Annotated in this window: 57 protein-coding genes and 1 pseudogene (2 of these 58 running past the window's edge); 27 read left to right on the forward strand and 31 right to left on the reverse strand. The window is 70.8% G+C overall.

What is annotated here, in order from left to right; genetic code table 11:
- A protein-coding gene (purU, locus tag ACIPEK_RS08825; protein ID WP_401992510.1) for a formyltetrahydrofolate deformylase crosses the window boundary here: on the forward strand, positions 1 to 665 show its 3' portion. The gene continues 214 nt to the left of window position 1, outside the view; only the last 665 of its 879 coding nucleotides appear in the window; its start codon lies beyond the left edge, outside the window; its stop codon occupies positions 663 to 665.
- Positions 666 to 771: 106 nt separating this feature from the next.
- Here the strand turns inward: purU and ACIPEK_RS08830 are convergent, their stop codons facing one another.
- Positions 772 to 2,139 (reverse strand): anti-sigma factor family protein, encoded by a 1,368-nt coding sequence (locus ACIPEK_RS08830; RefSeq protein ID WP_401992513.1) that lies wholly within the window; start codon positions 2,137 to 2,139, stop codon positions 772 to 774.
- Entirely contained in the window at positions 2,136 to 2,726 is a 591-nt protein-coding gene (locus tag ACIPEK_RS08835; RefSeq protein ID WP_401992516.1) for an RNA polymerase sigma factor, read from the reverse strand. The genes ACIPEK_RS08830 and ACIPEK_RS08835 overlap by 4 nt, the downstream gene beginning before the upstream one ends.
- 286 nt (positions 2,727 to 3,012) lie before the next feature.
- On the opposite strand from ACIPEK_RS08835, the gene ACIPEK_RS08840 reads away from it, so the two are divergent.
- Both ACIPEK_RS08840 and ACIPEK_RS08845 read left to right on the forward strand, forming a co-directional pair.
- Complete coding sequence (locus ACIPEK_RS08840) at positions 3,013 to 3,429, forward strand: STAS domain-containing protein (protein WP_401992519.1); 417 nt, start codon at positions 3,013 to 3,015, stop codon at positions 3,427 to 3,429.
- A gap of 86 nt (positions 3,430 to 3,515) precedes the next feature.
- On the forward strand, positions 3,516 to 4,037 hold the full coding sequence (locus ACIPEK_RS08845; protein ID WP_401992522.1) for an EF-hand domain-containing protein: 522 nt from the start codon (positions 3,516 to 3,518) through the stop codon (positions 4,035 to 4,037).
- 25 nt (positions 4,038 to 4,062) lie between these two features.
- Here the strand turns inward: ACIPEK_RS08845 and ACIPEK_RS08850 are convergent, their stop codons facing one another.
- Entirely contained in the window at positions 4,063 to 5,658 is a 1,596-nt protein-coding gene (locus ACIPEK_RS08850) for a class I adenylate-forming enzyme family protein (protein WP_401992525.1), read from the reverse strand.
- Positions 5,659 to 5,815: 157 nt separating this feature from the next.
- On the opposite strand from ACIPEK_RS08850, the gene ACIPEK_RS08855 reads away from it, so the two are divergent.
- The 4 genes from ACIPEK_RS08855 (at position 5,816) to ACIPEK_RS08870 (ending at position 10,198) form a co-directional block, all read left to right on the forward strand.
- The gene (locus ACIPEK_RS08855; protein WP_383070415.1) at positions 5,816 to 7,009 is read left to right on the forward strand and encodes an amidohydrolase family protein; all 1,194 of its coding nucleotides are present in this window, start codon (positions 5,816 to 5,818) and stop codon (positions 7,007 to 7,009) included.
- Positions 7,010 to 7,016: 7 nt separating this feature from the next.
- Positions 7,017 to 8,171, forward strand: a complete 1,155-nt coding sequence (locus ACIPEK_RS08860) for an acyl-CoA dehydrogenase (RefSeq protein ID WP_401992529.1) — start codon at positions 7,017 to 7,019, stop codon at positions 8,169 to 8,171.
- Positions 8,172 to 8,178: 7 nt separating this feature from the next.
- Positions 8,179 to 9,144 (forward strand): acyl-CoA dehydrogenase family protein, encoded by a 966-nt coding sequence (locus tag ACIPEK_RS08865; RefSeq protein ID WP_401992532.1) that lies wholly within the window; start codon positions 8,179 to 8,181, stop codon positions 9,142 to 9,144.
- A gap of 517 nt (positions 9,145 to 9,661) precedes the next feature.
- Positions 9,662 to 10,198: an ATP-binding protein gene (locus tag ACIPEK_RS08870; protein WP_383070409.1), complete on the forward strand. Its 537-nt coding sequence runs from the start codon at positions 9,662 to 9,664 to the stop codon at positions 10,196 to 10,198.
- Positions 10,199 to 10,278: 80 nt separating this feature from the next.
- Here ACIPEK_RS08870 and ACIPEK_RS08875 read toward each other — a convergent pair whose 3' ends face one another.
- Positions 10,279 to 11,205 (reverse strand): cyclase family protein, encoded by a 927-nt coding sequence (locus tag ACIPEK_RS08875; RefSeq protein WP_383070407.1) that lies wholly within the window; start codon positions 11,203 to 11,205, stop codon positions 10,279 to 10,281.
- Positions 11,206 to 11,287: 82 nt separating this feature from the next.
- Between ACIPEK_RS08875 and ACIPEK_RS08880 the strand changes: the two genes are divergently transcribed.
- The 3 genes from ACIPEK_RS08880 (at position 11,288) to ACIPEK_RS08890 (ending at position 14,485) form a co-directional block, all read left to right on the forward strand.
- Entirely contained in the window at positions 11,288 to 12,202 is a 915-nt protein-coding gene (locus ACIPEK_RS08880) for an SDR family oxidoreductase (RefSeq protein WP_401992536.1), read from the forward strand.
- An 82-nt stretch (positions 12,203 to 12,284) separates the two neighbouring features.
- Entirely contained in the window at positions 12,285 to 13,439 is a 1,155-nt protein-coding gene (locus tag ACIPEK_RS08885) for an acyl-CoA dehydrogenase family protein (protein ID WP_401992539.1), read from the forward strand.
- The gene (locus tag ACIPEK_RS08890; protein ID WP_401992542.1) at positions 13,436 to 14,485 is read left to right on the forward strand and encodes a Zn-dependent alcohol dehydrogenase; all 1,050 of its coding nucleotides are present in this window, start codon (positions 13,436 to 13,438) and stop codon (positions 14,483 to 14,485) included. Before ACIPEK_RS08885 ends, ACIPEK_RS08890 begins: the two co-directional genes overlap by 4 nt.
- 139 nt (positions 14,486 to 14,624) lie before the next feature.
- Here the strand turns inward: ACIPEK_RS08890 and ACIPEK_RS08895 are convergent, their stop codons facing one another.
- From ACIPEK_RS08895 to ACIPEK_RS08905, 3 genes are all read right to left on the reverse strand, one after another.
- Complete coding sequence (locus ACIPEK_RS08895) at positions 14,625 to 14,870, reverse strand: hypothetical protein (RefSeq protein ID WP_401992545.1); 246 nt, start codon at positions 14,868 to 14,870, stop codon at positions 14,625 to 14,627.
- Positions 14,854 to 15,105 (reverse strand): DUF6400 family protein, encoded by a 252-nt coding sequence (locus ACIPEK_RS08900; RefSeq protein WP_401992548.1) that lies wholly within the window; start codon positions 15,103 to 15,105, stop codon positions 14,854 to 14,856. Before ACIPEK_RS08900 ends, ACIPEK_RS08895 begins: the two co-directional genes overlap by 17 nt.
- Positions 15,106 to 15,381: 276 nt before the next feature.
- On the reverse strand, positions 15,382 to 16,365 hold the full coding sequence (locus tag ACIPEK_RS08905; RefSeq protein ID WP_401992551.1) for a GlxA family transcriptional regulator: 984 nt from the start codon (positions 16,363 to 16,365) through the stop codon (positions 15,382 to 15,384).
- A gap of 56 nt (positions 16,366 to 16,421) precedes the next feature.
- Between ACIPEK_RS08905 and ACIPEK_RS08910 the strand changes: the two genes are divergently transcribed.
- Both ACIPEK_RS08910 and ACIPEK_RS08915 read left to right on the forward strand, forming a co-directional pair.
- Positions 16,422 to 17,747: an MFS transporter gene (locus tag ACIPEK_RS08910; RefSeq protein ID WP_401992554.1), complete on the forward strand. Its 1,326-nt coding sequence runs from the start codon at positions 16,422 to 16,424 to the stop codon at positions 17,745 to 17,747.
- Positions 17,748 to 17,758: 11 nt separating this feature from the next.
- Positions 17,759 to 18,190 (forward strand): DUF2809 domain-containing protein, encoded by a 432-nt coding sequence (locus ACIPEK_RS08915; RefSeq protein WP_401992557.1) that lies wholly within the window; start codon positions 17,759 to 17,761, stop codon positions 18,188 to 18,190.
- Here the strand turns inward: ACIPEK_RS08915 and ACIPEK_RS08920 are convergent.
- Entirely contained in the window at positions 18,144 to 18,476 is a 333-nt protein-coding gene (locus tag ACIPEK_RS08920; RefSeq protein ID WP_401992560.1) for a hypothetical protein, read from the reverse strand. The genes ACIPEK_RS08915 and ACIPEK_RS08920 overlap by 47 nt on opposite strands.
- A gap of 185 nt (positions 18,477 to 18,661) precedes the next feature.
- Here ACIPEK_RS08920 and ACIPEK_RS08925 point away from each other — a divergent pair, with 185 nt between their 5' ends.
- Entirely contained in the window at positions 18,662 to 19,993 is a 1,332-nt protein-coding gene (locus tag ACIPEK_RS08925; protein ID WP_401992563.1) for an MFS transporter, read from the forward strand.
- A 105-nt stretch (positions 19,994 to 20,098) separates the two neighbouring features.
- Here the strand turns inward: ACIPEK_RS08925 and ACIPEK_RS08930 are convergent, their stop codons facing one another.
- The 10 genes and pseudogenes from ACIPEK_RS08930 to ACIPEK_RS08975 form a co-directional block, all read right to left on the reverse strand.
- Positions 20,099 to 20,710 carry a flavin reductase family protein gene (locus ACIPEK_RS08930; RefSeq protein WP_401992731.1) on the reverse strand — a complete coding sequence of 204 codons (612 nt, stop codon included), beginning with the start codon at positions 20,708 to 20,710 and terminating at the stop codon, positions 20,099 to 20,101.
- A gap of 290 nt (positions 20,711 to 21,000) precedes the next feature.
- A complete protein-coding gene (locus ACIPEK_RS08935; protein ID WP_401992566.1) occupies positions 21,001 to 21,792 on the reverse strand; it encodes an ABC transporter permease in 792 nt (263 codons plus the stop codon).
- Positions 21,789 to 22,790: an ATP-binding cassette domain-containing protein gene (locus ACIPEK_RS08940; protein WP_401992569.1), complete on the reverse strand. Its 1,002-nt coding sequence runs from the start codon at positions 22,788 to 22,790 to the stop codon at positions 21,789 to 21,791. The genes ACIPEK_RS08935 and ACIPEK_RS08940 overlap by 4 nt, the downstream gene beginning before the upstream one ends.
- 45 nt (positions 22,791 to 22,835) lie before the next feature.
- Positions 22,836 to 23,681, reverse strand: a complete 846-nt coding sequence (locus tag ACIPEK_RS08945) for a DUF4097 family beta strand repeat-containing protein (protein WP_401992571.1) — start codon at positions 23,679 to 23,681, stop codon at positions 22,836 to 22,838.
- An 89-nt stretch (positions 23,682 to 23,770) separates the two neighbouring features.
- Complete coding sequence (locus ACIPEK_RS08950; RefSeq protein WP_401992574.1) at positions 23,771 to 24,289, reverse strand: hypothetical protein; 519 nt, start codon at positions 24,287 to 24,289, stop codon at positions 23,771 to 23,773.
- Between the two features lie 414 nt (positions 24,290 to 24,703).
- Positions 24,704 to 25,708: a HEAT repeat domain-containing protein gene (locus tag ACIPEK_RS08955; RefSeq protein ID WP_401992577.1), complete on the reverse strand. Its 1,005-nt coding sequence runs from the start codon at positions 25,706 to 25,708 to the stop codon at positions 24,704 to 24,706.
- A 6-nt stretch (positions 25,709 to 25,714) separates the two neighbouring features.
- Positions 25,715 to 26,383, reverse strand: coding sequence for a HEAT repeat domain-containing protein (locus ACIPEK_RS08960; protein ID WP_401992580.1), 669 nt, complete (start codon positions 26,381 to 26,383; stop codon positions 25,715 to 25,717).
- Positions 26,384 to 26,438: 55 nt separating this feature from the next.
- A pseudogene (locus ACIPEK_RS08965) lies at positions 26,439 to 26,648 on the reverse strand (transposase); the annotation flags it as partial.
- Between the two features lie 55 nt (positions 26,649 to 26,703).
- The gene (locus ACIPEK_RS08970; RefSeq protein WP_401992583.1) at positions 26,704 to 27,543 is read right to left on the reverse strand and encodes an enoyl-CoA hydratase/isomerase family protein; all 840 of its coding nucleotides are present in this window, start codon (positions 27,541 to 27,543) and stop codon (positions 26,704 to 26,706) included.
- A gap of 67 nt (positions 27,544 to 27,610) precedes the next feature.
- Positions 27,611 to 29,839 carry an acetate--CoA ligase family protein gene (locus ACIPEK_RS08975; protein ID WP_401992586.1) on the reverse strand — a complete coding sequence of 743 codons (2,229 nt, stop codon included), beginning with the start codon at positions 29,837 to 29,839 and terminating at the stop codon, positions 27,611 to 27,613.
- A gap of 194 nt (positions 29,840 to 30,033) precedes the next feature.
- On the opposite strand from ACIPEK_RS08975, the gene ACIPEK_RS08980 reads away from it, so the two are divergent.
- Entirely contained in the window at positions 30,034 to 30,906 is an 873-nt protein-coding gene (locus ACIPEK_RS08980) for an NAD(P)H-binding protein (protein ID WP_401992589.1), read from the forward strand.
- A 17-nt stretch (positions 30,907 to 30,923) separates the two neighbouring features.
- Here the strand turns inward: ACIPEK_RS08980 and ACIPEK_RS08985 are convergent, their stop codons facing one another.
- Positions 30,924 to 31,895, reverse strand: a complete 972-nt coding sequence (locus ACIPEK_RS08985; RefSeq protein WP_401992592.1) for an AraC family transcriptional regulator — start codon at positions 31,893 to 31,895, stop codon at positions 30,924 to 30,926.
- Between the two features lie 140 nt (positions 31,896 to 32,035).
- Here ACIPEK_RS08985 and ACIPEK_RS08990 point away from each other — a divergent pair, with 140 nt between their 5' ends.
- Positions 32,036 to 33,406 carry a hypothetical protein gene (locus tag ACIPEK_RS08990; RefSeq protein ID WP_401992595.1) on the forward strand — a complete coding sequence of 457 codons (1,371 nt, stop codon included), beginning with the start codon at positions 32,036 to 32,038 and terminating at the stop codon, positions 33,404 to 33,406.
- A gap of 277 nt (positions 33,407 to 33,683) precedes the next feature.
- A complete protein-coding gene (locus ACIPEK_RS08995) occupies positions 33,684 to 34,478 on the forward strand; it encodes a hypothetical protein (RefSeq protein ID WP_401992598.1) in 795 nt (264 codons plus the stop codon).
- A gap of 203 nt (positions 34,479 to 34,681) precedes the next feature.
- On the opposite strand, the gene ACIPEK_RS09000 is transcribed toward ACIPEK_RS08995, so the two are convergent.
- Both ACIPEK_RS09000 and ACIPEK_RS09005 read right to left on the reverse strand, forming a co-directional pair.
- Entirely contained in the window at positions 34,682 to 35,056 is a 375-nt protein-coding gene (locus ACIPEK_RS09000) for a hypothetical protein (RefSeq protein WP_401992601.1), read from the reverse strand.
- A gap of 137 nt (positions 35,057 to 35,193) precedes the next feature.
- Positions 35,194 to 35,388 (reverse strand): hypothetical protein, encoded by a 195-nt coding sequence (locus ACIPEK_RS09005; protein ID WP_401992604.1) that lies wholly within the window; start codon positions 35,386 to 35,388, stop codon positions 35,194 to 35,196.
- Between the two features lie 32 nt (positions 35,389 to 35,420).
- Here ACIPEK_RS09005 and ACIPEK_RS09010 point away from each other — a divergent pair, with 32 nt between their 5' ends.
- The 4 genes from ACIPEK_RS09010 (at position 35,421) to ACIPEK_RS09025 (ending at position 38,629) form a co-directional block, all read left to right on the forward strand.
- Entirely contained in the window at positions 35,421 to 36,293 is an 873-nt protein-coding gene (locus ACIPEK_RS09010) for a helix-turn-helix domain-containing protein (RefSeq protein WP_401992607.1), read from the forward strand.
- 5 nt (positions 36,294 to 36,298) lie between these two features.
- Positions 36,299 to 36,508, forward strand: coding sequence for a DUF397 domain-containing protein (locus ACIPEK_RS09015; RefSeq protein ID WP_327273630.1), 210 nt, complete (start codon positions 36,299 to 36,301; stop codon positions 36,506 to 36,508).
- 581 nt (positions 36,509 to 37,089) lie between these two features.
- A complete protein-coding gene (locus tag ACIPEK_RS09020) occupies positions 37,090 to 37,992 on the forward strand; it encodes a helix-turn-helix domain-containing protein (protein ID WP_401992611.1) in 903 nt (300 codons plus the stop codon).
- Between the two features lie 49 nt (positions 37,993 to 38,041).
- Entirely contained in the window at positions 38,042 to 38,629 is a 588-nt protein-coding gene (locus ACIPEK_RS09025) for a Uma2 family endonuclease (RefSeq protein ID WP_401992614.1), read from the forward strand.
- A 23-nt stretch (positions 38,630 to 38,652) separates the two neighbouring features.
- Here the strand turns inward: ACIPEK_RS09025 and ACIPEK_RS09030 are convergent, their stop codons facing one another.
- Positions 38,653 to 39,840 carry a flavin-containing monooxygenase gene (locus ACIPEK_RS09030; protein ID WP_401992617.1) on the reverse strand — a complete coding sequence of 396 codons (1,188 nt, stop codon included), beginning with the start codon at positions 39,838 to 39,840 and terminating at the stop codon, positions 38,653 to 38,655.
- A 169-nt stretch (positions 39,841 to 40,009) separates the two neighbouring features.
- On the opposite strand from ACIPEK_RS09030, the gene ACIPEK_RS09035 reads away from it, so the two are divergent.
- Positions 40,010 to 40,462: a DoxX family membrane protein gene (locus ACIPEK_RS09035; protein ID WP_383073390.1), complete on the forward strand. Its 453-nt coding sequence runs from the start codon at positions 40,010 to 40,012 to the stop codon at positions 40,460 to 40,462.
- Positions 40,459 to 40,878: a Zn-ribbon domain-containing OB-fold protein gene (locus ACIPEK_RS09040; RefSeq protein ID WP_401992620.1), complete on the forward strand. Its 420-nt coding sequence runs from the start codon at positions 40,459 to 40,461 to the stop codon at positions 40,876 to 40,878. Before ACIPEK_RS09035 ends, ACIPEK_RS09040 begins: the two co-directional genes overlap by 4 nt.
- Before the next feature lie 52 nt (positions 40,879 to 40,930).
- On the opposite strand, the gene ACIPEK_RS09045 is transcribed toward ACIPEK_RS09040, so the two are convergent.
- The 6 genes from ACIPEK_RS09045 to ACIPEK_RS09070 form a co-directional block, all read right to left on the reverse strand.
- Positions 40,931 to 41,665, reverse strand: coding sequence for a hypothetical protein (locus tag ACIPEK_RS09045; RefSeq protein WP_401992623.1), 735 nt, complete (start codon positions 41,663 to 41,665; stop codon positions 40,931 to 40,933).
- A gap of 144 nt (positions 41,666 to 41,809) precedes the next feature.
- The gene (locus ACIPEK_RS09050; protein WP_401992626.1) at positions 41,810 to 42,397 is read right to left on the reverse strand and encodes a DUF1707 domain-containing protein; all 588 of its coding nucleotides are present in this window, start codon (positions 42,395 to 42,397) and stop codon (positions 41,810 to 41,812) included.
- A gap of 56 nt (positions 42,398 to 42,453) precedes the next feature.
- Complete coding sequence (locus tag ACIPEK_RS09055) at positions 42,454 to 43,038, reverse strand: hypothetical protein (protein ID WP_401992629.1); 585 nt, start codon at positions 43,036 to 43,038, stop codon at positions 42,454 to 42,456.
- Positions 43,039 to 43,047: 9 nt separating this feature from the next.
- Positions 43,048 to 43,959: a zinc metalloprotease HtpX gene (gene htpX, locus ACIPEK_RS09060; protein ID WP_401992632.1), complete on the reverse strand. Its 912-nt coding sequence runs from the start codon at positions 43,957 to 43,959 to the stop codon at positions 43,048 to 43,050.
- A 109-nt stretch (positions 43,960 to 44,068) separates the two neighbouring features.
- Positions 44,069 to 44,749 carry a pyridoxal 5'-phosphate synthase gene (locus ACIPEK_RS09065; protein ID WP_401992635.1) on the reverse strand — a complete coding sequence of 227 codons (681 nt, stop codon included), beginning with the start codon at positions 44,747 to 44,749 and terminating at the stop codon, positions 44,069 to 44,071.
- Between the two features lie 99 nt (positions 44,750 to 44,848).
- Positions 44,849 to 46,018, reverse strand: coding sequence for a thiolase C-terminal domain-containing protein (locus ACIPEK_RS09070; RefSeq protein ID WP_401992638.1), 1,170 nt, complete (start codon positions 46,016 to 46,018; stop codon positions 44,849 to 44,851).
- 163 nt (positions 46,019 to 46,181) lie between these two features.
- Here ACIPEK_RS09070 and ACIPEK_RS09075 point away from each other — a divergent pair, with 163 nt between their 5' ends.
- Positions 46,182 to 47,420: an acyl-CoA dehydrogenase family protein gene (locus tag ACIPEK_RS09075; protein WP_401992641.1), complete on the forward strand. Its 1,239-nt coding sequence runs from the start codon at positions 46,182 to 46,184 to the stop codon at positions 47,418 to 47,420.
- The gene (locus ACIPEK_RS09080; protein ID WP_401992644.1) at positions 47,420 to 47,914 is read left to right on the forward strand and encodes a nitroreductase family deazaflavin-dependent oxidoreductase; all 495 of its coding nucleotides are present in this window, start codon (positions 47,420 to 47,422) and stop codon (positions 47,912 to 47,914) included. The genes ACIPEK_RS09075 and ACIPEK_RS09080 overlap by 1 nt, the downstream gene beginning before the upstream one ends.
- A 209-nt stretch (positions 47,915 to 48,123) precedes the next feature.
- Here ACIPEK_RS09080 and ACIPEK_RS09085 read toward each other — a convergent pair whose 3' ends face one another.
- Positions 48,124 to 48,771: a TetR family transcriptional regulator gene (locus tag ACIPEK_RS09085; protein WP_093893325.1), complete on the reverse strand. Its 648-nt coding sequence runs from the start codon at positions 48,769 to 48,771 to the stop codon at positions 48,124 to 48,126.
- A 360-nt stretch (positions 48,772 to 49,131) separates the two neighbouring features.
- Between ACIPEK_RS09085 and ACIPEK_RS09090 the strand changes: the two genes are divergently transcribed.
- Complete coding sequence (locus tag ACIPEK_RS09090; RefSeq protein ID WP_401992649.1) at positions 49,132 to 49,947, forward strand: VOC family protein; 816 nt, start codon at positions 49,132 to 49,134, stop codon at positions 49,945 to 49,947.
- 163 nt (positions 49,948 to 50,110) lie between these two features.
- Positions 50,111 to 52,498, forward strand: a complete 2,388-nt coding sequence (locus tag ACIPEK_RS09095; RefSeq protein WP_401992734.1) for a serine/threonine-protein kinase — start codon at positions 50,111 to 50,113, stop codon at positions 52,496 to 52,498.
- A 75-nt stretch (positions 52,499 to 52,573) separates the two neighbouring features.
- On the opposite strand, the gene ACIPEK_RS09100 is transcribed toward ACIPEK_RS09095, so the two are convergent.
- Positions 52,574 to 53,239, reverse strand: a complete 666-nt coding sequence (locus tag ACIPEK_RS09100; RefSeq protein WP_401992737.1) for a hypothetical protein — start codon at positions 53,237 to 53,239, stop codon at positions 52,574 to 52,576.
- 191 nt (positions 53,240 to 53,430) lie between these two features.
- Here ACIPEK_RS09100 and ACIPEK_RS09105 point away from each other — a divergent pair, with 191 nt between their 5' ends.
- A complete protein-coding gene (locus ACIPEK_RS09105; protein WP_401992652.1) occupies positions 53,431 to 53,973 on the forward strand; it encodes a hypothetical protein in 543 nt (180 codons plus the stop codon).
- Between the two features lie 2 nt (positions 53,974 to 53,975).
- On the opposite strand, the gene ACIPEK_RS09110 is transcribed toward ACIPEK_RS09105, so the two are convergent.
- Positions 53,976 to 54,727 carry the 3' portion of an enoyl-CoA hydratase/isomerase family protein gene (locus ACIPEK_RS09110; RefSeq protein ID WP_401992655.1) on the reverse strand. Its footprint extends 22 nt past the window's final position, so only the last 752 of its 774 coding nucleotides appear in the window; the start codon falls outside the window, past its right edge; its stop codon occupies positions 53,976 to 53,978.

Raw genomic sequence — 54,727 nt, forward strand, 5'->3', positions numbered from 1 at the left:
TGCGGGCCAGCTTCGCCGCGATCGGCGACTCCTTCCGGATGGACTGGCAGATCCACCGCTCCTCGGAGCGGATGCGGGTCGTGCTGATGGTCAGCAAGTTCGGGCACTGCCTCAACGACCTGCTGTTCCGCTCCCGGATCGGGGCGCTGCCGATCGAGATCGCCGCCGTCGTCTCCAACCACACGGACTTCGCCGAGCTCGTCGCCTCGTACGACGTTCCCTTCCGGCACATCCCGGTGACCAAGGAGAACAAGGCCGCCGCGGAGGCGGAGCTGCTGGATCTGGTCCGCGAGGAGAATGTCGAACTGGTCGTCCTCGCCCGCTACATGCAGGTCCTCTCGGACGATCTGTGCAAGCAGCTGAGCGGCCGGATCATCAACATCCATCACTCCTTCCTGCCGAGCTTCAAGGGCGCGAAGCCGTACCACCAGGCGCACGCCCGTGGTGTGAAGCTGATCGGTGCGACGGCGCACTATGTGACGGCCGACCTCGACGAGGGGCCGATCATCGAGCAGGAGGTCGAGCGGGTGGGCCACGGCGTCACGCCGGATCAGCTGGTCGCCGTCGGCCGCGACGTGGAGTGCCAGGCGCTGGCGCGGGCGGTGAAGTGGCACGCGGAGCGCCGCATTCTGCTCAACGGCCGCCGCACAGTGATCTTCTCGTAGGACGCGGGCCGGGCGGGGGCTTCGCGGGCCCGGCCCAGGCGGGCGCTGAAGTTCTTGGCCGGGCTCGCGAGGCCCGGCACGCACATCTGCGGCGTTGCCGACCCTCCTAGAGCCGGCTCAGCGACGCGGCCGCGAACAGCACGTCGCGGATCGCCTCGCGGTCGCCCTCCTGACCGGCCGCAGCCTCCACCGGCGGCACATGCCCGGCCACCAGCCGGCAGAACTCGACGCCGTCCAGCGCGATCTGCGCCACCGCGTGCGCGGGCGAGCCGACCGCGGCCGGGGAGTCCAGCGGGATGTACCAGTCACCGCCGCCCGAGCCCTCGACCTCCAGATGCAGCGAACGGCCCGGTGAACCGGCCGTCACCAGATGGCGGGCCGGGCCGGCCGGCCCCGACCGGCGGCGCTCGGCAAGAGCCGCCGGAAGGAGCCGGGCCGCCAGGTCGATCATCCGGTTGAGATGGGCGGCCGACGGTGCCTCGTACGGATAGTCCACCGCGTTCGCGATGTCGCCGCCGTGCACCCAGCATTCGAAGGCCCGGTCCAGCAGCGAGTCGTGCATCGGAAGGGCGAAGTCCCCGTACGAGACGGAGAGTTCGGCGACTTTGCGACCGGCGAAGGACACCGTACGGATGAGGGTGTGGCTCTGCTCGCGCCATGGCTCGCGGATCGCACGGGTGAGTGGCCGCCGGGTTCCCGACCAGTACTTCTCCGTGCGTGCGCCGGGCGAGAGCGGCCAGTCGACGCCGCGGCCCAAGGCGCCGTCGCCGAGCGGTACATCGATGCCGAGGGCGCTGCCGACCAGCCCGTCGACGGTCATGAGGTGGCCGATGACGCCCGCGACCGTCGTCTTGCGATTGACCGCCTGCTCGCCCTCGAACCACTTCAGCCGCACCGGGGCGTGCCACTCCGAGACGCCGATGTCACGCAGCAGCGCATCGAGCCGTGCGGTCTCCGCGTCGTACGGGGCGGCCCAGTCCGGCACCGGGATGTCGGCCGGACGGCGGCTCAGACAGGTGTCGATCACCCGGGAACGCAGCGCCGGATCGAGATCCAGGCTGCGGTCGGTCTGCAGCAGGCCGACCGCGTCGCGCAGTCGCAGGGCCTCGTCCGCGCACGCGGCGCACGCGGTCAGGTGCGCCTCGACGGCCTCGGTCTCCTCCGCCGAGCAGGCGGCCAGGGCCCAGGCGCCGAGGAGGGCCTTGAGGACGCGATGGGGCAGCACCGGCGCCGGAGCGGCGGTCGGGTCCGAAGGGTCCGGTGGTGCCACGGCGGATTCCGGTTCCGGTGTCTTCGGTCGCGGGACCGGCCGCGGCTCCTCGGGCTCGGTCGCGGTCACGGGCGGCGGCAGGGGGAAGGCGTCGAGGTCGAAGTCGTCCGCGGCGGCCCGGGGCCCCGGTATGCGCGGCGCGCCCCGCAACTCGTCGTCGCGTCCGTCCCCCTCGTGTCCGTTCGAGTCGTCGTCACCGGTCACAGCGGCCGTCCGTATCCGGGCGGCGACGCCCCCTCCAGAGGACGGGTGTGCGCGGTGGAGAGCAGCTGCAGACCGAGCCGCAGCCGGCGGCGGGCCTCGTCCTCGGTGACCCCGAGGTCGGCCGCCGTCTGCCGGTAGTCCCGGCGCTGGATGTACGCGAGCTCCAGTGCGGCCCGTAGCGGGGCGGGCATGGACGCCACGATGTAGTCGGCGCGGGCCGCGGCCGTGGCCCGGCGCACCCGCTCCTCCAGATCGGTGCGGGCCGCGGCCCCGGTCTCCTCGTCCGTACCGCCCGGGAGGCTGTCCTCCTCGCGCAGCCGCCGCACGGACTGGTGGTGCGTGAGCCGGGCCACCCAGGACCGCATCGAGCCCTGCTTCGGGTCGTACGCGTCCGGGTTCTCCCACACGTAGCCGAAGACCTCGCGGGTCACCAGATCGGCGGCGGTCTCGTCGTCGAGCATCCGGTGGGCCTGGCTGTGCACGAGCGAGGCGAACCGGTCGTAGAGCTCGCCGAGAGCAGCCGCCTCGCCGCGCGCCAGCCGCTGCTGCATCTTGCGGTCCCAGCGGGGTGGTGCGTTCTTCGGCATACGACCCCCAGCCCTGTTCCCCTCGTCACATCGAATGTAGTCGGCGGCACCGACGATGCACGCCCTTTACGGCAAGTACGCCCCTGATGAGGCCAGGGATGATAGGGAATGCGCCATCCACCGACGACGGTCCCGACTGTGTCCTGCCGCGCGGCTCGGTGTTTCACGGGGCTGCGGCGGGGGCAGCCGCGAGGAGGAACGGAAACTTCCGGAACGTCGGAATCCCCGCAACGAGAGGCCCGGTCGCGTGAGGAATCCTTGCCCTCGTGGAAACCACCCACCGGCTGTGACCACCCATGCCCCCCGGCTCACCCAGGAACGTTCCCGGACGCCACTGAAAGTGGCCGAGACCGTGCAGGGCGACTGGACCGTGCTGCGCATACGGGGCGAACTGGATCTGGTGACGTCGCCCGTCGTGCGCCAGTCCGTCCATGACGCGGTCGCCGTCGGCCGCCACGATGTGGTGCTCGACCTCTCCGAGGTCCTGTTCTGCGATTCCAGCGGCGTCGGCGTACTGATCGCGGCCCGCCGTCTGATGCGCTCCTGCGGGGGCCGGCTGCGGCTGATCCTGCCGGCCCGCGGTGCGGAAGAGGGTTCCCACGTCAACCGGGTGCTCGCCGCCCTCGGCGTACGCCGTCTCTTCGACGTCTACCCCGACCGGTACGCGGCCGTCGACGACGAGGCCCGGCCGCTCTCGGCGTGAAGCCGGTCCATGACCAGGTTGTCACACCGGTGGCGCGCGTACGCGTAAGTGACACCTGACGCCTGTCGGCGCCGTAGGCTCCCCGCATGGACAGCGCAGAGTATGAGCGCAAGATCGCCCGACGCTTCGCCGCCTTCGACCAGGACGGCAGCGGATACATCGATCGCGCGGATTTCAGTGCCGCAGCGGCCCGTCTGCTCACCGAGTTCGGTACGACGGCCCGCTGCGACAAGGGCCAGGCGCTCTACACCGGGGCCGAAGCCTTCTGGCAGGGCATGGCGGGCATCGCCGACGTCGACGGGGACCAGCGCGTCACCCGTGCGGAGTTCGTGGGCGGGGCCGTGAAGCGGCTGCGCGACAACCCGGAGCGTTTCGCGGAGATCGCCCGCCCCTTCCTGCACGCCGCGCTCGCCGTGGCGGATCAGGACAACGAGGGCGCGGCCTCCGTACCCGCTGTGGAGCGTGCACTGAAGGTGCTGGGCGCGAGCGCGGACGCGGCGGCTTTCGCGGCGCGGAACCTGGACGCGGACCAGGACGGCAAGGTCGGCGAGAACGAGGCGGTGGCGGCGTTCGCCGCCTATTTCACGGTGATCGCGCCGGACGCGTAGCCGGCGGCCCGGCGGCCGATCGTCCTCAATCGCCGGACGGGCCCATGAGACGCCCTCGGACGCCGGGCGGGCCGGGGGCGGAGAACCGCTCCCGCAGCCGGTACTTCAGCACCTTCCGCAGCGCCTCGTTGCGCGGCAGCGCCGCCACCACCTCCAGCTGTTCCGGCAGCTTGTGCACGGAGAGGCCCTCCGCCCGCAGGTAGCCGGTGATTTCCGGCAGGGTCAGGGGGGCGGCGCCCGCCGGCTGTTCCACGACCGCGCAGACGCGTTCGCCGCGCTCCGGGTCCGGAAGCCCGATCACCGCCACGTCCCCGACGCCCGGGTGCCGGTGCAGCAGGTCCTCTATCTCCTTGGCCGAGATGTTCTCGCCCTTGCGGATGATGATGTCCTTCAGCCGCCCGGTGAGCACCAGATGCCCGCTCGCCTCGACATGGCCGACGTCGCCGGTGACCAGGAACCCGTCCGGGTCGAAGGCCGCCGCTGACGCCTCGGGGTTCAGATAACCCGTGCAGACGGCCTCCCCGCGAAGCCGTACCTCGCCGTCCGTGCCGCACGGCAGTGGCTTGCCGTTCTCGTCGGTGATCCGTATCTCCATGCCCTCGGGCGGGCGCCCCTCCGTCTCGGCGAGGTGTTCCGTCGTGTCGTCGGGGGCGCCCATCGTGATCATGGGGACCTCGGTCATGCCGTACCCGTGGGTGAGCTGGACGCCCATCTCCCGTACCACCGCGTGGTAGATCTCCGGCGGTTTCGGTGCCCCGCCGCCCGCCAGCAGCCGCAGGGTGGGGATCAGCTTCCGGTCCGGGGTCTTGCGTTGTTCGGTCAGGAACATCGAGTAGAACGCCGTGGACCCGCCCGCGACCGTCACCCCGTGGCGCCGGTAGCCTTCCAGCGCGTCCGGCATCGCGAAGTGCTCGAAGAGGACCGCCGGGAAGCCGTACAGCAGCAGCATCACCGTGTAGTCGGGCCCGGCGACATGGGCGAACGGGAACGCCATCGAGCCGATGTCGTCGGCCGACAGGCGCAGCGCGTGGGCCAGGCAGGAGCCGCCCGCGATCAGGCTGCGGTCGCAGTGGAGGACCCCCTTCGGGTCGGAGGTGGTGCCCGAGGTCCAGTAGATCCAGCGCACCGCCGTCCCGTCGGCGGGAGGCGGCGGCAGTACGGACGGCTCGCCGTCCGGCAGTGACGCGTACGCCTCGAAGACCAGCGGCGGGTGCTCCGCCCCGGCGGCCAGCCGGTGCGCCATCGCCGTGTGGCCGAAGCCGCGCCAGGTGCCGGGCACGGCGAAGAAATCGGCCTTCGACTCGCGCAGCGCGAAGCCCACCTCGCGGTCCCGGTAGAACGGGATGACGGGCGTCTGAGCGGCCCCGATGCGGGTGAGGGCGAAGGAGAGCAGCACCGTCTCGATCCGGGTCGGCAGCTGCCAGGCGACGACACTGCCGGGGCGCACGCCCATCCCCCACAGCCCGGCCGCGACCCGCTCGCAGCGGCTGCGCAGCTCGCCGAAGGTGAGGGTGCGGTCGTCCTGGATCAGGACGGGGCGGTCCGGGGTCAGCGCGGCCCGGCGTTCGATCAGTTCCCAGAAGGTGCCCGATGCGCCCAGGGCGTGTGCGGTCTCGTTCACTGCGTTCCCCGCTCCCTCGCAACTGACGGGTAGTCAGATCGTGTCGAGAGCGTAGAGCGCTGCGCCTTGTCGGTCCAGGGGTGCGGAGCTAGCCTGAGTGCCGAAAACGAATCTGACGAACCATCAGATGCGTGCAGTGTGCGCCGGAGGGGACACCATGACGGAACTGCCTCGGATCGTCAGCGTCGACGACCATGTGATCGAGCCGCCGCACCTCTTCTCGACCTGGCTGCCCGCCAAATACCGCGAGCGCGGCCCGCAGCCGCTCACCGCGGGCATCGGCGAGCTGGCGTACACAGGGGGCAAGTACGTCATCACGATGGACCCGGACGGACCGCCGACCGACTGGTGGATCTACGAGGACCTCAAGTTCCCGTACAAGCGGAACATCGCCGCCGTCGGCTTCGACCGCGACGACATGACGCTGGAGGGGATCACCCGCGCCGAGATGCGGCGCGGCTGCTGGGACCCGGCCGAGCGCCTCAAGGACATGGACCTCAACCATGTCGAGGCGAGCCTCTGCTTCCCCACCTTCCCGCGCTTCTGCGGCCAGACCTTCGCCGAGGCGCACGACAAGGAAGTGGCGCTCGCCTGCGTCCGCGCCTACAACGACTGGATGGTGGAGGAGTGGTGCGGCGACAGCGGCGGCCGGCTCATCCCGCTCTGCATCATCCCGCTCTGGGACATCGGCCTGGCGGTGGCGGAGATCAAGCGGAACGCGGCGCGCGGGGTGCGGGCGGTGACCTTCTCCGAGATCCCCACCTACCTCGGGCTGCCGTCGATCCACACCGGCTACTGGGACCCGTTCTTCGCGGTCTGCCAGGAGACCGGCACGGTCGTCAACATGCACATCGGGTCCAGCTCGCAGATGCCCGCCGCCTCGCCCGATGCCCCGCCCGCCGTACAGGCCAGCCTCTCCTTCAACAACGCCATGGCCTCGATGATGGACTTCCTGTTCAGCGGGGTGCTGGTGAAGTTCCCACGGCTGAAGCTCGCCTACAGCGAGGGCCAGATGGGCTGGATCCCGTACGCCCTGGAGCGCGCCGACGACGTCTGGGAGGAGCACCGCGCCTGGGGCGGGGTGCGCGATCTGATCCCCGAGCCGCCGTCCACGTACTACTACCGGCAGATGTTCTGCTGCTTCTTCCGCGACAAGCACGGCGTCGCCTCGCTCGATGTGGTCGGACGGGACAACGCCACCTTCGAGACCGACTACCCGCACGTCGACTCGACCTTCCCGCACACCAAGGAGGTCGCCCTCGACCACGTCAAGGGACTGGACGACGAGACCGTCTACAAACTGATGCGCGGAAACGCGATCCGGATGCTCGATCTGGACCTGGACAAGTAGGCGCGCGGTGGATCTCGCGTACACGGAGGCCGAGGAGGAGTTCCGGGCGCGGCTGCGCGAGTGGCTGGCCGCCGTGCTGCCGTCACTGCCAGCGAAGCCCGGCCCCGACGACTGGCCCGGGCGCCGCGCATACGACACCGCCTGGCAGCGGATGCTGTACGACGCGGGCTACGCGGGCCTGCACTGGCCCGTCGACGCGGGCGGGCAGGGCGCCACCCCGACCCAGCATCTGATCTTCCTGGAGGAGACCGAGAAGGCCGGCGCCCCGTACGTCGGCGCGAACTTCGTCGGGCTGCTGCACGCCGGGCCCACGATCGCGGCCGAGGGCACGGCCGAACAGCGGACGCGCTGGCTGCCGCCGGTGCTGCGCGGCGACGAGATCTGGTGCCAGGGGTTCAGCGAGCCCGACGCCGGCTCGGACCTTGCCTCGCTGCGGACCCGTGCGGTGCGCGACGGCGACCACTACGTGGTGAGCGGGCAGAAGATCTGGACCTCGCACGCGGAGGTCGCCGACTGGTGCGAGCTGCTCGTGCGTACGGACCCGGCGGCGCCCAGGCACCGTGGGATCAGCTGGCTGGCGATGAGGATGGACGCTCCCGGCGTCACCGTCCGCCCGCTGCGCACGCTCGCCGGGTCCACCGAATTCGCCGAGATGTTCCTCGACGAGGTGCGGGTGCCGGTCTCCCACCGCATCGGCGATGAGAACGACGGCTGGCGGGTCACCATGGTCACCCTCTCCTTCGAACGCGGTACGGCATTCGTCGGCGAGGTCGTCGCCTGCCGCCGCACCCTGGCCGCTCTGGCCGCCGGGGCACGGGCGAACGGCCGCTGGGACGACCCGGTCCTGCGCCGCAGGCTGGGCAGGCTGAACGCCGAATTCCGGGCGCTGTGGCGGCTCACCCAGTGGAACGTCAGCGAGGCGCAGAGCAGTGGGGGCGTCCCGGGCACCGGCGGCTCGGTCTTCAAGCTGCGCTACTCGCACGCCCGTCAGGAGCTGTACGAGGCGGCCGCCGAGGTGCTCGGCGCGGACGCGGCCGATCTGGACCGGGAGTGGGCCATGGACCGGCTCTCCTCGCTCTCGTACACCATCGCCGCGGGCACCTCGCAGATCCAGCGGAACATCGTCGCCGAGCGGATCCTCGGCCTGCCGAAGGGGCGGTGAGCGGACGGTGGACTTCCAGCTCTCGGACGACCAGCGGGCCCTGCGGGCGGGGGTACGGGAACTCCTCGCCGGGCGCTTCGGCAGGGACCGGATGCGCGCGGCTCTCGACGGCGGCACGGGCATCGACCGGGCCCTGTGGCGGGAGCTCGGCGAGGCCGGGTTCTTCGCGCTGCGGCTGCCGGAGACGGAGGGCGGTGTCGGGCTCGGGCTGCCCGAATCGGTCCTCCTCTTCGAGGAGGCGGGGCGGTCGCTGTTGCCCGGACCGCTGATCGCCACCCATCTCGCCGCCGGTGCGGTGAAGGGGGCGGCGGAGGGCGAGACGGTGGTCGCGGTGCTGGACGCGGGGCAGCCGGTGGGGCACCTGGGGGATGCGGACGGCCTGCTCGTACTCGGGCCGGGGGCGGGTCCGGAGCCGGGGCAGGCGCGGGTCGTGACCGGCGGGGCGCTGCGGGATCTCGTGCGGGAGGCCGCCAGGCCCGTACGGTCGCTCGACCCGTTCACGCCCCTGTGGCGGGTCACGGGCCCCGTCGGGCCCGGCGAGCTCCTGTCCGGCGGGGCGCGGCTGCGCGACGAGGGCGCTCTGCTCGCCGCCGCCGAACAGCTCGGCAGCGCCGCCCGTACGACCGAGATGGCCGTCCAACACGCCGGTGAACGTGAACAGTTCGGTTCGCCGATCGGGTCCTTCCAGGCGGTCAAACACCTGTGCGCCGGGATGCTGGTCCGCGCCGAGCTGGCCCGCAGCGCCGTCTACGCGGCGGCCGTGACCGCGGACCGGGCCGAGATCGCGGGCGCCAAACTGCTCGCCGACGACGCGGCGGTCCGCAATGCGCGCGACTGCCTTCAGGTGCACGGCGGAATGGGCTTCACCTGGGAGGCAGACGTCCATCTGCATCTCAAGCGGGCATGGCTGCGGTCCGGGCAGTGGCTGACGGCGGCGGCGGCCGAGGAGGCGCTTGCAGCCGACCTGTGCTGATTGCGCACGGGTTCCGTGGAGGCTTCGGGCGCGCGACGGCGGGTGGATGCGGGATGCGCGAATGTGACAGGCGGGCCGCTGAGCCTCACGCTGCGGAGTTACGCAGTGGAGTCGGCGGGTTCCGATGCCGGCTTGTGTCCTTTGCGTGATTCGTCACGGGGTGGAGTCGGCGCCGGGCTCAGGTACGCTCCGTTGGATGCGAGAGGTTCTGGAATCGGATGCTCCGGATGTTGCCCGTGCGGCGACTCCGGTCCGGACGAGGTGCCCTGCTCGCCTTCCACGCAGAAGCGCCGGGCCTGCCGGGGGGACGACTCCCGCAGCCTCGATGCGCCTCTGTTCGACTCCCCGCAGCGCGCGTCGCACAGTATGCACCACGCGTACTCCTTCGCGCTGGAATATGCCCGAAGCGCTTGTTGCGGTGACTGTACGTCAACCATGCTGTCTCGTAAGGGAATCACGTTCCGTGACCCTGAGGAGGCGCGAGGCGATGTGTCCGCCGGTTCGGATGGTGTGAGCGGTGCAGGTGCTTCAGGTTCAGCTGGAGGTCGGGCCGGATCCCGCGGAGGTCGGGAGGGCCCGTAGATGGGCGCGATCGAGACTGGTCGGGTCCGGGATAAGAGACGACGAGCCGCTGGCCGAGACGCTCATCCTGCTGATCTCGGAGCTGGTCACCAACGCCGTCGTCCACACCGGCTGTCCGGCCGTGCTGCGCATGCTGTTCGGTGCGGCGGAAACGGCGGGGACGGCCGGGACCGTACGGGTCGAGGTGGCCGACACCAGCTGTCGTCCGCCGCAGCAGCGCCACGCGGCGGGCGAGGACACCGGCGGCCGGGGCCTGGAGCTCGTCGACGGCCTCGCGGACCGCTGGGGCTGGCAGCCGGAGGGCGCTGGGAAGCGCATCTGGTGCGAGGTCGACCGGGGCGCCCCGGTGATCCAGGTGGTGCCGGTGCATCCGGGCGTGCAGAGCGCGCAAGGTGTTCATGGCGCACCGGGCGCGGTGGATGCGGACCGCGAGGCGTACGAGCCGTCGCGAGTCGTTACGCATCACGCATAGTCGTCGCGAGTCGTTACGCATCACGCATACAGGCTGAAGCGGTCGGTCCGGGTTGCGGTACGGCGCCGGCCTGAGCGCCTTCAGAGGACGGCGACCGGGGCGACCGGGGTGCCGGTCGCGCCGACGAACGGTTCCGCCATCGCGGAGAGCAGGAAGCTGTACCGCTTCTCTTCCGCACAGGCTGTGGACAACTTTTCCAGGTTCCAGTTCTGGCCCTGCAGCATGCCCATCTCGACCAGGTCCAGTGCATGCACCCCCAGCCACAGATCCTCGATCTCGGGCGGGAAGATCTCGAAGGTCAGGGTGTCATTGGCGACCGCCGCGACATCGCGCGCACGGAACCACTCGGGCGTCCTGATCGAGAGACCGGGCGACGGATAGGCGTACGCATGCTTGTCGCCCGCCAGATGGACCTGCACCTGTCCCGTCCGTACGAGCACGATGTCACCGGCCCTGACCCCGACCCCCGCCAGCTCCTCGGCCGCGTCCAGGTCCTCGGGGGTGACGGCATGGTCGCCGGGCAGCCTGTCCGTGCCGTGTGCGCGTGCCACATCGAGCAGCACCCCGCGCGAGACGATGTGCGGTGCCTTGTCGATCCCGCTGAACTGCGCGCCGCCGTGCGCGGTGATCGTGGCGGCCGGGCGGCCGTTGTAGATCTTTCCCGAGTGCGAGGCGTGGGTGAGGGCGTCCCAGTGGGTGGCCGTCTGCAGGCTCAGGACGGCTGTGTCGTCGCTGGTGGCGACGGTGCCGGGGCCGAAGAGCTCCTGGTTTATCTGGACCATGGTGTGCAGCGGATTGATCCGCCCCGGGATCAGTCCGCTCTGGACGCCGTCCTGCTGGAGGGGGAGCGCGAGCGGGATGCGCAGCCCGGTGCGGACGGCGGCGACCGCCTCCCGTACGACCGCGTCGGTGATCAGGTTGAGCGTGCCGATCTCGTCGTCGGCGCCCCAGCGGCCCCAGTTGTTGACCCGCTTGGCGATGTCGTGGAACTCGGCCGGCAGTGACACGGGGCCTCCCGGGGCTTGCGCTCGTGGACCTGATGGCCCATAAAATCTAACGGTCCGTCAGAAACCGTGGAAGGGTCCGGGCATGGGGAACTTCTTGGCAGGCAAAGTGGTCGCCGTGACGGGTGCCGGGCGCGGCATCGGGAGGGCGGTCGCACTCGCGGCGGCGGCCGAGGGGGCGCGAGTTGTCGTCAACGACTACGGCGTCTCCGTCGAGGGCGGCGAGCCGAGCAGCGAGATAGCGGAGTCCGTCGTCAAGGAGATCGAGGCGGCGGGCGGCGAGGCGGTCGCGGTCGCCGACGACATCTCCACGATGGCCGGCGGGCAGCGGATCGTGGACACGGCGCTCGCGCGGTACGGGCGGATCGACGGGGTCGTGTGCGTGGCCGGGATCCTGCGGGAACGGATGCTGTTCAACATGTCCGAGGAGGAGTGGGACCCGGTGGTCGCCACCCACCTCAAGGGCACCTTCACCGTCTTCAGGGCCGCGTCGGCGGTGATGCGGAAGCAGGAGGACGGCGGCACGCTGATCGGCTTCACCAGCGGCAACCATCAGGGCAGCGTCGCCCAGGCCAACTACAGCGCCGCCAAGGGCGGAATCATCTCGCTGGTACGCAGCGCGGCGCTCGGCCTGCACAAGTACGGCGTCACGGCGAACGCCGTCGCCCCGGTCGCCCGCACCCGGATGTCCGCCAATGTGCCCATGGAACTCAAGGAGATCGGTGAGCCGGAGGATGTGGCGGCGCTCGTCGTCTACCTGCTCAGCGAACGGGCCCGCAAGGAGAAGATCACCGGCCAGGTGTACACGATCGCAGGACCGAAGATCGCGGTCTGGGCCCAGCCGAGGGAGCTGCGGGCGGGGTACGCGGAGGGGACCTGGACCCCGGAACGGATCGCGGACTTCCTGCCGGGGACGGTGGGCACGGACCCGATGCCGATGCTGGCGCAGCTGGAGGAGATGGCGGCCGCGGCGGCGGCGAGGGCGCGGCCGAACGCGTGACCTCCCACCGTGGCTCCGCCCCGGCCCCCGCTCCTCGATCGCCGGAGGGGCTGGACCTTCCGCCCGACCCCAAGGAGTGGACGTGGACTTCGCATTCGACGCGGCGGACGACGCCTTCCGCCAGGAGGCCCGGTCCTGGCTGGAGTCCCACCTCACGCAGCCCTGCGCCACCGCGGGCGGCCGTGCCTGGGAGCAGGAGCTGGGCCGGGCCGGCTGGATCGGCCTCGGCTGGGACAACCACGGCGCCGGCCACGGCAACCGGCACGCAAGCCTCACCCAGCAGGTCGTCTGGGCCGAGGAGTACGCCCGCGTCAACGCCCCCGCCCGGGTCGGCCACATCGGCGAGAACCTCCTCGCCCCGACCCTGATCGCCTACGGCACGCAGGCGCAGAAACAGCGCTTCCTGCCCGCCGTGGCACGCGGCGACGAGCTGTGGTGCCAGGGATACAGCGAGCCGGGCGCCGGATCGGACCTCGCCGGGGTGCGGACGGCCGCCGTACCCGACAGGGGCCGCGGCGGCCACCGCGTCACCGGGCAGAAGATCTGGACGTCGCTCGCGAGGGACGCCGACTGGTGCTTCGTCCTGGCCCGTACGGAGCCCGGCTCCAGCCGCCATCACGGCCTGTCGTTCCTGCTGGTGCCGATGGACCAGCCGGGCAGCATCGAGGTGCGGCCGATCCGTCAGATGTCAGGTGCCAGCGAGTTCAACGAGGTCTTCTTCGAAGGGGCGCGCGCCGAGGAGTGCGTCGGCGGCGAGGGCAACGGCTGGGCGGTCGCCATGGGGCTGCTGGCCCTGGAGCGCGGCGTCTCCACACTCGTCCAGCAGATCGGGTTCGCCGCCGAACTCGACCGGGTGGTCCGCGCCGCCGTCGACGGCGGCGCCGTCACCGACGCGGTACTGCGCGAGCGCCTCGTGAGGCAGTGGGCGGAGCTGCAGACCATGCGCTGGAACGCCCTGCGCACCCTGGGCTCCACGGGCGACCCCGGCGCACCCAGCGTGGCGAAACTGCTCTGGGGCGGCTGGCACAAGCGCCTCGGCGAGCTGGCCGTGGAGATCAGGGGCGCGGCGGGTGCCGTCGGCCCGGACGACTGGTCGGCGCAGACACCGTACGAACTCGACGAGGCACAGCGCCTGTTCCTGTTCACCCGGTCCGACACCATCTACGGCGGCTCGGACGAGATCCAGCGGAACATCATCGCCGAGCGGGTGCTCGGCCTACCGAGGGAGCCGAGATGAGAGGCGTCGTCTTCGACGGCAAGCGGACCGAGGTCGTCGACGATCTGGAGATACGCGATCCGGGCCCCGGTGAGGTACTGGTGGCGGTGGCCGCGGCCGGGCTGTGCCACAGCGATCTGTCGGTGATCGACGGGACGATTCCGTTCCCGGCGCCGGTGGTGCTCGGGCACGAGGGTGCGGGCGTGGTGGAGGCAGTCGGTGCGGGCGTCGGCCATGTGGCGCCCGGCGACCATGTGTCGCTGTCCACGCTGGCCAGCTGCGGGGCGTGCGCCCAGTGCGACCGGGGCCGGCCGACGATGTGCCGCAAGGCGATCGGCATGCCGGGAGCGCCGTTCTCGCGGCGCGGGAAGCCGCTGTACCAGTTCGCGTCCAACTCGGCCTTCGCCGAACGGACCCTGGTCAAGGCCGTGCAGGCGGTGAAGATCCCCACCGATCTGCCGCTCACCTCGGCGGCCCTGATCGGCTGCGGGGTGCTGACGGGAGTCGGAGCCGTACTCAACCGGGCGAAGGTCGACCGGGGCGACACGGTCGTGGTGATCGGCACGGGCGGTATCGGACTCAATGTGATCCAGGGCGCCCGGATCGCGGGCGCTCTGACGATCGTCGCCGTCGACGCCAACCCGGCGAAGGAGGCGGCGGCGCGGCAGTTCGGCGCGACGCACTTCCTGACGTCCGCGGACGGCGTACGGGAGATCCTGCCCAGCGGTGCGGACCACGCCTTCGAGTGCGTGGGCCGGACAGAACTGATCCGTACCGCGATCGACCTGCTGGACCGGCACGGCCAGGCGGTCCTGCTGGGCGTCCCCGCGGCGACGGCGGAAGCGTCGTTCCTCGTCTCGTCGATGTTCCTGGACAAGTCGATCCTGGGCTGCCGGTACGGCTCCTCGCGCCCGCAGCGGGACATCGCGCTCTACGCGGACCTGTACCGGGAGGGCAGGCTGCTCCTGGACGAACTCGTCACCGAGACCTATGCGGTGGAGGACTTCGCCAAGGCGGCGGACGACGCGCACCACGGCCGGGTGGCGCGCGGGGTGCTGGTGTTCTAGGCCCTGCGAAGGTCTTGTGGGGCCGGCGTCTTCCCGGACCGGCGAATCCCGGGTCCTTGGACCGACCGGTCAGGCACTCCTGCCCGGATCGCGCCGGGGCTGCGTGCCCCGGCACCGCGCCCGGCCGCGTTGCCGTCGGTCAGTCGCCGAAGGCGCTGCTGTCGCGCCGGGTGACACCGGGCCGCGTGTTCACGGACCACATGTGGGTGCACTGCGGGCACTGGAGGTGAACGACCGGTCCGTTGTTGGATATCAGATAGCGCCAGTGCTCACCGCAGGTGCGGAGGGCGGCGCAGTTCTCGCAATGACGGGCGTCGTCGCAGATGGGGCAGGGCAGCCAGGCGCGGCGGGCCACGTCTGCCTGCGGATCAATGGGCAGTCGCACGACCCGGCCCCCTTCCCGGCAGGACGCCGGTCGCCACCAGCAGGTCGTAGGTGCGCTGCTGTTCGGCGTCCAGGCCCGAGTAGAGAAGCGCATACGCCTCGTCCTCGCCCTGGAGGACGGCGACAGGGTCCCAGTCGGGCCCGAGTGCGGCCACGACCTCGGCCCGGCGCCGAACTTCCTCGAACGTCAGATCGATCGTGAAGGGTATGAGACTGTCTGGATTTTCCTTTTTCATGGCGAAACTTCCGAAGTGCCGGTGGAATTCCACATGCCTATCAGGCGGAAGCAGCGACAGGGAAGGGTGACCTAAGTCGCTTCGGTGAGAAGCGGCCCCCGGCCTCCGGGGGAGGAACCCTCGGATCGGTCGGCGGGGGTGGGGCGTTGCCGGCGCCGGGGCCCCGACGGCGGACGCGGTCCACGGCCGGCGCTGTGACGTACTTCATGCGGTCGTCCGGGGCGTCGGGGCGGGGTGATCCGAGCGATGCGGAGGGGCAACGGCTGGAGCGCCCGGTCAGACCCTCCCCGCGCGAAATGTGCGTCGGTACACCGTAGGGGACACCCCCAGCGCCGCCTGCAGATGCTGCCGCAGCGATGTGGGCGTCCCGAAGCCCGCGTCCCTCGCCACCTGGTCGATCGACAGGTCCGTCGATTCCAGCAGTTGCCGGGCCCGTTCGACCCGCTGCCGGGTCAGCCACTGGACGGGGCTGACCCCGACCTCCTCCCGGAACCGGCGGGTGAACGTCCGTACGCTCATCGACTCCTGCTGGGCCATGTCGCGCAGCAGGATCGGGCGCTCCAGCCGGCCGAGCGCCCAGGTGCGCGCGGAGGTGGTGGTCGTGAACTGCGTCTCGGGCACGGGGCGTTGGATGTACTGCGCCTGCCCGCCGTCCCGGTGCGGGGGCACCACCGTGCGGCGGGCCACGTCATTGGCGACGGCGGTGCCGTGGTCGCGGCGCACGATGTGCAGGCAGAGGTCGATTCCGGCGGCGACCCCGGCGGAGGTCAGGACGTCCCCGTCGTCGATGAACAGGACGTCGGGGTCGACCCGGACCTCGGGGAAGAGCTGCTGGAAGTGGTCGGCGGACGACCAGTGGGTGGTGGCGGGGCGCCCGTCGAGATATCCGGCGGCGGCGAGGACGTAACTTCCGGTGCAGATCGAGACGAGCCGGGTGCCCGGCCTGATGTACGCGAACGCCGCGGCGAGCTCGCCCGACAGCCTGCCCTCTTCGTAGACGGGGCCGAGTTCGTACGAGGCGGGGATGACGACCGTGTCGGCGGTGGCCAGTGCTTCGGGGCCGCGCTCGACCGTTATCGTGAAGTCCGCGTCGGTGGAGACCGGCCCCGGTGGGCGGACGGAACAGGTAACGACTTCGTACAGTTTCCGGCCCCTGTCATGCGGCTCGGAACTGAGCGCCAGGCCGAAGATCCTTTGAGGGATGCCCAGTTCGAACGGGAGCAGCCCGTCGAGGGCGAGGACGACGACTCTGTGCTTCACGGCAGGCCTCCCTTACCCCTAGTGGTATAGACCATAAACTGATACATGTCACCGACGTGAAGGAAAAGTCAGCAGAGCACGAGTGCATTCCCGACGCGGCCCCCGCGAACGCACCCTCGCAGTCGTCCCCCTTGGACTCGTCGGCCGCCCTGCCGCCCCTGGACGCGCGCCGGGACGGCGAACGGCCGGGAAGCGAGCTCTGGAACCGTAACTTCCGGCTCTTCTTCATTGCCCGGACCGCCGCACTCTTCGGCGACGGCATGATCCCGGTGGCGCTCACCGCGGGCCTGCTGGGAGCCGGTCGCCCGCACGCGTCCGTCGGCTTCGCGCTGGCCGCCTGGATGGGCCCGCTGGCGCTCTTCGTGCTCTTCGGTGGCGTGCTGGCGGATCGATTCACCCCGCGTCGGATGATGATCATCGCCGATGCGCTGCGGCTGGTCGGGGCGTCGGTGCTCGCCGTCTCCTTCGCGACCGGCAACCCGCCGCTGTGGGCGGTGTACGCACTGAGCGCGGTGGCCGGCGTCGGGGCCGCGCTCTTCCAGCCGGGCGTCGCGTCGACCGTGCCCCGGGTGTCGCTGGACGTGCAGCGCGGCAACGCGGTGCTTCGGGTCTCCGAGGCGCTGATGACGATGGCGGGCCCGGCCTTCGCGGGACTTCTGGTCGGACTCGCGAGCGCCGGAGCGGTGTACGCGGCGAACGCGGCGACCTTCGCGGTCTCCGGCGTCTGCCTCTTCCTGCTGCGGCTCGCCCCGATGCCGTCCGACGCGACACAGCGTGGCACGTTCGTCGCCGAACTGGTCGACGGATGGCGGGAGTTCAAGGACCGTAGCTGGCTGTGGGGGGTGATCGCGATCTGGACCGTGTACGGATTCACTGTGATCGGCCCGATGCTCCCGCTGACCGCGGTCGAGGTCACCGAGGCGCACGGCTCGGGGACGTACGGCGTGATGATGGCGGTGAACGGCGCGGGCAGCGTCGTCGGCGGGCTGCTCGCCCTGCGCCTGAGACCGCGCCGCCCGCTCGCGGCGGGCGCGATCGCGCTGACCGGGGTGTGCGTGAACCTGGTGGTGCTGGGGCTCGGGCTGCCGGTGTCCGCACTGGGGGCCGGGCAGTTCGTGGCGGGCGGGGTGTTCGCGTTCTGGCTGGTGATGTGGTCGACGACGGTCCAGACCCATGTCCCGCCTCAGGCGCTGAACCGCCTGCACGCGTACGACGTGGCGGGCTCCCTGCTGATGCTGGCGGCAGGCCGGGCACTGGCGGGACCGGTCGCGGACCGGCTGGGCGCACCGGAGGTGCTGCTGGCCGGAGCGGTGATCAACCTGATGGTGGTGGCGGTACTGCTGGCGGCCCGGCCGATCCGGCGGCTGGAGCGGATCGGGTGAGAGGAGACCGGGTGAGCGCGGACGCACTGACGGCACGGGCCGTCACGGCCGGGGCAGCGGTGCTGACCGCCATCGCCGGGCTCGGGGTAAGGGCGTTCGCGACCGGAGACGTCGCCAAGTACGCCGGGGACGCGCTCTACACCGTACTGATCTGCGCCCTGGTCGCCGTGATCGCACCCCGCGCGCGGCCGGTCACCAAGGCCGGGACAGCGCTGGCGTTCAGCTGGGCGGTCGAGCTGCTGCAACTGACCGGGGTGCCCGCGGAGCTCTCCCGGCGCAGCGCGGTGGCGCGGCTGGTCCTCGGCTCGACCTTCAACGCACCCGATCTGTTCTGGTACGCGGTGGGGGCGTCAGCAGCCTGGGCCGCATTCGCAGGGGCGGCGGCGGTGGCTCCGGCTACTGCTTCGCCCGGTCGCGCTCCTCGGACTTCTGCATCTCGATGACCTGGAAGACATGGGCACTGGTCTGCCTGCGCACACTGCCGCCGACGAGCAGCGCCGCACCGAGGACGGCCAAGGGGGCGGAGATCCCCAGAACGGCCAGCTGCTTCGGCCACTCGGTGACCACCTTGCACTGCATGGAGACCCGGTAGCAGTACACGTCCTGCTGGTCCACCAGCAGGAAGCCCAGCCAGATCCACAGGGCGCAGGCGACGAGCAGCAGCACGGCGCCCCAGGTCTGCATCAGTACGGAGCGGTGGTGGAACTGCTGGCGTGCTGCCCACTGCATGCGATCCCCCGGTTCCCGCGACGAAGTCCAAGGGGCGGACGCACCGCCCGCCGACCGACAGGTGATCGTACGCGCATACGAGCCCCTCCGGGCCGGAAGGCCTCGGTCGCCGTGGCCCGATTCCTGCGAAGCGTGTCCCTCCGGCCACTCGTGGGAGTGCACGCCCTGACCAGATGCTGAGTGACGTGACCCAGACAACCGAAAGCGCCGCCCGGGACGACGACCGGCAGGCCACCCCCGCAGCCCCCGACGGGCGCTCCCGCCGGCGCATTCACCGCGCCTGGATCGTCGCCGTCGTCACCTTCGTGACGATCATCGGCGGCGCCGCCTTCAACTCCCTGCCCGGCCTCCTCATCGATCCGCTCCACACGGAATTCGGCTGGTCGCGCGGCGAGATCGGACTCGCCGTCTCCATCGACATGGCGCTGTACGGGCTCACCGCACCGTTCGCCGCCGCGCTGATGGACCGATTCGGCATCCGCCGGGTCGTCGTCGTGGCCCTTTCCACGGTGGCGGCCGGGGCCCTGGCCAGCGTCTGGATGACGGCCTCCTGGCAGCTGATGATCTATTGGGGGCTGCTCGTCGGCCTCGGCACCGGCTCGATGGCGCTGGCCTTCTCGGCAACGGTCACCAACCGCTGGTTCGTGGCCCGACGCGGCCTGGTCACCGGCATCCTCACCGCGGCGGGCGCCTCCGGACAGCTGGTCTTCCTGCCGCTGTGCGCCTGGATCGTCGAGGAGCACGGCTGGCGCCCGGCCTCGGTGACCGTGGCCCTCGCCGCCCTGGTCGTCGTCCCCTTCGTCTGGCTCCTGATGCGCGACCACCCGGCGGATGTGGGCCTCGCCCCGTACGGCGGCACCTACGTGGAGAAGCCCGCACCCGCACGCGGGGCGGCGAGGCGCACCGTACGCGTCCTGTTCGACGCCGCCCGCACCGGGCCGTTCTGGCTGCTGGCCGGTACGTTCGCGATCTGCGGGGCCTCGACCAACGGCCTGATCCGTACGCACTTCGTGCCGTCGGCCCACGACCACGGCATGCCCATCACCGCCGCGGCCTCGCTGCTCGCCGTCATCGGGGTCTTCGACATCATCGGCACGGTCTTCTCCGGCTGGCTCACCGACCGCTTCGACGCCCGCCGGCTCCTCGCCGTCTACTACGCGTTGCGCGGCGTCTCACTGCTCTTCCTGCCGATGCTGATGGCGCCGACGGTGCATCCGCCGATGGTGTTCTTCATCGTCTTCTACGGTCTGGACTGGGTCGCCACCGTCCCGCCGACGCTGGCCCTGTGCCGCGAGCAGTACGGCGAGGACAGCGCCATTGTCTTCGGCTGGGTCCTCGCCTCCCACCAGGTGGGTGCGGCGCTGGTGGCGTTCCTGGGCGGTGTGGCGCGCGATGTGTTCGGCTCGTACGACATGGTCTGGTACGCGTCGGGGGCGCTGTGTGCGATGGCGGCCCTGATGGCGCTGGTGATCCGGCGGGTCCGGGAGCCGTCGGGTGCCGCGGCGGGACTCGGCTGACGGTTCCGGCCGGTCAGGCGGAGAGGTTCTCGGCGACCGTCAGGAAGACAGGGAAGTTCGCGATGTCGCTGACCGCGACGCTGCACCAGCGGCCGCGGTGAACGTTCACCCGCCGAGCGGCCCGAACCGCCCGAACACCCCCCGGTGGAACAGCAGCGGGCCGTCCCCGTCCGCCGCCCCCAGCGCCTCCACCCTGCCCACCACGATCAGATGGTCGCCCCCGGTGTGGACGGCCTGGATGCGGCAGTCGATCCAGGCTGGTACGGAGTCCAGCAGCGGCGACCCGGTCGCGGGAGCCGCCTCGTACGCCACCCCCGCGAACTTGTCGGCCCCGCTCACCGCGAAGCTCCGGCACAGTGCGCCCTGGTCCGCGCCCAGGATGTTGACGCAGAAGGCCCCGGCGCGGGCGATGCGCGGCCAGGTCGTCGACGTACGGGCGACCATGAAGGTGACCAGCGGCGGGTCGAGGGAGAGCGACGCGAACGACTGGCAGGCGAAGCCCGCCGGCCCCTCCGTGTCGTCCGGGTCGTGCGCGGTGACGATGGTCACTCCGCTCGCGAAGTGCCCCAGTACGCGGCGGAATTCGGTCGGGTCGACCGGCGGCCGCTCGTCGTCGGCGACGGCCCGTAGATCCGGGCGCGGCAGTGGATCGACCGGCTCCGGCGCTGCGGTGGCGGCGCCGACGGACCTGAGGTACCGGACGGCGGTGGCGGCCATGCCTGCGTGTCCCATCACGCTTTCCATTGAAGCTGACGGGGCGTCAGATAGGAAGGGTGGGGGCAAGGGTTCCGCGTGCGAAGAGAGGACCCGTGCGGAGCTGGAGCGGTACTTCTTCCTGGACGACGCGGACCGGGAGAAAGTTCAGGCCAAGTGTCTTGCCCATAAGCGACTCGGAGCCCGGCGGGCGGCCGAGGACGCCGGCAGGGCGGCGTACGCCGACGCGGTGTCGGGGTACGCCGCCCTGGGGCGGGACGGGCTGCGGGAGGTGGCCCGCTCGCTCATGGCGGTTACTTCGGGTCGCGGTTGAACTTCGAGGTCGACCAGAAGTATCCGAGTACCGCGAGGCCCAGGCACCAGGCGACGGCGAGCCATCCGTTGTTGCCGATCTCGGTGCCGAGCAGCAGGCCGCGCAGGGTCTCGATGGCGGGCGTGAACGGCTGGTACTCGGCGATCGGCTGGAACCAGCCCGGCATCGCGTCGACCGGGACGAAGGCGCTGGAGAGGAGCGGCAGCAGGATCATCGGCATCGCGTTGTTGCTGGCGGCCTCGGCGTTCGGGCTGATCAGGCCCATGCCGACCGCGACCCAGGTGAGCGCCATGGCGAAGAGCACGAGCAGTCCGAACGCCGCGAGCCACTCCAGGATGCCGGCATCCGTGGACCGGAAGCCGATGGCCACGCCGACGGCGCCGACGAGGACCACGCTGATGATTGACTGCAGCACGCTGCCGATGACGTGTCCGATGATCACGGAGCCGCGGTGGATCGCCATCGTGCGGAAGCGGGCGATGATGCCCTCGGTCATGTCGTTGGAGACGGACACCGCGGTGCCGATCGTGGTGCTGCCGATGGTCATCAGCAGGAGGCCCGGGACGATGTAGGCGATGTACTCGGAGCGGTCGGCGCCGCCGCCGCCGATGCCCGCGCTCATCACGTCTCCGAAGATGTAGACGAAGAGCAGCAGCATCATGATCGGCGTGAGCAGCAGGTTCAGGGTCATGGACGGGTAGCGGCGCGCGTGCAGGAGGTTGCGGCGCAGCATCGTGTTCGAGTCGCGTACGGCGAGGGCGAGGGCGCTCATCGGGCAGTCTCCTTGGGCTGGTTGGGCACGTTGGTGGAGCCGGTCAGGGCGAAGAACACGTCGTCGAGGTCGGGGGTGTGCACGGTCAGCTCGTCCGCCTCGATGCCGGCCGAGTCCAGCCAGTCGAGGATGGAGCGCAGCTCGCGCTGGCTGCCGCCGCTGGGGATCTGCAGTGACAGTGCCTCGTCGTCCCGGGAGGCCTCGCGCAGTGCGGAGGCGGCGGACTGGTATGCGGCCGGGTCGGAGAAGCGGAGCCGGACGTGCCCGCCGGGGATGAGCCGCTTCAGCTCCTCGGCGCTCCCCTCGGCGGCGATCTTGCCGTCGTTCAGCACCGCGATGCGGTCGGCGAGCTCGTCGGCCTCATCCAGGTACTGGGTGGTGAGGAAGACCGTGACGCCGCCGGAGACCAGCTCGCGGATGATCCCCCACATGTTGTGGCGGCTGCGCGGGTCGAGGCCGGTGGTCGGCTCGTCGAGGAAGATGATCCGCGGGTTGCCGACCAGGGTCATGGCGATGTCGAGGCGGCGCTTCATGCCGCCGGAGTAGGTGGAGGCGGGCTTCTTCGCGGCCTCCACCAGATCGAAGCGCTCCAGGAGTTCGGCGGTGACCCGCCGTCCCTCGCGCTTGGAGAGGTGGTGCAGGTCCGCCATGAGAAGCATGTTCTCCTCGCCGGTGATCAGCCCGTCGACGGCGGAGAACTGCCCGGTGACGCCGATCGCGGCCCGCACGGCCTGCGGGTCGGCGGCCAGGTCGTGGCCGCCGACGTGCAGATCGCCGGCGTCGGCGGTGATGAGGGTGGAGAGGATTTTGACGGCGGTGGTCTTGCCGGCGCCGTTGGGCCCGAGCAGTGCGAACACGGACCCGGCCGGGATGCGCAGATCGATGCCGTCGAGCACGGTCTTGTCGCCGTACGACTTGCGCAGACCGACGACGGAGACGGCGGCAGGCGACGGGTGGCCACCGCCCTGCCTGGACGTGGGCATGACAGATGAAGGCATGGGGCTCTCCCGATAGAAGGCTGGAACGGAGTGAAGGGTGGACTCTCAGGCGCGGGCGCGGCGGACGTCGATGTTGCCCCAGCGGGTCCGGGCGCGGACCTCGACGGTGTCCTCGGTCTTCTCCGGGGTCTCGGAGGCGTCGAGCGTGTTGCGCACCTGCCCGCGGCCGGAGCTGACGTCGAGCCAGGCGGCCGTGCCCTCGCGGATGCCGACCTCGATGGCGCCGTAGGAGGTCTCCAACCGGACGGTTCCGCGGGCGACTTCGGCGACGCGCAGGGTGCCGTGAGCGGTGGTGGCGGCGACCGAGCCCTCGGCGCGCTCGATGTTGATGTCGCCGTTGGCGCCGTTCACCCGCAGCTCGCCGGTCGCGGTGCCGACGGTCGTGGTGCCGTGCGAGTTCTTCAGGACGGCGGGGCCGTCGACGGTGCCGACGCGCAGGCTGCCGGAGCTGGTGGTGATCTCGGCCATGCCCTCGACCCGGTCGACGGTGATCGAGCCGTGGGAGGCGGTCAGCTGGAGCGGCCCGGTCGTGTCGAGGCGGACGTCACCTGACGAGGTCTTCACCCGGACCTCGCCGAGCCGGCCCTCGCCGAGTACCTGGGCCCAGGCGCCGGTCATGTCGATGCGCGAGCCCGTGGGCAGTTCGACCGTCACGTCGACGGTGCCGGTGCGCCCGAGGGGATAGCGCTGCTTGGGCGTCCTGACGGTCAGGACGCCGCTCGCGTATGTGACGTCGGTCTGCTCGGCGGCCCGCACGTCCTGGTCCTTCTTCGGGTCGCGGGGAGCTACGTCCACGACGGTGTCGGCGCGGTCGGCCGCGGCGAACTGGATGGATCCCGCGTCCACGTGGGCGTTGACCGAGATCGGCTGGGGCGTGTCGAAAGAAGGCATGGCTGTCCCGTCCTCTTGGGTCCTCTTGGGTGTTCGTGGCGTCCCCGCTGGTGGGACGTGGTGTGGGTCAAGTCGTTCCGAGGGGCTGGTTAATGCACCCAGCCCGTGAAGCTCTGGCCGATGATCCTGGTCTTCCCGGGGGTACGGGGGGTGGCGGCGCCGCCCGTGTCGACCGCGGCCGACACGACGCGTACGAGCCATGCGTTGACCGACAGGCCCTCGCGGCTCGCGGCCTCCTCGGCGCGGGTCTTGAGGTGGGCGGGCAGGCGCAGATTGACGCGGGCGGTGCCGCCCTCGTCCGTGTCGGCGGGGACCGGGGCCGGTGCGGGCGCCGGTGCGTCGAGCGGTTCGGTCCGGTCCTCGTGCTGCGGCAGCACCACCACGAAGTCGGGGTCGAGGCCACGCAGTCGTACGTCGACCGAGCCGGGGGCGAGTTCACGGGTGATCTCGTCCATGGCGGCGGACAGCACATTGAGCAGGGTCAGGCGGGTGGCCGACTCCAGCGGCGCGGTCAGCCGCTCGGCAAGCTCGCGGGCTTCGTCACCCCCGGCTTCGGCGGCCACCGCCAGTTCCCTGCGGAGTGTTTCGACGTACGGTGTGAGGTCCATGACGCAATAGTGGCACCACTGTGGCGCCATTGGCAAGCCCGAAGGTGCGATGCGTGGCGCGGGGTCGGGGGTCGGGGTGACGGATGGTTGCGTCGCTGCAGGTCAGGGGTGTGTGAGAGGTGGTGGGATTGCGGCGCCAAGTTGTCGCGGGGTGGTGTCGAGCGGTGTCGCGCGGGGCCGACCGGGCGCCCCTTCGCCGTTCGAGATCAAGTACTGAGCGTTAATGGCTGTACCAGTACAAGGCCGTGGAAGCAGGGCCCGGCGCCCATCGCAGTGCCCACGCAGCGCAGTGCGAAGCCGATCCGCATCGGGTACTCCCGTACGTCGACCGCCCGCCAGGAGCTGGCGAGCCGGTTCGACACCCTCCAGGAACGACGCCCTCCGGGAAGCGGACTGCACCCCGGGAAAGATCCGCTATCGCGGGTTGCGTATCCCGAGAATGTATTCCGCAGTAAGCGCGACGGCACGGTCTTCGTCATGGGACAGATCTGCGAGGGCACGTGACGCTGTGATTCCAGGGATATCCGCGAGCGCCTGTGCCAGCCGTCGACGTGCAGACGATTCAACGGTGCCGTGGGCGAGGCAATCAACGAGCCCGGTGGCGATCCGATCCGCCAGCGCGGGACGACTCGCCAGCGCGCTCAGCGCATCGGCTGCACCGACGTCATTCGTCCCCTCGACGACCATATCGATGAGCGTCGGGACCGCGTCGGCCACTCCACGTGCCCCGAGCGCCAGAGCTGCATACCTGCGGACCACGATGTCGGGGTTCGTGAGGGCGTCCTGCAGCAGTGCGGTCGCCTCACCGTTCGGAATCTCGGCGATGGACTGGACGGCACGTTTCCGCACCTCGGCCACTGGTGAGCCGAGGCCCTCCGCCAGCAGCGCCGATCCGCCGTCGCCCGATTGCGCCAGAGCCCATCGAAGGGCTCCGGCGACGTTCGGGTCCGTCTCGCTCAGCGCTGCCTCGACCAGTGCTTCCACCGGCACCGGAACCTCTTCGATCGAGGACAAGGCCGCGCGCTGGCGCGTCCCAGCGCTCTTTGACCCCAACGCCTGGAGGAGTGCGACGATCTGGAGGACATCCTCCCAGCCGGCGGGTTCCGCGGTGCCGATCCGACGGAGTCGCGTGAGCAGCTCCGTCTCCGCTGCGATGCGTTCTCGCGTCTGGCGGATGAGGTCGTCGACGAGCTCCGAGGGCGTGAAGCCCTGATCATCGAGCGCGCGCCCGACTTCACGCAGCGACAGCCCCAATGACCGCAGGCTCTCGATATGGAAGATCCGTCGGATGTCCTCGCTGGAGTACTGGCGATAGCCGGCGTCGGTACGACCCGTTGGCCGTACCAGGCCGAGTGAGTCGTAATGCCTGAGCATGCGGGTGCTGACCCCGGACCGTCGTGCCACATCACCGATCAACACTGCCTATCACCCCTCCTGGCTGGTCCTGCCGAGGGCTACGACGCGCTTCGCCTCCTCGATCGCGAACTCGAATCCGGCATCCGGGTCGCGCAACAGCCGCTCCGTGGCGATCGCGTGCGCCCGCACGTGAGGGTAGCGATCCGTCATCGCAGCGCGCAGAGTCGGCAGAATCACCTCACCGAGCGCGATCAGCGCCCGGCTGAGGCTCAGTTGCGTCTCACGTTCGCCGCGTCCGAGCTGTGTCGACAACACTGCGGCCAACTCGGGCTCTTCACCTTCGGGTACGAGCACGACCGCTGTCCGCCAAGCGCTCCGCGCCACCTCGTCGTCGGCGTCGGACAGAAGCGCCCGTGTGATCGCCGGCCACGCTTGCCGATCCCCGATCTTGGACAGCGTGTGCAACGCCTGGCTTCGTGCCTGCGCACGCTCCGAGCGGACTTCAATGAGAAGCTCTGGGACCGTCATTGATGCTGAGTGGCGGGTGAGTGCCCACGTAAGCATTTCGCGCACGTAGAACTCGGGTTCGATCGCGCATCGTTCGATGAGCTTGTCGATGAACCGCGGGTCAGGGGTCGTACCGACCGCCAGCGCCGCCCGCAGCCGCGCTGACGAGCGGCTGTCCTCCAGCCCCTGGAGAGCTCGAATCGCATCCGTGTCCTGTTTCGGCATGGTCATCGGACCACCTCCTTGACACAGTGAAGACCTTGTCACCGTGTCAAGGTCAAGCGGGGCCACGCCGCGAGACCACCAGGCAGCCTCTGTCCATGAGTTCGGGCTTCTCCCAGGGGCGGCGCAGATCGGCGGCGAGGGGCCGGGCGAGGCGGAGTCGGGTGTGGGCGGCGTTGATCAGCCAGGTCCAGCGGTCGGCTGTCTGTGGGGTGCGGAGTTTCGGGCGGGTCCAGCCCAGTGTCCGCTTGATCATTCTGAAGGTGTGTTCAAGGCCGGAGGGACGCCGGAGGGCTTCCGGGGCCGCTCACAGTCCCCGGTACTGCCGCTCACAGTCCCCGGTACTTCGGTGTACGCCGTTCGACGAAGCTCGCCACGCCCTCGTTGGCGTCCTGCGTCGTCATGTTGACCTCCTGGGCCATCGCTTCGGCCGCGAACGCCGTCGCCCGGCCGGAGTCCAGGGAGGCGTTCACCAGCTGCTTGGTGAGGGCGATCGCGCGGGTCGGGCCGTCGGCCAGGCGCTGGGCCCACGCGCGGGCCGTCGCCGTGAGTTCCTCGTCCGGGACCACCCGGTTGACCAGACCCAGACGCTCCGCCTCCCTCGCCGGGAGCGAGTCGCCGAAGAACATCAGCTCCTTGGCGCGCTGCGGGCCGATCAGGCGCGGCAGCAGATACGCGCCGCCGCCGTCCGGTACGAGGCCGCGGCGTACGAACACCTCGATGAACTTCGCCGAGTCGGCGGCCAGCACCAGATCGCAGGCGAACGCGAGGTGCGCGCCGATGCCGGCCGCAGTGCCGTTGACGGCCGCGATCACCGGCTTCTCGCAGTCCAGGACCGCGGCGATCAGGCGCTGAGCGCCGAGCCGGATGGTACGGGCGACATCACCCGGCACCCGGTCGCCCGTCGCCGGGGCGCCGCGCAGATCGGCGCCGGCGCAGAAGCCGCGGCCGGTGGCGGTGAGGACGACGGCCCGGACAGCCGGGTCGGCGGAGGCCTCGGCGAGCAGGGCGATGACGCGTTCCCGCTGGTCCCAGGTGACGGCGTTCATCGCTTCGGGGCGGTTGAGCGTGATCCAGGAGACGCCGTTGTCAGTGGCGTGGAGTACCAATGAGTCAAGCGGGTCGGTGGACTCGGTGGACTCGGTGGTGTCTTCGGGGGAGGACGGCATGAGGCAGCTCCTGGGTGGGTGGGTCGGCCGGTGGCGCGGCCGTCGGGGCGGTCGGCGGGGTGACCGGTCAGCGGCAGACGGCGAGCGCGTCCAGCGCCACCGCGCCCTGCCCCCGCCCCAGCACCATCAGCGGGTTGATGTCCAGTTCGGCGAGGTCGTCGCCCAGTTCCAGAGCCATCCGCTGCACCCGCAGCACGACCTCGACGAGCGCGTCCACATCCACCGGCGGACCGCCGCGTACGCCCTCCAGCAGGGCCCGGCCGCGCAGTTCGGCCAGCATCGACCGCGCCTGGTCCTCGCCGAACGGCGGCACCCGTACCGCCGCGTCGTGCAGCACCTCGACCAGTACGCCGCCGAGCCCGACCGTCACCGTCGGCCCGAACAGCGCGTCCTGCGTGACACCGACCATCATCTCGACGCCCCGCTCGACCATCTGGCAGACCAGAATGCCGTCCAGCTCGACGCCCTCGTACCGTGCGATGTCGGTCAGTTCGCGGTAGGCGTCGCGCACCTGGCTGGCGGAGGTGAGCCCGACCTTGACCAGACCCAGTTCGGTCTTGTGGGCGAGCCGGGCGCCCGACGCCTTCATGACGACCGGGTAGCCGACCAGCCCCGCGGCCCGGACGGACGCAGCGGCGCTGGTCACCAGCTGCTCGCGCGGAACGCGGATTCCGTACGCGCGGAGCAGTTGCTTCGCGGCGTGCTCGCTCAGCTGGTGGCCCGGGCGCATCAGTGCCTGCGCCTTGCGGAACGAGGGCGACGGCGTGCGCGGAGCCTCGTCGAAGGGGGAGCGGTAGGAGGCTGCGAACCGGTGGTGGTCCAGATAGGCCTTCACGGCGGTGATGCAGTTGCCGAAGGTGCGGAAGGTGGCGACGCGGGACGAGCCGAGCAGCGTCGTGCGGTACGCGTCCTCCGTACCGACGGGCGATCCCCACACCACGCACACCAGCTTGTCCGTGGCCTCCGCCGCGTCCACCAGGTCCTGCGCGAGCCGGTCGCTCATCGGGGGGAAGGGGCCGGTGATCGGACAGATCAGCACCCCGACGGCTGGGTCGGCGAGGATCGCGTCGATGATCTTCCGGCCGCGCCAGTCGCCGACCGGATGGCCACCGTTGTCGACCGGGTTCGCCACGTTCAGATAGCCGGGGATCCACTCGTGCAGCTCGCGCTGCTTCTCCTCGGACAGGGTGGGGATCTTCAGCCCCGCGCCGGTCGCCAGGTCCGAGAAGTGCGCGCCCGTGCCGCCCGAGATCGAATACACGACGACCCCGTCGGCCTGCGGTTTCCGCGCCCGGGCCAGCAGGGCCGCGGTGTCCTGGAGTTCGTCGAGCCCGTCCACCCGGATCACGCCGAACTGCCGCATCGCCGCGTCCACCACCTGGTCGGCGCCGGTCAGTTTGCCGGTGTGTGAGGCGGCCATACGGGCCCCTGTCTCCGTACGCCCCACCTTGACCGCCACCACCGGAACGCCGGCCCGCGCAGCCCGGTCCGCGGCCAGCAGAAAGGAGCGCCCGTCCTTGAGCCCCTCCACGTAACAGGCGATGGCCCCGACCTCCGGGCGCTGTGAGAAGTACGAGATGAAGTCGGCGGTCTCCAGATCCGCCTCGTTGCCCGTGGGCGCCCAGTGCGAGAGCCGCACGCCCAGCTCCTGAAGGGTGTAGACGGGGCGGCCCTGGTGACCGGACTGGGTGATGAGGGCGATGGCCGGTCCGTCCAGATCGTCCCGGAACTCCTCGAAGGCGTTGAGGTTGGTGTTCGGCCCGAGCAGCCGCAGCCCGGACCGCTCCACGGCCGCGGCCAGCCGTGCCTGGGCGGCGGCGCCCTCCTCGCCGGTCTCGGCGAACCCGGAGGCGAAGGCCACGGCGAATTTCACCTTGGACTGCGCGAGTTCCTCGATCACCGGGAGCGGATCGCCGACCAGCAGTACGGCCAGATCGACCTGCTCCGGCAGGTCCGCGACGGAAGGAGAACAGGCCCGCCCGAACACGGACTCCCGGCTGGGATGTACGGGATACAGCCGCGCCCCGACCCGCTCGGCCCAGCCGATCAGCTGTCGGGTGATCCCGGTATTGGGCCGCCCTTCGGTGTCGGACGCGCCGATGACGGCGACGGACTCGGGCCGGAAGAACCGGTCCAGATCCGGCACGGGCGCGTGCAGCGGGCGGCCGCTGACATCGAGATCGCCTTCCGCGGCGGCGGCCGCCATGCTGTGGACGATGGCATGCGGCTCTTCGCCGCAGGCCACCACCCTGGCGCGGAAGTCGGTGGTGAGGGTGCCGTGAGTCGATCCAAGCATCGTTCCGCCCACTCCTGCTCGAAGTCCGTCGGGTGCTCGTGCCCGGCCAGCCCGAAGCTGACGCTCTGTCAGGTTACTGAACTGACGGCCCGTCAGGAATGGGTGTGCAGGCAAAGGCTGATCCGGACGCACGGACATCCCTTCCGGATTCCGGGACATGGCCGGTGGGCGGGGCGCCGGGACAGGCTTCTCGTATGACACAGGAAGCACAGGACACTCGTACAGACCGGCCCGTACTCGTCATCGGAGGTACCGGCAAGACCGGACGCAGGGTCGTGGACCGGCTGCGGGAGCAAGGGGTGGAGACGCGGGTGGCGTCGCGGTCCGGGGAGACGCCGTTCGACTGGGACGACCGGGGGACCTGGGGCGCGGCGCTGGAGGGGGTCGCGGCGGCGTACATCGTTCCGCTGGACCTCGCCCCCTCCCGGACCCCCGCGCTGGTGGAGCAGGCCGTGGCGGGTGGGGTCGGGCGGCTGGTGCTGCTGTCCGCCCGGGGCGCCGACGTGCCGGGGTACTTCGGGGATTCCTACGACGGGACAGGGCCGCACATGGAGGGGGAGATCGCGGTGCGGGCCTCGGGGGTGCCGTGGACGATCCTGCGGCCCGGCTGGTTCGCGCAGAACTTCAGCGAGGGGGTGTTCCGCGACGGGGTGATGGGCGACGAGCTGGCGCTGCCCGCCGGGGACGGGGCCGCCGCGTTCGTCGACGCGGACGACATCGCGGACGTCGCCGTCGCCGCGCTCACCCGGTCCGGCCACGAGGGCCAGGTGTACGAGCTGTCCGGACCGCGGGCGCTCACCGTCGACGACGCGCTGGCCGAGATCGCGGAGGTCACCGGGCGGCGGGCCGGGTACGTCCCGGTCCCCGAGCAGGAGTTCGTGGCGGGACTGGTCGCCCAGGGGATGTCGCCCGAGGAAGCGGCGCTGTGGACGGACGCGATGAAGCCGATCCGTACGAGCCGGGAGGCTCCGGTCGTCGACGGAGTGCAGCGTGCGCTGGGGCGCGCGCCGCGGGACTTCGGCACGTTCGTGCGCAAGGCGGCCGACGCGGGCGCCTGGACCGGCTGAGCCCGGGGGAGGGGGCGTCAGCCTGCCGGGGCCTCCCGGTCCAGTTCAACCCGTACCGCCGGCTCGCGGCGGTACGCGCTCGGGCTGACGCCCCGGACCCGCTTGAACGCCGCGCTGAAGCCGGACGCGTCGGCGTACCCCACCCGGCGGGCCACCGCCGCCACCGTCAGCTCCTGGCGGCCCAGCAGGTCGGCGGCGAGCGTCATGCGCCATTCGGTCAGATACGCCACCGGGCCCTGCCCGACCAGTTCGGTGAACCGTTTGGCGAACGTGGTGCGCGATACCCCGGCCCGTGCGGCCAGCTCCGCCGTCGTCCACGGATGCGCCGGCTCCTCGTGCATGGCACGCAGCGCCGGGCCCGCCACCTCGTCGCCGAGCGCGCGGTACCACATGGGCGGGGCCGCCTCCGGGCGGTCGAACCAGTCGCGCAGCGTGCACACCAGCAGCCAGTCCAGCAGCCGGTCCAGCACGATCTGCCGGCCCGGCCGCACCCTGCCGATCTGAGCCTCCAGATAGTCGCGCAGCGGCGAACAGTCCTCTTCGTCCGGTACGACGAGCACCGGAGGAAGGACCCGGAGCAGCCGTCGCGGGACCTCGGCGTGCACGTCGTAGGCGGCGGCCAGCAGCACGGTGGGGCCGCTGAGTTCGTCCGGCGGCTCCGGACCGGCTCCGGGCTCGGTGTCCCAGCGCACCTCGCGTACGGACGCGCCCGTACCCGTACTCGTGCCCGTGGCCGGGTCGTCGGTGAAGACGAACGGAGCCGGGCCCCGTACGATCGCCGCCTCACCGACCCGCACCCGGCGCGCGGCGCGATCACCGTTGTCGCTGCCGCCGTACGGGACGATCCAGCCCTCGCCGCGCAGCGGCACGCACAGGGTCAGATACGCGCCGTCCGTGAACCTCAGCGACCACGGCGGATACAGCACCGAACGGCCGAAGACCGCCCCCTTCCCCCGCACACCACGCAACAACTCGTCGAACACGTCCATGCGTCAACGGTACGCAGACGGGGCGGCGGACCGGCTGTTCGGCGGCGCCGTACAACCCCTTCGGGATCTTGAACGTCCAAACCAGCAGGCCGGATCTCCGGCCGCCGTTCACCATCGTCGGCCCATCCTTGGGGGAATTCATGAGACCTTTATCCGCCCGGCGCACCGCGCGCCTGGGAGCCTGCGTCGCCGCGGCCGTCGGCCTGCTGACCGCCGGACTCGTGGCTCCGGCGGCCGCGTCCGCCGAGGAGCAGACCGACCAGCTGTGGATCCAGGCGCCCCCCGAGCAGAACCTGCCGCTCGGCAGCGGCGGCGGTGCGCCGCAGAGCCGGTCGCTGGACATCGGGCTCTACCACGACAATGACAACTTCACCGTCACGGACGGCCGGCTCTCGGTCGACATCTCCGGTGTCGCCGGAGTGGCCGATGTGACCTGGCCCGACAACTGCACACCGAGCGGAACGACGGCTGTGTGCAGCGTTCCCGAGGTGCCCACCACCGGGGGCGAGGACTACACCCCGCCGGTCAACCTCACGGTCCGCGCCGCGGACGGTGCGGCGGCCGGGGCCCACGGCCGTATTACGTACGCCGCCGTGGCCACCGGCGGCCCGTCGGGCACCCTGGAGGCCCCGCTCGACTCGTTCGACACGACGCTCACGGTCGCCTCGGGGCCGGACCTTTCCCTCGGGCGGATCGCTCCCGTGAAGGACGCCCTGCCGGGCAGCGTGCAGACCGTTCCGTTCACGCTGACGAACAAGGGCAGTGAGCGGTCCGAAGGCTTCACCGCCACGCTCTCCGCGTCGTACGGGCTCGACTTCGTCAACAAGTACCCCGAGTGCACGTACCGGACGACCGGCGGCGACTACGCCCCGATGACCCACGCCACCTGCACCTTCGACCAGATCCTCGAACCGGGTGACACCTACACGTTGCCCGAGCCGATGCGGGTGGCCCTCGCCCCGCACGCGCTCGCCGAGCGCCTCGACATCAGCGTCAAGCCCGGCAACGGCGCCATCGACCTGGCGAACGACGACAACTACACCATCGCCGCCCTCACCGCGGTGAACACCGCCGACTTCGCGGTGGAGGGCGCCCGGGTCACCGGTGAGGCCGGTGAGACCGTCACCGCCGAACTCGGCTTCCGCAACAACGGACCGGCCTGGCTCGGCAACCTCGGCTCCGGCGACCCCGTCGCGAACGTCGACTTCACCGTCCCCGACGGCGTCACCGTCACCTCCGCCCCCACCGGCTGCCAGCCGCGGACCCTGAGCGGCGGCTACCACCCGCAGCGGACGGGCGCCCCGCGATACGTCTGCTCCCTGCCGTACTGGACGCTGCCGGACACGGCGCGTTCCTTCCCGTTCCAGCTGCGCGTCGACCGGGTCGTCCCCGACGCCACCGGCCGGGTCGTACTCACTTCCGGCGGCCCCGGGGGCACGTCCTTCCCGTTCGACCCGAAGCCCGGGAACAACACGGCGAAGGTCGTGGTGAACGCCACGCCCGAGGCGTGACGGACGCCTCTCGAAGCAGGGCGGGGCGCGACCGGATCCTCCCGGTCGCGCCCCGCGTGTGTGTGGAGCCCCGGCCGGCAGACCCGTGCGCGGGGGCACCTGGCGGGATGCTCCCGAGCGCTACGGGGACAAGCCGCCGCCGAATCGCGCAAAGCCGCCGCTGCTCTCGCATCACTCCTCGTTGACAGGCACCTCGAGATCCAAAACGCAACGGTGCTGACTACCGGCTCCTGAGGCGATCTTGAGGAGTCGGCAGTCGGGATGCTTGACTTCCCCGGTGACTGGTATTGAGGGAACGGACGCGTTCCAAGGCCTCGGCCCGGTGGTCAGTCGGCACGTGGTGGACCACCGGAAGCGGTGGGTGAACGCGGGCTGTGCGCTGCTCATAGCCATCCCGCCGGCCTGGCTGGGTGTGTGGGGCGTGTCCGCAACCGGCGAGGGGTCGGCGGGCAGCAACAAGGCCGTCGGCCTGCTGCTCGGCCTCTCGCTGGGCGCCGTAGCAATTGCGGTGTCCCAGATCGCGCGGGCAGTGCGTGGCGAGCCCGGGGAGTATTTCGAGGTGCGCCGGGGCGGTCTGGTCCACGGATCCCGGCGCGGGGCCGCGGGCTGGTCCTGGAACCGCGTCACCTCGCTCCACGTCGACGGCGATGCGGTGAACGCCCTCGCGACCCGGCTCGGCAACGGGTACCGCATCGAGATCGACCTCGACGACGGCACCCGGCTCCGGGCGGACGGGCTCCCCGAACGTGCCGCGGACCTGGGACGCGCCCTGCTGACACAGTGCCCGCACGTCGCTCTGAAACCGCGGATCCCCTGGTACGGCAGGGCGGGCGGCCGGCCGCTGGCCGGGGCCGCGGTGTGCACGGCGGCGGTCGCCGCGATGATCCTCTACATCGTGGACCACCCGGACAAGGAACGCCGGATCCCCGGTGGCGGCGGAATGACCATCGTCCAGACCGAATCGGGCGTCAGCGAGGCCGGCTACGCCTTCCTGGCCATCGGCATGCTGGTGTGCGCCATCACCGCGATCACCCTCGTCATCGCTTACGTACGCGGCAGGGCTTATCGCTGAACCGCCTGGTACGCGGCATCGCGTCCTCGCGGTCACGGAGGAGACGCCGGCTACCGCCGAGCGGGATCTTTGCGGTTGGTGCTCTTGTCGTGGACGGTGACAGCCGCGACCAGCAGCGCTTCGTCACCGCAACACCGCCATGAGCAGCGAGCCGCCAAGGACGGTGAGGCCGATGATGTACGCGATCTGCCGGGAGAGTTCGCTCACGTCCCGTCCTCCGGAGGCGTGGCTTTGTGTTCCGGCGCGAAGCGAACGGGGAGGGGCGCGGTGTCGGCCGTCTCCGTCTGCTTCCGGTACTCGGCGGCCAGCCGTCGCAGCATGCGGGCGAGGTCGCGCAGGTGCTGGTAGGCGCTGAAGACGAGGACGCCGTCTCCTGGTGCGGCAGCGAGGAGCTGGTCAACCTCCCATCGGCTGGCGCGCGTTGCAGTGGTCTGCTCCCGTTCGAGGGTCTCTTCGGCGAAGAGGACGATGCGCCCACGCAGCTCAGCCGTCCACTCGTCGATCTCTTGGCGGGTGGTGGTGCCGAGCTGGAGTTCGAGGGCGCCATCGGCTGCTTGATGCGCGGTTTCGACGTCCAAGGGGAGGTCGGTTGTGCTGGGACCAACGGCGTTCGCGGCCGGTCCCAATGGCCGACTGTTCATGAGGTCTTTCATGGGGGCTCCTGACCCTGGGGGCATGGGGGAGGGGTGTGCGCGCAGGGGTGGGCTGCGATTTGTCAGTCGCGCGGTGCTTTGGGCAGGCAACTGCTAGTAATCGTGACAGCGCTGCCGATATCGTGGAAGCGCTGCAGCGGTTTTCTGCGAGTGACTTTCTGCGCGAAGTCCTGTGCTGCAGCAGCGTGTTCACGCTCTCCAGTGGAGCCTTCTGCTGTGACGCAGAAGGCTTCTTGCGGCAGCGGGACATTTTCCATCACACTGGGTAACACGCCCTGGGAGGCAGAAGATGATCACGGATGTGGAGTCTGCGACGCCCGCCCTCTGTCGCCTTCAGTTAGGCCGCGAGCTCCGGCAGCTCCGGCAGGAAGCCGGACTCACGTCGACCCAGGTGGTTCGCACTCTGATCTGTAGCCCATCGAAGCTGACGAGGCTGGAGACGGGTGAGAACGCAGTGGTGGAGACAGCAGACGTAATGGCGCTCTGCGAGATCTATCAAGCAACCCCTGAGAAGCGGGCCTTGCTGCTCGGGTATGCGGCCGTGACCAAAACCAAGAAGGACTGGTGGCAGTCACCGGAGTACAGGCCGGCCATCGCGCCGACGTTCAAGGCGTACTTGGGACTGGAGGCCACGGCTGCGGCACTGCACAACTACGAGGGCGAGTTCGTTCCCGGTCTTCTCCAGACAGAGGACTACGTCCGAGCGATCCACCAGCGCGCACACGAGAGGCTTGCCGCCGACGAGATCGACAGACTCGTGGCGGTTCGGATGACGCGACAAGAGGCGCTTCACCGCGAATTGGGACCCCTCAAGTTTGCAGCGGTCATCAACGAGTCAGTTTTGTACCGTCAGGTTGGGGCACCGGCTGTCATGCGTGCTCAGATAGAGCACTTGGCAGAGGTGGCCACACAGCCGTCAGTGCGGGTTCAAGTCATCCCCTTCAGGGCGGGCGCCCACCCCGGTATGAACGGGGCCTTCACCTTGCTCCGATTCGACGATGCGCACCCCATCGTCTACCTGGAGAACCTTGGTGGTGCGTCGGTCACTCGGCGGCGCGCCGACGTGGGCCTGTACGAAGAGGCGTTCACCGACCTCCAGATTCTTGCTGTGGGACCTCGAGAGTCTCTTGGCATGATTAGAGAAGCGATCAAGGAGCATTGATTCACATGACCACTCACGCGCCGGCCGGTGCTCACTGGTTCAGGTCCAGCTACAGCAATGACCAGGGTGGTCAATGCGTTGAGGGCGCCCGGCTGGACGGATCAAGGATGGCCGTCCGCGACTCCAAGGACCCGGAGCAGGGGGTCTGCGTCTTCCCTGCCGCCGCCTGGCTCGCGTTCGTCGATGAGGTCAAAGTCAGCGACACCGTTGCCTGATGACGCCTGGCAAGAAGGCTCCTGTGGAAGGTTGGCAGGGGCCTTCGTTGCGTCAAGGGACCGGCAGCTGCCCAAAGTGAGTTCCTCGGCCGTGGAGTCCTCGATGCGGGTCATGCCGTACGCCGTGAACTGCTCGCGGGCACGATGTTCGTAGGGTGCCTGCGGGGCCAGTGCTGTGACTGCACAGGTTCACCGGGTTCGGTCTTGCCCTGACCCGGTACTGAAGTCCCGGGTTTGTTGCTCGAGTCATCGCTGGCGGTGATGGGTCTCTGGGCCGAGCTCGACCTCGTACCGTGACCGCCTCCACCGGGTCGCGGCAGTCACGACCCGGTGGCCCAAGACACGGCGGGCCGCGACGCGGTCGTGCACGACATCAAAAGATTCAAGAACCAGGGAAATCACCCTTCCCAACCCCACCCTGCCTCCCGTCACTCACACGGGTGAGGTTTGCCAACTCGACTGGATTCCTGACCGGTTGGCTGGCATAAGCTCGCCCCCACAACCACAGACATGCGACGGCCCCCGGCCAGGACGGCAATCCTGATCGAGGGCCTGACCAACGAGGAAGAAGAGCCTTCCCGATGGATACCCCGCAGATTAGCGCGCCCTCGCGCGCCCCGTCATCCGGTGTCGTGCACATCAACACCCCGCACACCAGCCGATTCACGGTCGTGGGCAACCACCTCACCCAGCACGGTGAGCTGTCCCTCACCGCGATCGGGCTCGCCGCCCACATCCAGTCGCTGCCCGACGGATTCAGGATCGGCATCAGGTTCCTCGCCGACCGCTTTCCGGAGAGCGAGGCCCGGATCGCCGCCGCCCTGCGCGAACTGGAAGCCCACGGCTACCTGCAGCGCACCCGGGAACGTCTCCCCAGCGGCCGGGTCGTCACCCGCACGGTCTCCTACAACCAGCCCGCCACCGACGCGAGCCCTGCCACAGCGCCGCAGCCGCAGCCGCAGCCCAGGCCCGTCCGCCCGGCCCCCGAGGCTCCGGCCCCTGCGCCCGCACCGGCCCCGGAGACGGCCACCGCGCCCTCGTCCCCACCGGATTCGGAGAATGCCCCCACACCCGTACCGCGCCCGTCACTTCCCCAGCCGCAGGTCCCCGACCTCGACCGCCACCGCGCGGCCACCGACCTCCTCGCAGGCCTGCGCCGTCACGAGCCCCGACTGTTGCTGGCCGAGGACGACGTCCGCCGACTGGCCCCCGCCGTCGCCGCCTGGCTCGAACGCGATGCCCACCCCGACGCCGTACGCCGCACTCTCGTCGCCGACCTGCCCGAGCCGCTGACCCACCCGGCGGGCCTCCTCGCCCACCGCCTCACCACCCTCCTGCCGCCCCCACTGCCCACCGCCCCGGTTCGGGAAGCCGCGCCACGCCCCGAACCGCTCCAGAACTGCGACAGCTGCGACCGCGCCTTCCGGGCACCGGAGCCGGGCCACTGCCGCGAGTGCCGATCCGACCTGATGGAGGCCGCTTAGCATGAATGTGACGACCCTTGCCCCCGGGCACAGACGAGGAGCGCACGCCATGGCCATCGCCCCGGACGACGCACAGCGGGACTCGTTCCGCTACCAGGCCATGCGCGACATCGTCGAACAGATGCGGGACAGCGTTCCCGGCAAGCTGGAGATCACCAAAGAAGGGATCGTGCACGACATGATGGCCCCGGGGCGTCCCCATGAGCTGACTGCTGCCCAGGTGAGCCGTCGCCTGGAGAAGCTGATGCCGGACGAGATCCTGGCCCATACGGGGACCCCGGATGTCGAGGCGGAGGCCGAGGGCATCATGCGACACCCCGACGTGATGGTGATCGGCGTGGACGACATGGAGGGACAGGGGTCGTTCGACCCCCGTACGCTCATCGCCGCCATCGAGATCGTGTCCCAGTCGAATCCGGACAACGACTGGGTGAGCAAGATGCGGGACTACCCACTGCTCGGCATCCCCGTCTACGCGATCTTCGATCCCCGCACGGGCACCGGCGCCGTCCTCTCCGAAATCCACCCGACGCCGGAAGGTCCGCGATACGCGATCCGCAAGGACTTCGTGTACGGCGAGGACGTCACCATCGGCGAATGGACGATCTCGACCGACGCGCTCCCGCGTTACGCCTGACGCGTGCCCCGTCCCGGGCAGTCTCAGCCCGTGCGCGCCAGCTTCTTGGCGATCTTCTGTGCGTCCAGGGCCATTTCGCGGAACATGCCGCTGATCGGGTTGGTGAAGCCGGTGAAGTACAGGCCGCGTGCCTGCTTGGGCGTGCGGCCGCCGTGCACCACCGGGCGGCCCCGTGCGTCCAGTACGCCGAGGTGGCCGACCAGCCCCTCCAGAGCCCGCCGGTAGCCGGTTGCCGCGATCACCGCGTCCGGGGTGATCCGGTCCCCGTCGGCCAGCACCACCACGTCCCCGTCGAACGACTCGACGGCCGCCACCGGCACCACCCGGCCGCTCTTCACCGCGTCGATCAGCCCCACGTCCTGCACCGGAATGGCCCCGTCCTTGACCCGTGAGTACAGACCGGTGTCCGGGCGTGGGAGGCCCTGTGCGGCGAGGTCCGGCACGGCGATCCTGGCCATCAGGCGCCCGGCCCGGTCGACCAGCCGGACCGGCAGCCTGCGGACCAGGATGCCGGTCGCCTGCGCGGGCCAGCCCGCCGTCGAGCGGCGCACGATGTGCGGCACGGTGCGCACGGCGATCCGAACCCGGGACGCCCCGCCCTCCACCAGGTCGGCGGCGATCTCGGCGCCCGTGTTGCCGATGCCGACGACGAGGACGTCCCTGCCCGCGTACGGGGCGGGATCGCGGTAGTCGGAGGCGTGCACCAGGTCGCCGGTGAAGGTGTCGCGGCCGGACCAGTCGGGGACGCGCGGGGTGTGGTTGTAGCCGGTGGCGACGACGACGGCCCGGCCGGTCAGCATCCGGCCGCCGGTCGCGGTCAGCTGCCAGCCGGCTCCGTCGGGGGTCCGGTCGACCCGGGACACCTCGACGCCCGTCACCACTTCCAGCTCGTGGTGCTCGACGTACTTCTCCAGGTAGCGCACCACATCGTCCCTGGCCACCCAGCGTCCGAACCGGCGCGGCATCGCGAGTCCCGGCAGCGCGGACCAGCGCCGGGTCGTGTGGAGGTGCAGCCGGTCGTAGTGGCGGCGCCAGGACGCGCCCACGTTCTCGGACTTCTCCAGCACCACCGCCCTTACGCCCTGCTCGCGCAGGGCCGCCGCGGCGGCGAGACCGCCCGGGCCGCCACCGATGACGTACACGGGCCGGTCCTCGGTGAGGTCGATGCGGGCCGGGGTGGGGCTACCGGCGGCAGGTGCTCTGTCGGGCATGGCTCGGAGCGTAATCGCGCGCTTACTTGATGGGTCTCGGACAAGACCGGAATCGGTTGCGAATTGATCACGGGTGTGCGGCTCTTGCATGCCTCGCGCACGCCCCTTGCGCAAGCCGTCGACATCAGGTGAACTGACGTACCGTCAGATTGAGTGAGCGGGAGGCCCCATGCAGACGATCTGGCTCGGCGGCGCCGAATGGCTCGCCGTTCTCCGGATAGGCCTCGGCCTGTGGTGGCTGGAGAGCTGGCGGCACAAGGACAAGAAGGGTTGGTTCGAGCGCGGAACGGGCATCGCCTGGGCCGCGGACGTCGCGGGCAAGCACCGGTGGTCGGCCGTAGGTACCGGCTTCCGGCGGATCGTCGCCCCGCGCCCCAAGGTCATGGCCTACCTCGTCGTGTACGCCGAACTCGCCCTGGGGCTCGGCCTGATCGCCGGATTCCTCACCCCCGTCGCGCTGGCCGCGGGACTCCTCCTCAACCTTCTCTATCTCGTGCTGATGATCCACGACTGGGCCGAGCAGGGGCAGAACGCGATGATGGCGCTCATCTCGCTCGTCGCGCTGTTCGCGATGTCCTGGCAGGCCTGGTCCCTCGATGAAGCGATCGGACTCTTCCTTTGACCGCGGCCGCCGTACGTTTCGACCTTCCCGAGCCCGACGCCTTCAGCCGCCCGTACTGGGACGCCGCCGCCCAGGGGCAGTTGCTGCTGCGCCGCTGCCGCGCATGCGGGCGCGCGCACCACTATCCGCGCGAGTTCTGCCCGCACTGCTGGAGCGAGGACGTCACCTGGGAGCGGGCGAGCGGAGACGCCACGCTCTACACCTGGTCCGTCGTCCACCGCAACGACCTGCCGCCGTTCGGCGCCCGGGTCCCGTACGTCGCCGCCGTGGTTGACCTGGCCGAGGGGCCGCGGATGATGACGGAGATCGTGGGATGTGAGGAATCCGGCCTCGCCATCGGCATGGCGCTGCGGGTGGCCTTCCGGCGGGAGGAGGGGGAAGAGGCCGTTCCGGTCTTTCGCCCCGGAGACTGCTGAGGTTCCTGAGGCTGCTGAGTGCGTTTTGCACGTACTGGTCGCAGCCGGCGGCTCACCGGGTTTCATGACCGGGCGCGGTCAGGCTTCCGCCCCCGCCCTGGTCCCGCTGTGCCGGCCCGAGGGTGGGTGGCCTCTGCAGGTCCCCGGCGGGGCCGACGTTGCCGCTCTCCCATCCGGGGTCGTAGGCACAGGGCACGGTGGCGCCGCCGGTGAAGTACTCCCGGTCCGGGTACCAGGTGAAGGACATCCGCTCGGCCCCGTCGTCCCGCTGGACGAACAGGTCCCAGTCCTTGCCCTTCGCGCCCTCACGGTAGGACGTGACCTCCCAGCCGTTGTCCTTGAGGTGCCGGTGCAGCCGGCGGAGGCCGGAGACGGCCTGGCTCGCGGGCACGTGGTCCAGCGCCCAGCTGTGGCTCATCCGGTAGGCGCCGTCGACGGTCTTGTCCTCCAGCCCCAGTAGACCCCCGTCGTAGCAGTAGTCGGAGCCGAACGTGTTCTCCGTGCTGACGCCGATGTCCTCGACTCCTGGCTCCACGGTGCGCTTGAACCCCACGAGGTCGTACGCCTCCTGGGAACGCTGGAAGGCGCGGCCGGCCATGTCCTCGGGCGCGACGCGGGGAAGGTCCGTCGACCCCGATGAGGCCCCGGCGAGCACGGCGACCAGAACGAGAACGAGTACGACGACGAGCGCGGCGCAGCCGCATCCGAGGGCCCCGAGGACGGAAGAGGGGGACCTGGACGCGGTCGGGGCGGGGGTGGTGGCGGTGGGTACGGTCTCCTCGGGCATACGGGGACGGTATGCCGACGGCGGTGCGCGGTGGATGGGTGCGATCACCCGGCAAGGAGTAGGTACGCGTGCTCAGTTGATCCGCGTTCGTATGCGCGAAGGACGACGGTTTCCGAAGCGGGGCCCGGCGCGAGTCGGTGCGACTCAGGACTCGATGCTGCGCAGCTTGCGGCGTTCGCGGAAGTTCGGGTGGCGGACGACCACACCGCCCATGCCGCAGGAGCCCGTCAGCCGGAGGAGCGGGGCGCCGGGCGTCCTCTCGTCCGTGGTCCTGTCCTTCAGGCCGCCGAGGCCGTGATCCAGGTTGTCGGTGTGCACGGTCCAGCCTTCCGGGATCACGATCTTCACCCCGGCCATTTCTCCGCGCACTTCCAGCGCGATCTCGCGCAGTCGGCACTCGGCGCGGGTGAAGTCGATCCGGACGCCGCCGATGCCGCCCTGGGCGCGTATCACCGGGGGGACCTTCCAGACGCCCGAGCGCGTCACGCCGTGCATGCCGCCCTTGAGGACCAGCGGCTCACCCGTCGCCACCTCGATGGGGACCAGATCCTCGGTGAGGGGCGCCAGTTCGGCGTAGGTCTTGGCGGACAGCGCCAGCCCGAGCCGGGTGTCCAGCTCGTCCATGTCGATGCGGCCCTCGGCCGCCGCCTCCCGCAACTGCTCGACCACCGCCTCGCGATCGGCATCCGCAGCGCGCATACGGTCGGCGGAACGGGAGGGCTCAGCAGTCATGGAAGCGATGATACGGGCTGGTGCGACGCCGTGCCCCTGTCATCGGCCCTCCCCCGTCACAGCCCCGGAGCCCCCCACACCGGGAACCACCGGGCCAGGTCCTTCTCCATCCGGAGGTCGTCCCCGAGTGCCGCCCGGACCTGCAACTCCAGCTGGTTGTCACGCTTCTCGGCGCCGCCCGGCAGCGGCGCGAACGGATAGAACGTGCCGCGCTTGTAGAGATAGACCAGGGCCAGCGGACGGTCCCGCGCATCCCGGAAGCCGATCAGGGAGCAGAGCAGCTGCGGCCCGAAGCCGCCGTCCTGGAGCAGGGTGTTCACCGCGTGCAGGTCGTTGACCAGGGCGGCCGTGTCCTCGGCCGGCTGTCGGGCGAGCAGCCAGGTGTAGCCGTACGTGTCCTGGCTGAACTCCACCGGAATGCCGCCCCGGTCGGTGTCGGCGTCCAGCAGTTCGCGTACGTCCTGCTGGATGCGGGCGAAGGTGCCGCCCTCGACGCCCGCGAAGCAGACCGAGCCGAGGCCGGTGGGGGCGAACCCCGCGCCGGCCTGGAGGGTGAGGGCGGCGGAGGGCACGGCGAAGAGCTGGTCGAGGTCGGGACGGACCGGTTTGGTGCGGCCCAGGATGGTGTCGAGAAGACCCATGAACGTTCCTTACGGGCGGGAGAGGTCGGCGGAGATACGGGCCAGCTGGTCCAGGCGCTGCTCTAGGGTCGGGTGGGAGGAGAGCAGCCGGCTCAGGCTCTCCTTGGAGGAGAACGCGGGAACGAAGTAGAAGGCGTTGTACGGCTCCGCCTTCCGCAGGTCCTCGGTCGGGATGCGGGCCATCTGCCCGCTCACCTTCGTGAGGGCGGAGGCGAGCGCCGAGGGGCGGCCGGTGAGCAGGGCGGCGGTGCGGTCGGCGGAGAGCTCGCGGTAGCGCGAGAGCAGCCGGGTGAGCAGGAAGCTCAGGGCGTACACGACGGCACTGACCAGCGGGATCAGCATGACCGCGATGCCGACGGGGTCATTGGCCCTGCTGCTGCGGGAGAGACCGCCCCACAGGGCGACGCGGGTGATGATGCCGGCGAGCACACCGAGGAACGAGGCGATCGTCATGACGGCGACATCGCGGTGCGCGACGTGCGACATCTCGTGCGCGAGGACGCCCTCCAGCTCCTCCGGCTCCAGTCTGCGCAGCAGTCCGGTGGTGGCGCAGACGAGGGCGGTCTTCTCGCTCCGGCCGGTGGCGAAGGCGTTCGGCACATCGCTCTGGGCGATCGCCACCCGGGGCTTGGGCATGTCGGCCAGGGCGCAGATCCGGTCGACGGTGCCGTGCAGCTCCGGCGCCTGCTCGGGGGTGACCTCACGGGCGCCCATGCTGAAGGCCGCGATGCGGTCGCTGAACCAGAACTGGGCGATGAAGAGGCCGCCGGTGAAGATCAGAATGATCGGCCAGGCGCCGCGCAGTACCGCGAGCAGCACGCCGACCAGCACCACGTACAGCAGACCGATCAGGAACATGGTGGTCACCATGCGTGTGGTCAGCCCGCGGTCGGGTGCGTAACGGGAACGGGTTCGGCTCATCGGTGCCTCCAGTCCTCACCTGTCTCCCATAGTGCCCCTTCACGGTTGAATCCGAATAAATCTGCGGCCGTGCCCCGCCTCCAGGCCGGGCGGCCCGCGGGCACCGTCCCTACGGCCAGAGCAGCTCCCGCGTCCAGTGCGCACCGTCTTGGCGGTAGCGCAGCCGTACGTGTCGGCGCCCCGCGTCGCCCTGGAAGAACTCGACCTCCCGGGGCTCGACCACATACCGCGTCCAGCCGGCTACGTCCGCGTCCGGCTCCGCCGACGCCCGTTCCCAGGCGGCGTCGGCGGTCCGGGCCAGTTCTTCCTGCGAGTCCAGCACCTCGCTCTGCGACCCGGTCAGCGCCGATGCGAGCGCCCCGGTCGAGCGGGCGTGCAGATCGGCCAGGCTCTCCGCCCGGCTCGTCTCGGTGACCGGTCCCCGCACCCGTACCTGCCGCCCCTGCACCGGCCAGTAGAAGCCGAGCGCCGCGTGCGGGTGGGCGGCGAGCTGGCGGCCTTTCGCGCTGGTGCGGTGCGTGGCGAAGTGCCAGCCGCGCTCGTCCGCGTCGTGCAGCATCAGCGTCCGCACATCGGGCCGGTCCTCGGCGTCGACGGTGGCCAGCGACATCGTGTGCGGCTCGGCCTGTCCGGCGGCCACGGCCTCGGCGAACCAGGCGTGGAAGAGGGGGAGCGGGGCGGAGGGCGCGGCGTCCGGGTCGAAGGCGGGAAGCTCCACGTCCCACACGCGCTGGGCGTGGAGCAGGTCCAGGAAGCTCTGCTGTGCGTCGGTCTTCTGTGCGTCGCTCATGGCCCCATTGCAGCGCATGGCGCCCTCGCGCAGGGCGCCGCTGCCCGCTACGGGAGCCCGGCGGCTCTGGCGGTCGCCGGCCGGCGTGGTCCCCGGCCCTCACCCCCGCCCCAGCACCACCGTCCCCGACGAGCAGAACCAGCCGCCCGTCCCCGATGCCACCGCCAGCTCCGGCAGCCGGCCGCCCGCCCTGCGCACCTGGCGCTCACCCGCCTCGCCGCGCAGCTGCCGGACTGCCTCCACCAGCAGGAACAGTCCGCGCATCCCGGGGTGGCAGGCGGACAGGCCGCCCCCGTCCGTGTTGACCGGCAGCTCGCCCGTCAGACCGGTCCGGCCCTTCTCCACGAACGCGCCGCCCTCCCCCTTCGCGCAGAACCCCAGGTCCTCCAGCGTCACCAGCGTCATATAGGTGAACGCGTCATAGATCTCGGCGAGATCGATGTCCGCGGGCCGCACCCCCGCCCGTTCGAACGCCAGGCGGCCCGAGACCGCCGCGGGGGAGACCGTGAAGTCGTCCCACTCGGACATGGTGGAGTGCGAGACGTGCTCACCCGTACCGAGGATCCACACCGGTTCCTTCGCCGTGTCCGGTACGTACTCCTCGGCGGCCAGCAGTACCGCGCAGCCGCCGTCGCTGCGGATGCAGCAGTGCAGCTTGGTGAACGGGTCCGCGATCACCGGCCCCGACATCACGTCGGCCACCGTGATCGGGTCACGGAACATCGCGTCCGGGTTGGCCGCCGCGTTCGCCCGCGCCTGGACCGCCACCTCGGCGAGCTGCTCCAGGGTCGTCCCGTACTCGTGCATATGGCGGCGGGCGGCCATCGCGTACTTGGCGATCAGCGAGTGCCCGTACGGCACCTCGAACTGGAGCGGGCCGCGCGCCCCGAAGGAGAGATTGGACGTCCGGCGGCCCGCCTTGATGTCCGCGCGGGCCGTCGACCCGTACACCAGCAGAACGGCATTGGCGTGACCCGCCGCGATGGCGTCCGCCGCATGGGCCGCCATCACCTCCCAGGTCGAGCCGCCGACCGCGGTGGAGTCCACCCAGGTGGGTTTCAGCCCCAGGTACTCGGCGACCTCGACCGGGGCGAGCGTGCCGAGTCCGGCGGAGGCGAAACCGTCGACGACCAACCGGTTCAGACCCGAATCGGCCAGTGCCCGGCGGGCGGCCTGGGCGTGCAGTGCGTACGGCGTGGCCTCGTCGATGCGTCCGCAGTCGGCGAGGGATATGCCGACGACAGCGACCTTGCGGTGGGAAGAAGGCATGAATCTGACGGTACATCAGATAGTGGGTGCGCGGACCGCTCGGTGGGGCGGGATCTTCCCGGCCCCTCCCGGTGCGCGACTCTGGGAATCTCGCAGATTCACCCCTAGCATGACGGGCCGTCAGATCAGAGGCCGAAGGCCCCTGAGGGGAAGGAGCCCGACGATGGATGCCGCCTTCACCGCGGAACAGGACGAGATCCGCCGCACCCTGCGCGAACTGCTGGCCAAACGCAGTGGACCCGACGACGTCAGGAGTGCCGTACGGACCGCCGACGGGTACGACGAGACCCTGTGGCGACAGCTCGCCCAGGACCTCGGGCTGCCCGGGCTCGCCCTCCCCCAGGAGTACGGAGGCGTCGGCTGCGGCCTGGCCGAGCTCGCCGTCGCCTGTGAGGAGACCGGGCGCGCCCTGCTGCCGTCGCCCCTGATCGCCACCGCCGCACTCGCCGCGCCCCTGATCGCCGCCCTCGGCACCGAGGCCCAGCGCACCGCCCTGCTGCCGCGCATCGCCGCCGGCCGACTGACCGCGACCCTGGCCGTCCCCGGCGGCTCGCTCGCCACCGCACTCGGCCTCACCGGTGACCCCACCGGCGGCGCCTGGGCGGGTGGCGGCCGGGCGGGCGGAATACAGGCCAGGCCGGTAGGCGGCGCGGAGGGCTGGCGGCTGTACGGGGAGGCCGCCCAGGTCCTCGACGGGCACAGCGCGGGACTCCTCCTGGTCGCCGCCCACGCCGGCGGCTTCCCGCGCAGCCGTACGCTCCTCTTCCTGGTCCGCCCGGACACGGCGGCCGGAATCGTCCGCGCCCGCCGGACCTCACTGGACGAGACCCGCCCGCTGGCCCGCATCGAACTCCGTGACACCGAGGCCGAACTCCTCGGCGCGGACGACACCGTGGACGTCATCGACGCGCTCGCCCCGGCAGGACGCGGCGTCGCCGTACTGCTGGCCGCGGAGGCGGTGGGGGCGGCGGCGAGCGCACTGGAGCGGACCGTCGAATACGTGAAGACGCGCGAACAGTTCGGCCGGGCGATCGGCTCCTTCCAGGCCGTGAAGCACCGCCTCGCGGATCTGTACGTACGGGTGCAGGCGGCTCGTTCCGCCGCGTACTACGCGGCCTGGGCCCCGGCGGCCGGGAGCCTCGCACTCGCCCAGGCCCTGGAGTCGCTGCGGATCACCGCGGCCGAGGCCGTCCAGCTGCACGGAGGGATCGGCTTCACCTGGGAACACGAGGCGCATCTGTACTTCAAGCGGGCCGCTGCCGATGAACTGCTCTTCGGCCCCGTCCACCGGCTCCGCGACCATGTGGCGCAGCAGGCCGGACTGTTCGGACCGCCGAACGGGCAGCCGCCCTCGTCCTCGGCATTCGCCGCCCCGGGATCGGCCGAGCAGGTGGCGGTCTGATGGCGCCCGGCGCCCGGCTGGTCCAGAGGGTGTCCTCGACCCGCACGTTCGCGAGGGTCGCCCCGCATGTCATCCCCGCCATGGACCGTACGGTGCACCGGCTCACGCGCGGCAAGGTGCTGCTCAGCGCCCGGATGCTGCCGGGGCTGATCCTGACGGTGCCGGGCGCGAGAAGCGGGCGGCTCAGGACCACTCCGCTGGCCTGCATGCCGGAGGACGGGACGGAGCAGAGCTGGATCCTGGTCGGCAGCAACTTCGGCCGTACGGGGCATCCGGCCTGGACCGCAAACCTGCTGGCCGGTCCCGGCAAGGCCGTCGTCAACTGGAGGGGCCGGGACATTCCGGTGCGCGCCACACTGCTGCAGGGCGCGGAACGGGATGCGGTGTGGCGGACGGCGCTGAAGTTCTGGCCGCCCTATGCGACGTATCAGGCGCGGGTCGAGCGGGAGATCCGGCTCTTCAGGCTGGAACGACGGAGTGACGCCGCGACCTGATGAGGCCGGACGCGGAAGCGGTGCGTGGCGACCGTGGGTGTTGGTGATGCGTGAAAGCCGTGCACGGGAACGGCCGTTGGAGCGATCCGTGGAACGGTCCGGGTGCACCGACGGCGGACCACATGTTGTGGTCCGCCGTCGGTGAGACAGGACCTGGGGCGCCCGGAACTGCCGCGCGGTACCCAGTGGGGGAGGGGCCCGGTGCGGCGCTACTTGGTCGGCTTCTTGCCGGTGATGCCCAGATGCACCAGCAGTGCGAGATTCGGCTTGAGTTCGGCCTGCTTCACGCCCCAGGTCGTAAAGCCCTTCTGATGCGAGGCGACCGCGGCCAGCATCGCGACGAGCGAGCCCGCCATCGCGGCGGCGCTGACGTCCTTGTCGACCTTGCCCTTGGCCTGGAGCTCCTTCACCGAATCCGTAAGGGAGTTGGTGACCGAGTTCAGGATCTTCATACGGATCTTGTAGAACCGCTTGTCGCCCTCGGCCGCTCCGAGGTCGACCACACGCAGGATCGCGTCATGATGTCGCCAGAAGTCGAGGAATCCCTCGACGAGTTCTTCGGCGGTCTGCCAGCCGGCCTTGCCGACCCAGGAGCGGCCTGCGACCAGTTCGGTCAAACCGGCGCCCTCCTTGGCCATTTCTTCGGCGATTTCGAGGACGGCGCCCTCGACGTCGGGGAAGTATTGGTAGAAGGTCGCGGGTGAAGTCCCCGCCTTCCGGGCGACGTCGATGACTTTGACGTCCCGGTACGGCGAGGAACTGAGCATCTCGCTGAGGCAGTCGAGCAGCTTCTGCCGCGTCGCCTGTCCGCGTCGACCGGCCACGCGGCCGTCGACGGTGCGCACTTGTCCTGTCATGCCGTCAGCTTACCGAGGGGGGATCGGAGCGCGATTCGGCCGACTGCAAATGGGGAGCACCGCAGGCGGGGTGGGGGGAGTGGCCGGATATCGACGGATGCGCCCCACCGGGAAGACAAGTCTTATCAACAGCCTGTGGATAACTTCCGTGGATAACTTTCCGTGACGCCACGGGCAAGGGACTCTTCTATCGAAAATGAGTTCGACTGGACGGGTCGGGGCGCGGCGCGCGCCACTCACGGTTACGTTTGATGTGACGAGCGTCACTGCCACGAACGGCGAACGGCCGCGAACGGCCGCGGACAACTGCGAACAATCCGCGAACGGCCGCGACCGACCGCGACGGAAGGACCCGGGCCCATGGCCGCATTCGCGCAATCCGCGCCGTGCTGGGTGGATGTGCAGCTTCCCGACCTCGAAGCGGGCAAGCGCTTCTACGGTGAGCTGTTCGGCTGGACCTTCCGGGCCGGCGACGGCCCGTACGCGGACGCACTCAGCGACGGGAAGCTCGTCGCCGCACTCGCCGCCAAGCAGGACGGCCGGATGCCGACCGCCTGGGGCATCTACTTCGCGACCGACGACATCGTCGCGACCGTCGCCCGCATCAGGGAGGCGGGCGGCCAGGTGATCACCGACCCCGTGCGGGCGGGCCGGGCGGGAGTGCTCGCCCAGGCGGCCGATCCCGGCGGAGCGGTCTTCGGGCTCTGGCAGGCCGGTGACCGCGAAGGCTTCCAGAAGCAGAACGAACCGGGCTCCTTCTGCTGGACCGAGGTCCGCACCCGGCAGAAGGACCGCGTCGACGCCTTCTACGAAGAGGTCTTCGGCTTCCAGGGCACCGATCTCGACGCCTTTGGCGCGGGCGAATCCGGTACAGCCGAGTCCGGCGTCGACTTCCGCATGTGGTCCCAAGCCGGCACGGAACCCGGACCGGACACCGCGGTCGGCGGGCGCAGCGTCATCACCGATGCCTTCCCGGCCGAGATGCCCAGCTACTTCCTCAGCTACTTCGCCGTCGAGAACTGCAATGCCGCCGCCGGACACGCCGTACGCCTCGGCGGCCGCATCTCCGCGCCGCCCTTCGACGTCCCGTACGGGAGGAAGGCGGTCCTCCAGGACGATCAGGGTGCCGTGTTCGCCGTACTTCAGCCCCCTGTGTCCGGGAAGAGGGCAGAGTGAGCTGTGACACCCCGGTCCGCCCCCGGGTTCGCAACCAGAGCCTCAGCCAGGAACAATCGGGGTGCGCACCGCCGGGTGGTGCCCAGTGGTGAGACGCCGTACAGGGCGGGTTTTCGCGGGCTTCTGTTCCTGAGGCCCGTACGGGGAGGTGGCAGGGCAAGTGGTGGAGCAGCTGACGCAGCACGACCCGAGACGGATCGGCCCGTTCGAGGTGCTGGGACGACTCGGGGCCGGTGGCATGGGGCTGGTCTATCTCGCCCGCTCGGCTTCGGGCCGGCGGGTGGCGATCAAGACGGTCCGTACGGAGCTCGCCGAGGACCAGCTGTTCCGGGTCCGCTTCACGCGCGAGGTGGAGGCAGCCCGGGCGGTCAGTGGCTTCTACACGGCCGCGGTGGTGGACGCCGACCCGCGGGCCGCCGTGCCGTGGCTGGCCACCGCTTATGTGCCCGCCCCGTCGCTCGAGGAGATAGTGAATGAGTGCGGGCCCATGCCGGTCCAGGCGGTGCGCTGGCTGGCCGCCGGTATCGCCGAGGCGCTCCAGTCGATCCATGGTGCGGGGCTCGTCCACCGCGACATGAAGCCGTCGAACGTGCTTGTCGTCGAGGACGGCCCGCGGGTGATCGACTTCGGGATCGCGTCCGGGGTCTCCAACACCCGGCTGACCATGACGAACGTCGCCGTCGGCACGCCCGCTTACATGTCGCCCGAGCAGGCGCGGGACTCGCGCAGCGTCACGGGCGCCAGCGATGTCTTCTCGCTCGGCTCGACGCTCGTCTTCGCCGCCACCGGCCATGCGCCGTTCCACGGCGCCAACCCCGTCGAGACGGTCTTCATGCTGCTGCGCGAGGGCCCCGATCTGGAGGGCCTGCCCGACGAACTGCGGCCGCTGATCGAGTCCTGCATGCAGATGGACGCCGGGCTGCGGCCCACCCCCGCCGATCTGCAGGCCCAGCTCGCTCCGCACCTCTTCGCCTCCGGCGGCGACGACAGCGGTACGGCTTCGGCATGGCTGCCGACCTCTGCCACCGTGATGATCGAGCAGCGCCGAGGCGGAGGCCGCAGGACCGCGGCTCCCGCGCCCGCTCCGGCCCCCGTGCCGCCGCCGCCCCAGCAACTGCCCGGTGCCGACCGGGAGACCGCCTGGCGCAGCGGCGCCGACCTGCGCTCCCCGGCCGCCGCATTCGCGCAGCTGCCCGACGGGGGCGGTCCGGTGCGGCTGCTCGGTGCGAAGGTGCCCATCGGCCCGGGCCCGCGCGCCCAGGACGTGCGGGCCACCGCCACGGCCACCGCGGACGCCGGCCCCGCGACCGGCTGGGTGCGCCCGCCCGCCGGGGCGAACGGCACAGCCTCCGCCGCCGCACCGGCCCCCCTGCCCGCGCCCGCGCACGCGCCCGAGACCGCGGCCCCGGGCCCGGACCGCTGGCGGCCCTGGCGGTTCCGGATGTCCAACGACGTCTGGGGGACGCCCATCGTCGCCGGGGACCTCCTCTACGTCACGTCGTTCGAGGTGCACGCCCTGGACGTCGGCAACGGGCGGCGCCAGTTCAAGACCCGGGACGTGGCCTGGGTGATGGCCGTCGAGGACGGCCGTATCCACGCCTCCGACGGGCCGTCGCTGTACGCCCTGGACGCGGCGACCGGCGCCGAGCGATGGCGGCTGCAGACAGATGCCTGGGTCTACTCCCTCAAGGCCGACCGCGGCACCGTCGTCACCGGCACCCGGGGCGGCGGCGTCCAGGCGTGGGAGGCGTCCACGGGCGAGAAGCTGTGGGAGAGCGGCGGCGTACAGACCGACTTCGAGACGGCGGAGGCCGGGCCCGCGATCCACGACGGCACGGTCTACCTGTGGCAGGACGCCCGGCTGCGCGCCGTCGACGCCCGTACCGGCATCGAACGCTGGTCGTACCCCATCGGTGACGCGGCCTCCTGCGGCGGTGTACCGGTCCGGGTGACCGCGGCGCCGGACGGTTTCGTGTACGTCAGCGCGGGGGCCCGGATCCTGGCCGTCGACACCGTGTCCGGTCATGTCCGCTGGCACTTCGAGTCGCCCGCGGTCTTCCTCTCCCCGCCCGCGTTCGCACCCGGGCCCGCCGTCACCGGCGGCGGCGTGTACCTCGCCGACTACCTCGGCACGGTGTACGCGATCGACGCCTCGACCGGCAAGGACCGCTGGCGCATCGCCACGGAGGCCCGCCAGTCGATCGAACCGGTCCTGGTCACGGCCGGAAACGTCCATGTCGGCAGCGGCAGCGCCCTGTACACGCTCGACGCGGTCACCGGCACCCCGAAGTGGCGGTTCGCGGCAGGCGGCGAGGTGGTGGGGGCCCCGGTGGTCGCCGACGGCCGGGTCCACTTCGGCTCCGCCGACCACGTCCTGTACACCCTGGACGCGGCGGGCGGCCAACTCCGCTGGAAGCTGGCGACGGGCGGTGAGATCACGGGTTCGCCGGTGGCACGAGGCGGTGTCGTGTACGCGTGCAGCAAGGACCGCTGCGTGTACGCGCTGGACGCGCTGAAGGGAACGGGCACGGGCAACCGGCCCCGGACATAGCGTCTCGCCGGGCTCGCCCGGCGACCGTTCTGTCCTCGATCGCCGGACGGGCCCGATTGTGCCGACCGCGGTCCGTCATGGGCGCGGGGGCCGGTGGGAGCCGGGCCCCTCGCCCGGTACGACGGGGTGCGGGGCCGCGTCCTGGTCCTCCGGGCCCGGGCGGCGGGGCGCCGCAGTGGGCCCCGTGTACGGGTCCGGCTCGGGCTCCGGCAGCGTACTCGTCTGCACGGAGGGCCCCGGCTCCTGCGTGGGCGGCCACGTATCCGGATTCTCCGATCCGGGCGCCGTATACGGCTGGTCACGGCCCCCGCGGGCAGGCCGCCGCCCACCCTGCCGCCCCGACATCACCACCGCACCCAGCAGCAACAGCACCGCGCCGCCCACCGCGTTCGCCACCCCCCACTGCAGCCCGGAACCGTCGGCCGCGACCGTCAGACTGCCCACCGACTCCCCCTGGCGCACCATCCACAGCACGGTGAACCCGAGCACCACCACACCCGCGGACGCCACCAGCAGACGCGACCGCAGCGCCACACCGACCACCGCCAGCAGGGCGGCGAAGAGAAAGGCCAGGAAGATCGAGCCCAGCGTTCCGGGCCGGCTGCCGGTGAGACCCGTGAACAGCTCGTCGATCCGGTAGTGACGCCCCGGACGGCCGTCGTACCAGTCACGGAAGGGGCTCAGCACGGCGGCCGCCGCTCCTGCGAGAGCCAGGACCGAGCCGAGGACGTTGCGGACCATCATCGGCCTCCTGCGTGTGCGCGGACCGGTGTCACGGATCAGCACCGCTCTCGGCCTCGACGCTACGCCCGGCCCCTGCCCCCCGCACCTTGCGCTAGCGTGTCGCGCGGTCGTTCGACAGCAGCAACAGCACATTCGGCAGCAAGAGCACAGACAACGGCACAGACAACAACACAAGGGGGGCTGCATCGATGATGCGGCAGCACATAAAGCTTTCCGCGGTACTGGTCGTGGTGGTACTCGCACTCACCGGCTTCTCGACCTCCAGTCACGGCGGCCGAAGTGGCAAGAGCAAGAGCAAGGGGTCGAGCAGCAGCAGCGGCGGCGGATGCTCCAACTCCGAGAAGAGCAACGGCAGCTACCGCCACAACGACTACGACGACAACGACTCGTCGAGCAGCTCCTCCGGCAACACCGGCTACGAGACGCCGACCCCGAGCGCCACCGCCTCGGACGCGCCCCAGGCGTACGTCTTCCGCTGCGCCCAGCCCCGCAAGGGCAAGCGCAAGGCCGTCACCACCTCCACCGTCCGGCTCACCGCGAACGCCGTCGGCTCGCACACCTATGAAGTCGATGTGACCTTCCTCGACGCACGGGGCAACACCGTCGACACCGGTGAGGCGAACGTGGACGTCGAGGGTGGCGAGACCAAGACCGTCTCGGTGCGGATGGACAGCCCGCGCACGGTCTCCCGGGTGAAGAAGTGCCGGGTCGAGGCCGAGCTGAGCTACTGACCTCACCGCATCCGGAACTCATTGCCGCCCCGCCCCCGGAACAACTCGGCCTGCCGCTCCGGCGGCAGGTTCCCGAGTGCGATCAGGTGCGGGGCGTGGGCCATGGCCTGCGCCCTGGCCGCCTCCTTCGCGGACCACACCGCCCGAACCGTCCCCTGCACCGCCCGGGTCGGGTACGAGGCGATCACCCCCGCCGCGCGCAGCGCCGCCGCCACCGCACCGCCGGGTGCCGTCACCTCACTGACCAGCCCGGTCTCGTACGCCCGGCGGGCCGTGACCCGTTCGGCCGTACCCATCAGGGACATCCGGGCCACCTCGCCGAACGGCATCCGCTGCGCCATGGAGATCGCCTCGTACGCGCTGACCATGCCGTACGTCGTGTGCGGGTCGAAGAACGTCGCCTCCTCGGACGCGATGACGAACTCCGCCTCGCCCAGCAGATAGAACGCCCCGCCGCAGGCCATCCCCTCCACGGCCGCGATCACCGGCTTCCACAGGTCGTTCGCCTTCGGCCCGATCGCGATCAGCGGATCGTCGATCGTGTACGGGGACGAGGGCTGCGGTACCTCCACGCCCCGGTCGATCCCCGTGCAGAAAGCCCGGCCGCCCGCACCCGTGACGACGACGGCCCGCACCCCGTCGTCGAATCGGAACGCCCGCCAGGCGGCGGCCAGTTCGGCGGCCGTCGCCAGGTCGATCGCATTGAGCTTGTCGGGCCGGTCGAGGGTGACGAGCGCGACCCCGGTCTCCTTGT

Origin of the sequence: Streptomyces sp. NPDC088246, assembly GCF_044741025.1 — a bacterium.
GTDB lineage: Bacteria > Actinomycetota > Actinomycetes > Streptomycetales > Streptomycetaceae > Streptomyces.

What these genes read in the sequence shown, in the direction of transcription:
- ACIPEK_RS08835 (WP_401992516.1), bottom strand. Translation starts at nt 2,726, where the DNA reads ATGCCGAAGAACGCACCACCCCGCTGGGACCGCAAGATGCAGCAGCGG.
- ACIPEK_RS08845 (WP_401992522.1), top strand. Translation starts at nt 3,516, where the DNA reads ATGGACAGCGCAGAGTATGAGCGCAAGATCGCCCGACGCTTCGCCGCC.
- ACIPEK_RS08855 (WP_383070415.1), top strand. Translation starts at nt 5,816, where the DNA reads ATGACGGAACTGCCTCGGATCGTCAGCGTCGACGACCATGTGATCGAG.
- ACIPEK_RS08880 (WP_401992536.1), top strand. Translation starts at nt 11,288, where the DNA reads ATGGGGAACTTCTTGGCAGGCAAAGTGGTCGCCGTGACGGGTGCCGGG.
- ACIPEK_RS08890 (WP_401992542.1), top strand. Translation starts at nt 13,436, where the DNA reads ATGAGAGGCGTCGTCTTCGACGGCAAGCGGACCGAGGTCGTCGACGAT.
- ACIPEK_RS08900 (WP_401992548.1), bottom strand. Translation starts at nt 15,105, where the DNA reads ATGAAAAAGGAAAATCCAGACAGTCTCATACCCTTCACGATCGATCTG.
- ACIPEK_RS08920 (WP_401992560.1), bottom strand. Translation starts at nt 18,476, where the DNA reads ATGCAGTGGGCAGCACGCCAGCAGTTCCACCACCGCTCCGTACTGATG.
- ACIPEK_RS08930 (WP_401992731.1), bottom strand. Translation starts at nt 20,710, where the DNA reads ATGGCCGCCACCGCCGTCCGGTACCTCAGGTCCGTCGGCGCCGCCACC.
- ACIPEK_RS08935 (WP_401992566.1), bottom strand. Translation starts at nt 21,792, where the DNA reads ATGAGCGCCCTCGCCCTCGCCGTACGCGACTCGAACACGATGCTGCGC.
- ACIPEK_RS08940 (WP_401992569.1), bottom strand. Translation starts at nt 22,790, where the DNA reads ATGCCTTCATCTGTCATGCCCACGTCCAGGCAGGGCGGTGGCCACCCG.
- ACIPEK_RS08945 (WP_401992571.1), bottom strand. Translation starts at nt 23,681, where the DNA reads ATGCCTTCTTTCGACACGCCCCAGCCGATCTCGGTCAACGCCCACGTG.
- ACIPEK_RS08950 (WP_401992574.1), bottom strand. Translation starts at nt 24,289, where the DNA reads ATGGACCTCACACCGTACGTCGAAACACTCCGCAGGGAACTGGCGGTG.
- ACIPEK_RS08960 (WP_401992580.1), bottom strand. Translation starts at nt 26,383, where the DNA reads ATGACCATGCCGAAACAGGACACGGATGCGATTCGAGCTCTCCAGGGG.
- ACIPEK_RS08970 (WP_401992583.1), bottom strand. Translation starts at nt 27,543, where the DNA reads ATGCCGTCCTCCCCCGAAGACACCACCGAGTCCACCGAGTCCACCGAC.
- ACIPEK_RS08975 (WP_401992586.1), bottom strand. Translation starts at nt 29,839, where the DNA reads ATGCTTGGATCGACTCACGGCACCCTCACCACCGACTTCCGCGCCAGG.
- ACIPEK_RS08980 (WP_401992589.1), top strand. Translation starts at nt 30,034, where the DNA reads ATGACACAGGAAGCACAGGACACTCGTACAGACCGGCCCGTACTCGTC.
- ACIPEK_RS08985 (WP_401992592.1), bottom strand. Translation starts at nt 31,895, where the DNA reads ATGGACGTGTTCGACGAGTTGTTGCGTGGTGTGCGGGGGAAGGGGGCG.
- ACIPEK_RS08990 (WP_401992595.1), top strand. Translation starts at nt 32,036, where the DNA reads ATGAGACCTTTATCCGCCCGGCGCACCGCGCGCCTGGGAGCCTGCGTC.
- ACIPEK_RS09005 (WP_401992604.1), bottom strand. Translation starts at nt 35,388, where the DNA reads ATGGAAAATGTCCCGCTGCCGCAAGAAGCCTTCTGCGTCACAGCAGAA.
- ACIPEK_RS09010 (WP_401992607.1), top strand. Translation starts at nt 35,421, where the DNA reads ATGATCACGGATGTGGAGTCTGCGACGCCCGCCCTCTGTCGCCTTCAG.
- ACIPEK_RS09015 (WP_327273630.1), top strand. Translation starts at nt 36,299, where the DNA reads ATGACCACTCACGCGCCGGCCGGTGCTCACTGGTTCAGGTCCAGCTAC.
- ACIPEK_RS09020 (WP_401992611.1), top strand. Translation starts at nt 37,090, where the DNA reads ATGGATACCCCGCAGATTAGCGCGCCCTCGCGCGCCCCGTCATCCGGT.
- ACIPEK_RS09025 (WP_401992614.1), top strand. Translation starts at nt 38,042, where the DNA reads ATGGCCATCGCCCCGGACGACGCACAGCGGGACTCGTTCCGCTACCAG.
- ACIPEK_RS09030 (WP_401992617.1), bottom strand. Translation starts at nt 39,840, where the DNA reads ATGCCCGACAGAGCACCTGCCGCCGGTAGCCCCACCCCGGCCCGCATC.
- ACIPEK_RS09035 (WP_383073390.1), top strand. Translation starts at nt 40,010, where the DNA reads ATGCAGACGATCTGGCTCGGCGGCGCCGAATGGCTCGCCGTTCTCCGG.
- ACIPEK_RS09045 (WP_401992623.1), bottom strand. Translation starts at nt 41,665, where the DNA reads ATGCCCGAGGAGACCGTACCCACCGCCACCACCCCCGCCCCGACCGCG.
- ACIPEK_RS09050 (WP_401992626.1), bottom strand. Translation starts at nt 42,397, where the DNA reads ATGACTGCTGAGCCCTCCCGTTCCGCCGACCGTATGCGCGCTGCGGAT.
- ACIPEK_RS09055 (WP_401992629.1), bottom strand. Translation starts at nt 43,038, where the DNA reads ATGGGTCTTCTCGACACCATCCTGGGCCGCACCAAACCGGTCCGTCCC.
- htpX (WP_401992632.1), bottom strand. Translation starts at nt 43,959, where the DNA reads ATGAGCCGAACCCGTTCCCGTTACGCACCCGACCGCGGGCTGACCACA.
- ACIPEK_RS09065 (WP_401992635.1), bottom strand. Translation starts at nt 44,749, where the DNA reads ATGAGCGACGCACAGAAGACCGACGCACAGCAGAGCTTCCTGGACCTG.
- ACIPEK_RS09070 (WP_401992638.1), bottom strand. Translation starts at nt 46,018, where the DNA reads ATGCCTTCTTCCCACCGCAAGGTCGCTGTCGTCGGCATATCCCTCGCC.
- ACIPEK_RS09075 (WP_401992641.1), top strand. Translation starts at nt 46,182, where the DNA reads ATGGATGCCGCCTTCACCGCGGAACAGGACGAGATCCGCCGCACCCTG.
- ACIPEK_RS09080 (WP_401992644.1), top strand. Translation starts at nt 47,420, where the DNA reads ATGGCGCCCGGCGCCCGGCTGGTCCAGAGGGTGTCCTCGACCCGCACG.
- ACIPEK_RS09085 (WP_093893325.1), bottom strand. Translation starts at nt 48,771, where the DNA reads ATGACAGGACAAGTGCGCACCGTCGACGGCCGCGTGGCCGGTCGACGC.
- ACIPEK_RS09090 (WP_401992649.1), top strand. Translation starts at nt 49,132, where the DNA reads ATGGCCGCATTCGCGCAATCCGCGCCGTGCTGGGTGGATGTGCAGCTT.
- ACIPEK_RS09100 (WP_401992737.1), bottom strand. Translation starts at nt 53,239, where the DNA reads ATGGTCCGCAACGTCCTCGGCTCGGTCCTGGCTCTCGCAGGAGCGGCG.
- ACIPEK_RS09105 (WP_401992652.1), top strand. Translation starts at nt 53,431, where the DNA reads ATGATGCGGCAGCACATAAAGCTTTCCGCGGTACTGGTCGTGGTGGTA.